The 56,032-nt window shown below is 73.4% G+C and carries 49 protein-coding genes (1 of these 49 cut by a window edge); 18 read left to right on the top strand and 31 right to left on the bottom strand.

The window, feature by feature from the left end; translation table 11 throughout:
- The 7 genes from ACFXKG_RS34560 to ACFXKG_RS34530 all read right to left on the bottom strand — a co-directional run.
- Positions 1-1,438: the 5' portion of a nitroreductase family protein gene (locus ACFXKG_RS34560; RefSeq protein WP_384847375.1), read on the bottom strand. The gene continues 242 nt to the left of window position 1, outside the view; 1,438 of the gene's 1,680 nt are visible here — the first part of the coding sequence; it begins with the start codon at positions 1,436-1,438; its stop codon lies off the left edge, out of view.
- 81 nt (positions 1,439-1,519) lie between these two features.
- On the bottom strand, positions 1,520-3,523 hold the full coding sequence (locus ACFXKG_RS34555) for a TOMM precursor leader peptide-binding protein (RefSeq protein ID WP_384847373.1): 2,004 nt from the start codon (positions 3,521-3,523) through the stop codon (positions 1,520-1,522).
- Positions 3,513-5,774 carry a TOMM precursor leader peptide-binding protein gene (locus ACFXKG_RS34550; RefSeq protein ID WP_384847371.1) on the bottom strand — a complete coding sequence of 754 codons (2,262 nt, stop codon included), beginning with the start codon at positions 5,772-5,774 and terminating at the stop codon, positions 3,513-3,515. The genes ACFXKG_RS34555 and ACFXKG_RS34550 overlap by 11 nt, the downstream gene beginning before the upstream one ends.
- 156 nt (positions 5,775-5,930) lie before the next feature.
- Positions 5,931-7,769 (bottom strand): BTAD domain-containing putative transcriptional regulator, encoded by a 1,839-nt coding sequence (locus ACFXKG_RS34545; protein WP_384847369.1) that lies wholly within the window; start codon positions 7,767-7,769, stop codon positions 5,931-5,933.
- A gap of 577 nt (positions 7,770-8,346) precedes the next feature.
- Complete coding sequence (locus ACFXKG_RS34540) at positions 8,347-9,174, bottom strand: DeoR/GlpR family DNA-binding transcription regulator (protein ID WP_384847367.1); 828 nt, start codon at positions 9,172-9,174, stop codon at positions 8,347-8,349.
- A gap of 49 nt (positions 9,175-9,223) precedes the next feature.
- Positions 9,224-10,273 (bottom strand): 4-hydroxythreonine-4-phosphate dehydrogenase PdxA, encoded by a 1,050-nt coding sequence (gene pdxA, locus ACFXKG_RS34535; RefSeq protein ID WP_384847365.1) that lies wholly within the window; start codon positions 10,271-10,273, stop codon positions 9,224-9,226.
- On the bottom strand, positions 10,270-11,721 hold the full coding sequence (locus ACFXKG_RS34530; protein WP_384847363.1) for a four-carbon acid sugar kinase family protein: 1,452 nt from the start codon (positions 11,719-11,721) through the stop codon (positions 10,270-10,272). The genes pdxA and ACFXKG_RS34530 overlap by 4 nt, the downstream gene beginning before the upstream one ends.
- Positions 11,722-11,961: 240 nt before the next feature.
- On the opposite strand from ACFXKG_RS34530, the gene ACFXKG_RS34525 reads away from it, so the two are divergent.
- From ACFXKG_RS34525 to ACFXKG_RS34490, 8 genes are all read left to right on the top strand, one after another.
- Positions 11,962-13,560 carry an ABC transporter substrate-binding protein gene (locus ACFXKG_RS34525; protein WP_384847361.1) on the top strand — a complete coding sequence of 533 codons (1,599 nt, stop codon included), beginning with the start codon at positions 11,962-11,964 and terminating at the stop codon, positions 13,558-13,560.
- Positions 13,561-13,563: 3 nt separating this feature from the next.
- Positions 13,564-14,493 carry an ABC transporter permease gene (locus ACFXKG_RS34520; protein ID WP_384847359.1) on the top strand — a complete coding sequence of 310 codons (930 nt, stop codon included), beginning with the start codon at positions 13,564-13,566 and terminating at the stop codon, positions 14,491-14,493.
- A 3-nt stretch (positions 14,494-14,496) separates the two neighbouring features.
- On the top strand, positions 14,497-15,483 hold the full coding sequence (locus ACFXKG_RS34515; protein ID WP_384847357.1) for an ABC transporter permease: 987 nt from the start codon (positions 14,497-14,499) through the stop codon (positions 15,481-15,483).
- A gap of 3 nt (positions 15,484-15,486) precedes the next feature.
- Entirely contained in the window at positions 15,487-16,371 is an 885-nt protein-coding gene (locus ACFXKG_RS34510; RefSeq protein WP_384847355.1) for an ABC transporter ATP-binding protein, read from the top strand.
- Positions 16,368-17,381 (top strand): ATP-binding cassette domain-containing protein, encoded by a 1,014-nt coding sequence (locus tag ACFXKG_RS34505; protein ID WP_384847353.1) that lies wholly within the window; start codon positions 16,368-16,370, stop codon positions 17,379-17,381. Before ACFXKG_RS34510 ends, ACFXKG_RS34505 begins: the two co-directional genes overlap by 4 nt.
- On the top strand, positions 17,378-18,358 hold the full coding sequence (locus tag ACFXKG_RS34500) for an aldo/keto reductase (RefSeq protein WP_382898008.1): 981 nt from the start codon (positions 17,378-17,380) through the stop codon (positions 18,356-18,358). Before ACFXKG_RS34505 ends, ACFXKG_RS34500 begins: the two co-directional genes overlap by 4 nt.
- Before the next feature lie 77 nt (positions 18,359-18,435).
- On the top strand, positions 18,436-19,230 hold the full coding sequence (locus ACFXKG_RS34495) for an HpcH/HpaI aldolase/citrate lyase family protein (protein WP_384847351.1): 795 nt from the start codon (positions 18,436-18,438) through the stop codon (positions 19,228-19,230).
- Positions 19,230-20,477: an exo-alpha-sialidase gene (locus ACFXKG_RS34490; RefSeq protein ID WP_384847349.1), complete on the top strand. Its 1,248-nt coding sequence runs from the start codon at positions 19,230-19,232 to the stop codon at positions 20,475-20,477. The genes ACFXKG_RS34495 and ACFXKG_RS34490 overlap by 1 nt, the downstream gene beginning before the upstream one ends.
- An 84-nt stretch (positions 20,478-20,561) precedes the next feature.
- Here ACFXKG_RS34490 and ACFXKG_RS34485 read toward each other — a convergent pair whose 3' ends face one another.
- A complete protein-coding gene (locus ACFXKG_RS34485; protein ID WP_384847347.1) occupies positions 20,562-20,882 on the bottom strand; it encodes a DUF6191 domain-containing protein in 321 nt (106 codons plus the stop codon).
- Positions 20,883-21,053: 171 nt separating this feature from the next.
- Between ACFXKG_RS34485 and ACFXKG_RS34480 the strand changes: the two genes are divergently transcribed.
- Positions 21,054-22,343, top strand: coding sequence for a CAP domain-containing protein (locus ACFXKG_RS34480; protein WP_384847345.1), 1,290 nt, complete (start codon positions 21,054-21,056; stop codon positions 22,341-22,343).
- Between the two features lie 112 nt (positions 22,344-22,455).
- Positions 22,456-22,860: a nuclear transport factor 2 family protein gene (locus ACFXKG_RS34475; protein ID WP_384847343.1), complete on the top strand. Its 405-nt coding sequence runs from the start codon at positions 22,456-22,458 to the stop codon at positions 22,858-22,860.
- A gap of 42 nt (positions 22,861-22,902) precedes the next feature.
- On the opposite strand, the gene ACFXKG_RS34470 is transcribed toward ACFXKG_RS34475, so the two are convergent.
- Positions 22,903-23,364, bottom strand: a complete 462-nt coding sequence (locus ACFXKG_RS34470; RefSeq protein WP_384847341.1) for a nuclear transport factor 2 family protein — start codon at positions 23,362-23,364, stop codon at positions 22,903-22,905.
- Between the two features lie 87 nt (positions 23,365-23,451).
- Here ACFXKG_RS34470 and ACFXKG_RS34465 point away from each other — a divergent pair, with 87 nt between their 5' ends.
- On the top strand, positions 23,452-24,018 hold the full coding sequence (locus ACFXKG_RS34465; protein ID WP_384847339.1) for a TetR/AcrR family transcriptional regulator: 567 nt from the start codon (positions 23,452-23,454) through the stop codon (positions 24,016-24,018).
- 56 nt (positions 24,019-24,074) lie between these two features.
- Here ACFXKG_RS34465 and ACFXKG_RS34460 read toward each other — a convergent pair whose 3' ends face one another.
- Positions 24,075-24,857 (bottom strand): DUF4232 domain-containing protein, encoded by a 783-nt coding sequence (locus ACFXKG_RS34460; protein ID WP_384847337.1) that lies wholly within the window; start codon positions 24,855-24,857, stop codon positions 24,075-24,077.
- A gap of 196 nt (positions 24,858-25,053) precedes the next feature.
- Between ACFXKG_RS34460 and ACFXKG_RS34455 the strand changes: the two genes are divergently transcribed.
- Positions 25,054-26,292, top strand: a complete 1,239-nt coding sequence (locus ACFXKG_RS34455; protein WP_384847335.1) for a PP2C family protein-serine/threonine phosphatase — start codon at positions 25,054-25,056, stop codon at positions 26,290-26,292.
- Here the strand turns inward: ACFXKG_RS34455 and ACFXKG_RS34450 are convergent.
- The 6 genes from ACFXKG_RS34450 to ACFXKG_RS34425 all read right to left on the bottom strand — a co-directional run bounded on the left by ACFXKG_RS34450 (position 26,204) and on the right by ACFXKG_RS34425 (position 34,270).
- Positions 26,204-27,523, bottom strand: a complete 1,320-nt coding sequence (locus tag ACFXKG_RS34450; RefSeq protein WP_384847333.1) for a glycosyltransferase 87 family protein — start codon at positions 27,521-27,523, stop codon at positions 26,204-26,206. The two genes, ACFXKG_RS34455 and ACFXKG_RS34450, sit on opposite strands and share 89 nt — an antisense overlap.
- The gene (gene mptB / locus ACFXKG_RS34445; protein ID WP_384847331.1) at positions 27,520-28,962 is read right to left on the bottom strand and encodes a polyprenol phosphomannose-dependent alpha 1,6 mannosyltransferase MptB; all 1,443 of its coding nucleotides are present in this window, start codon (positions 28,960-28,962) and stop codon (positions 27,520-27,522) included. Before mptB ends, ACFXKG_RS34450 begins: the two co-directional genes overlap by 4 nt.
- Before the next feature lie 190 nt (positions 28,963-29,152).
- Positions 29,153-30,601 (bottom strand): GH1 family beta-glucosidase, encoded by a 1,449-nt coding sequence (locus ACFXKG_RS34440; protein WP_384847329.1) that lies wholly within the window; start codon positions 30,599-30,601, stop codon positions 29,153-29,155.
- 119 nt (positions 30,602-30,720) lie between these two features.
- On the bottom strand, positions 30,721-31,647 hold the full coding sequence (locus tag ACFXKG_RS34435; protein ID WP_384847327.1) for a carbohydrate ABC transporter permease: 927 nt from the start codon (positions 31,645-31,647) through the stop codon (positions 30,721-30,723).
- 19 nt (positions 31,648-31,666) lie between these two features.
- Positions 31,667-32,680 carry a carbohydrate ABC transporter permease gene (locus tag ACFXKG_RS34430; RefSeq protein WP_384847325.1) on the bottom strand — a complete coding sequence of 338 codons (1,014 nt, stop codon included), beginning with the start codon at positions 32,678-32,680 and terminating at the stop codon, positions 31,667-31,669.
- 282 nt (positions 32,681-32,962) lie between these two features.
- Positions 32,963-34,270 (bottom strand): ABC transporter substrate-binding protein, encoded by a 1,308-nt coding sequence (locus ACFXKG_RS34425; protein ID WP_384847323.1) that lies wholly within the window; start codon positions 34,268-34,270, stop codon positions 32,963-32,965.
- A gap of 271 nt (positions 34,271-34,541) precedes the next feature.
- Between ACFXKG_RS34425 and ACFXKG_RS34420 the strand changes: the two genes are divergently transcribed.
- Positions 34,542-35,570 carry a LacI family DNA-binding transcriptional regulator gene (locus ACFXKG_RS34420; RefSeq protein WP_382897980.1) on the top strand — a complete coding sequence of 343 codons (1,029 nt, stop codon included), beginning with the start codon at positions 34,542-34,544 and terminating at the stop codon, positions 35,568-35,570.
- Between the two features lie 196 nt (positions 35,571-35,766).
- Here the strand turns inward: ACFXKG_RS34420 and ACFXKG_RS34415 are convergent, their stop codons facing one another.
- Entirely contained in the window at positions 35,767-36,765 is a 999-nt protein-coding gene (locus ACFXKG_RS34415) for an SDR family NAD(P)-dependent oxidoreductase (protein WP_384847321.1), read from the bottom strand.
- A gap of 218 nt (positions 36,766-36,983) precedes the next feature.
- On the opposite strand from ACFXKG_RS34415, the gene ACFXKG_RS34410 reads away from it, so the two are divergent.
- Positions 36,984-38,006, top strand: coding sequence for an alpha/beta fold hydrolase (locus ACFXKG_RS34410; RefSeq protein WP_384847320.1), 1,023 nt, complete (start codon positions 36,984-36,986; stop codon positions 38,004-38,006).
- Between the two features lie 25 nt (positions 38,007-38,031).
- On the opposite strand, the gene ACFXKG_RS34405 is transcribed toward ACFXKG_RS34410, so the two are convergent.
- From ACFXKG_RS34405 to ACFXKG_RS34385, 5 genes are all read right to left on the bottom strand, one after another.
- On the bottom strand, positions 38,032-38,781 hold the full coding sequence (locus ACFXKG_RS34405) for a YqjF family protein (RefSeq protein ID WP_384847318.1): 750 nt from the start codon (positions 38,779-38,781) through the stop codon (positions 38,032-38,034).
- A 197-nt stretch (positions 38,782-38,978) separates the two neighbouring features.
- On the bottom strand, positions 38,979-39,944 hold the full coding sequence (locus ACFXKG_RS34400; RefSeq protein ID WP_384847316.1) for a DUF2510 domain-containing protein: 966 nt from the start codon (positions 39,942-39,944) through the stop codon (positions 38,979-38,981).
- Positions 39,945-40,005: 61 nt separating this feature from the next.
- Positions 40,006-41,406 carry a carboxyl transferase domain-containing protein gene (locus ACFXKG_RS34395; RefSeq protein ID WP_384847314.1) on the bottom strand — a complete coding sequence of 467 codons (1,401 nt, stop codon included), beginning with the start codon at positions 41,404-41,406 and terminating at the stop codon, positions 40,006-40,008.
- Positions 41,399-42,847, bottom strand: a complete 1,449-nt coding sequence (locus ACFXKG_RS34390; protein ID WP_384847313.1) for an acyl-CoA synthetase — start codon at positions 42,845-42,847, stop codon at positions 41,399-41,401. The genes ACFXKG_RS34395 and ACFXKG_RS34390 overlap by 8 nt, the downstream gene beginning before the upstream one ends.
- 35 nt (positions 42,848-42,882) lie before the next feature.
- Positions 42,883-44,160 (bottom strand): SLC13 family permease, encoded by a 1,278-nt coding sequence (locus tag ACFXKG_RS34385; protein WP_384847312.1) that lies wholly within the window; start codon positions 44,158-44,160, stop codon positions 42,883-42,885.
- 256 nt (positions 44,161-44,416) lie between these two features.
- On the opposite strand from ACFXKG_RS34385, the gene ACFXKG_RS34380 reads away from it, so the two are divergent.
- Positions 44,417-45,172: a FadR/GntR family transcriptional regulator gene (locus ACFXKG_RS34380; RefSeq protein ID WP_384847310.1), complete on the top strand. Its 756-nt coding sequence runs from the start codon at positions 44,417-44,419 to the stop codon at positions 45,170-45,172.
- Between the two features lie 37 nt (positions 45,173-45,209).
- Here the strand turns inward: ACFXKG_RS34380 and ACFXKG_RS34375 are convergent, their stop codons facing one another.
- Positions 45,210-46,034 carry an aldo/keto reductase gene (locus ACFXKG_RS34375; protein WP_384847308.1) on the bottom strand — a complete coding sequence of 275 codons (825 nt, stop codon included), beginning with the start codon at positions 46,032-46,034 and terminating at the stop codon, positions 45,210-45,212.
- A 184-nt stretch (positions 46,035-46,218) separates the two neighbouring features.
- Complete coding sequence (locus ACFXKG_RS34370; protein ID WP_384847306.1) at positions 46,219-46,482, bottom strand: type B 50S ribosomal protein L31; 264 nt, start codon at positions 46,480-46,482, stop codon at positions 46,219-46,221.
- 281 nt (positions 46,483-46,763) lie between these two features.
- Here ACFXKG_RS34370 and ACFXKG_RS34365 point away from each other — a divergent pair, with 281 nt between their 5' ends.
- Complete coding sequence (locus ACFXKG_RS34365; protein WP_384847304.1) at positions 46,764-47,408, top strand: histidine phosphatase family protein; 645 nt, start codon at positions 46,764-46,766, stop codon at positions 47,406-47,408.
- An 87-nt stretch (positions 47,409-47,495) separates the two neighbouring features.
- On the opposite strand, the gene ACFXKG_RS34360 is transcribed toward ACFXKG_RS34365, so the two are convergent.
- Together ACFXKG_RS34360 and ACFXKG_RS34355 are read right to left on the bottom strand one after the other, a co-directional pair.
- Positions 47,496-47,699 (bottom strand): cold-shock protein, encoded by a 204-nt coding sequence (locus ACFXKG_RS34360; protein ID WP_382899324.1) that lies wholly within the window; start codon positions 47,697-47,699, stop codon positions 47,496-47,498.
- A gap of 255 nt (positions 47,700-47,954) precedes the next feature.
- Positions 47,955-48,947: an aldo/keto reductase gene (locus ACFXKG_RS34355; protein ID WP_384847302.1), complete on the bottom strand. Its 993-nt coding sequence runs from the start codon at positions 48,945-48,947 to the stop codon at positions 47,955-47,957.
- A gap of 55 nt (positions 48,948-49,002) precedes the next feature.
- Here ACFXKG_RS34355 and ACFXKG_RS34350 point away from each other — a divergent pair, with 55 nt between their 5' ends.
- Both ACFXKG_RS34350 and ACFXKG_RS34345 read left to right on the top strand, forming a co-directional pair.
- Positions 49,003-49,728 carry a TetR/AcrR family transcriptional regulator gene (locus tag ACFXKG_RS34350; protein ID WP_384847427.1) on the top strand — a complete coding sequence of 242 codons (726 nt, stop codon included), beginning with the start codon at positions 49,003-49,005 and terminating at the stop codon, positions 49,726-49,728.
- A gap of 79 nt (positions 49,729-49,807) precedes the next feature.
- Positions 49,808-51,400, top strand: a complete 1,593-nt coding sequence (locus ACFXKG_RS34345) for an MDR family MFS transporter (protein ID WP_384847424.1) — start codon at positions 49,808-49,810, stop codon at positions 51,398-51,400.
- A gap of 123 nt (positions 51,401-51,523) precedes the next feature.
- Here ACFXKG_RS34345 and metF read toward each other — a convergent pair whose 3' ends face one another.
- From metF to ACFXKG_RS34320, 5 genes are all read right to left on the bottom strand, one after another.
- The gene (metF, locus tag ACFXKG_RS34340) at positions 51,524-52,468 is read right to left on the bottom strand and encodes a methylenetetrahydrofolate reductase [NAD(P)H] (RefSeq protein WP_384847300.1); all 945 of its coding nucleotides are present in this window, start codon (positions 52,466-52,468) and stop codon (positions 51,524-51,526) included.
- A 188-nt stretch (positions 52,469-52,656) separates the two neighbouring features.
- Positions 52,657-53,541 carry an NmrA family transcriptional regulator gene (locus ACFXKG_RS34335; RefSeq protein WP_384847298.1) on the bottom strand — a complete coding sequence of 295 codons (885 nt, stop codon included), beginning with the start codon at positions 53,539-53,541 and terminating at the stop codon, positions 52,657-52,659.
- Positions 53,542-53,627: 86 nt separating this feature from the next.
- On the bottom strand, positions 53,628-54,725 hold the full coding sequence (locus ACFXKG_RS34330) for a PrsW family intramembrane metalloprotease (protein WP_384847296.1): 1,098 nt from the start codon (positions 54,723-54,725) through the stop codon (positions 53,628-53,630).
- The gene (locus tag ACFXKG_RS34325) at positions 54,722-55,342 is read right to left on the bottom strand and encodes a hypothetical protein (protein ID WP_384847294.1); all 621 of its coding nucleotides are present in this window, start codon (positions 55,340-55,342) and stop codon (positions 54,722-54,724) included. Before ACFXKG_RS34325 ends, ACFXKG_RS34330 begins: the two co-directional genes overlap by 4 nt.
- Positions 55,343-55,346: 4 nt before the next feature.
- Positions 55,347-55,877, bottom strand: coding sequence for a cupin domain-containing protein (locus ACFXKG_RS34320; protein WP_384847292.1), 531 nt, complete (start codon positions 55,875-55,877; stop codon positions 55,347-55,349).
- Positions 55,878-56,032: the final 155 nt, after the last annotated feature.

Genomic DNA, 56,032 nt, shown 5'->3' with positions numbered 1-56,032 from the left:
CGGCGGTGGTGCGGATGGTCGGGACGATCACCACGCCCGCCTGTTCGAGGTTGTAGTTGGAGAGGAAGTAGTTGCGCTGGAGGAAGGGGCCCGGCGGGCCGGGGACCACCGGGCGCAGCGCGTGGGTGGCGGGATCGTAGGCGTACGCGCCGGGCTCGACGCCCTCGACATGGTTGACGAACGCGTACTGCGTGACGAGGTCCGGTGCGGTGCCGTCCGGTTCCGCGGGCCGTTCCGCCTCGCTGCCGAGGGAGGCGTCGGCGCAGGCGCTGAGGGCGGCGCCCAGTTGGGCGGGGGTGACGGGGCGGCTCGCGTCGAAGCGTCCGAAGCTGCTGCGGCGCTCGCGCAGCGCGTCGCGCACGGTCACCGGGGGCAGTTCGGGCGCGGGCAGCGGGACGGGGGTGCCGGTCGTCTCCGGGGTCACGGCGGCGGCCGGCGCGAGCGCGCCGGGCGCGGGACGGTCGGTGGCGGCTTCCGCCGTCGCGGTGTGAATACGCCGCAGGGTCTCGAAGTCCAGGACCGTACGGGAGCGTTCGCTGTCGGTGTGCCGTACGGACGGAGCCCCGGCGGCAGGGGCCGGTGCTTCCTCGACGGGCGCCTCCTCGGCGGATGCCCCGTCGACCGGCGGCGCATCGGCGGAAGGCTCCGCGCCCTCCCAGGTCAGCGGGACGACGGCGAAGATGCCCTCTTCCTCGTTGTTCACCCCCAGCAAGCGGCTCAGTCCCCTCTCGTCGAACCACAGCGACGGTTCGACGCTCAGCCCCTGCGCGCGGGCCCAGAGACGCCAGGTCCCGAGGATCGCGCCGAGGTCCATGCTCACCGCGTGGAACGAAAAACTGTTGTATTTGAACGCGTTCTGCCAGTACTTGATCCCGAGGACGAGGAACTGGTCCTGCCGCCCGTCCGGGTCGCCGAGTGCCGCGCGCAGCTGCCCGGACACATCGCCGGTGAGCAGCCGCTGCATGGCGTGGTGCGGGGCGCTGTAGTAGTGGATGCCCGGCGCGCGCGGACCGCTGGGGCCGGAGACCCAGTACACACTGACCGGGTACAGTCCGCCGCCCGAGGCGGTGCCGCGCGACCAGTTGGCCTGGGTGTAGTGGGGCAGCGCCGCGAGGTCGGTGTTGGTCTGGACGCCGAGCCTGCGGCCGGTCAGCCCGTAGGAGTCCCGCAGCATTCCGGAGAGGGTGTCCAGAGTGAACGCCTTCGGTGCCGTGGCCGGGGCGGACGGCCCGGAACGCGGTCCGCCCCGGCCCGGACAGCCCGCCGCCAGGGTGGCCGCGGCGGGGACGTCGGGGTCGGGCAGCGGAAACGACTCGACACCGGGGTAGAACTTCGTCTTCCTCGGCCGGTCCGCCCAGTCGGGGACGAAATCGGCGGGCTCCATCGGGATCCGGCCGCGCAGCATGATCGCGGCGGCGTAGTCATGGGCGTAGCCCATGGGATCCTCCTCTCTGCTGGACGGTGCTCGGCTGGACGGCGGTGGGTTCGGGGCGGCCGGCGCGGCGGCGGGGCGGGCCGGTCATGGGAACGGGTGGGGGGCCGGGTTGAGGTCCTCGGGCAGCAGATCGCGCTCGCGCAGTCCGGCGGTACGCAGCGCGGTGCGCAGCCGGGGCATGGTGCGGGCGCGCTGCCGTGACCAGCCGAAGTCGATCGGCAGGAGTCCGGGGACGAGCACGCTGACGGTGTGCAGGCCGAGTGCGCGCTGTTCGGGCATCGTCTGGTCGACGACGACCACGTCGAATCCGGCCGAGGCGACCGCGTCGACGCAGCGCGTCAGGTCCTCCCTGAGGTCCGGGGAGGCCGTGGCTCCGGAGGGGTCCGGCCAGCTCAACTCGCCCACCGCGCACGAGGGTTCTGCGGGAACGCCGCGCCGGTGCGGGGTGCCCGGGTCGAGGAGGAAACCGGCGTGCCGGCCCATCTCCGGTACGCCGTAGACGAGCGGGTGGTCGTGCAGGGCGGTCACCCGGTCGAAGTCCCGGGCCATGGCGCGTAGTCGGGGCCCGTCGCGCTCGGTGCGTTCCTGGAGGTTCACGGCGTCGGTGGCGATCTCGCAGAGCGCCGAGTCCAGCGCCGATTCCGGGTCGAGCCCGGCGCCGGCGCCGAAGCACATCCGGCCGGGGCCGCCGTCGAAGCGCTCCGCCACGGCGGTGACGACCGGTACGGGGAAGGTGATCCGGGTGTCGAAGAACCGGGCGCGGTAGCCGTACATCGCCAGCCGGTCGACCATGTGGCGGGTGGCGGGGCGGGCGCTGGTGGCCGGGTCGATCTCGGGCAGGGGCTGCTGCCCGTACCAGGTGAGCAGGAACGCGTCGCGCTCGATGACCTCCATGAGCCCGAAGTAGACGGCCTCCTCCAGGCAGCCCCCCGAGGCACAGCCGTTGGAACTCTCCTGGACGAAACGATTCTCCAGACCGGGGGCGTGGTAGTACGTCAGCACCTCGGGGACCAGGCGGGGCCGGTCGTCGCGGAGCGAGTACCCCCACACCCAGGGGATCTCGCGGTCGGGCGCGAACGGGCGGACCCGTGGGTTGGCGGTGTAGAACTCCTCGGCGTACAGGCCGACGTCCCTCGGGTCCACGGCGTCGGGGCCGAACGCGTCGAGGGTTCCGGTGACGCTGGTGACCCGGGAGCGCGCCCGCATCCCCGCGTACCGCTCCATCCCCTCCAGGACGCCGATGCGGTTGCTGCGGCCGTACGAATCGGCGTGGCCGCCCCAGAACGTCTCGCGCAGATAGTCACCGGCGCGCATGGAGAAGCAGCCGATGGTCGCCGAGGTGGAGGTGGACGAGATGTCGTGGACGACGGAGGGACCCAGCGCGCCGCACACCGGGTTGGCGTAGGCCGCCACATCGATGGCGTACGACTCGACGGGGCGCAGCCGGAAGGCGCCGGGGCGGTGTTTGGGCGCCGGGCGCAGGGTGATCCGGGCCGCCTCCGCGCTGTCGTTACGGGGGGTGGCGCAGCGCGGGCACTCCGGGTCGGGCACCAGGGGGTAGCGCCGTACCGCGAGGGTGCGCAGGTCCAGGAGACGGATCTCCGGGAACGGCTCTTCGGAGGCGGCGGGGGCGGTCCCGGCCACCAGAGCGGTGATCAGGGCGGCGAGGGCGTCCGCCGCGAACGGCACGGCGTAGGGCCACGCGCCCGCCGCCCGGGTCTCCCCGCCGCGTTCCAGGGCGTCGCGCAGCGCCACCGACCGTACGGACTGCCAGCGGCGGGCCAGGCAGTGGGCGCAGCCCCCGGGAGCCCCGGTGCCGCCGGCCCCGGGCAGGGGGCCGACGACGGCGTGCCCCCCGTACACCTGGACCGGGACGGCGGACTCCGCGAGAGGGGCGTCCTCGGTGGGGGCTCCGGGCGCGAAGGCGTTGTGCGCGCCGAGCCCGGTGAGGGTCACCGCGGGGCCGCCGAGTCCGTCGAGTGCGCGGCGCAGCGGGCCGCGCAGTGCCCGTACCGCCGGGGTGTCGCCCGTGCGGTGGCCCGCCTGTTCGTCCTCGTCCGGGGGCGCGGCGAGGGTGCTAGACGCCACGGGGCTCCTCCGTGGTGAGGAGGACGCGGGCGGTGCGGAGTCCGGCGGCGGCGAGGTCGGGCGAGTCGGTGTCGAGCCACAGCGCGTCGCGGCCCGCCGCCTTCAGCCGGTCGAGCACATCGGACCAGGTGGTCCGCGCGCCGGCGGCGGCCGGGCCGGAGTCGAGGTCACCGGCGGGGCGGATCGTCGACGCGTCGAGGTCGCGCAGCAGCGGATCGCCGGTGTCGAAGGGGGCGGCGGTCTCCTCCGCGCCGAGCTGCACCTCCCCGAGCAGATCGCGTACGGCCGCCGCGGCGGCGCGCCGCCGGACGGTGTCGCTGCCGACGGCCCATCGGCCGGCTCCCCTGGCGAGCAGCACATGGACGCCGGAGCGGTCGCCCTCGCCGAGGTCGAGCAGTTCGAGGCCGACGTCGAGGACGGCCGCGGACCGTACCAGGAAGGTGAGTTCGGCGTCCTCGCCGTCGTCGAGGGCCTCCGGTGCCCATCGGAGCGCCGGGGCTCCGCGCAGCGCCCGGCCGAGCGCGTCGTGGGCGAGGGCGGAGAGCAGTCCGCCGGCGGCGGCGTCGGCCGCCGACGCGCCCGCGCCGGTGCCGGCGGCGGACGGTTCGAAGAGCCGGTCGCGGTTGTGCGGCCCGAAGGTCCGTACCGCCGCCGCGGGCACCAGGACGCGCTCCCCGCTGAGCAGGGAGGTGGCCCGGGTCCAGGCGGTCACCCGCTCACCGTCCGGCGCCCCGCCCGCGGCGAGGACGAGCGTGCGGGGGTCGACGATCCGCGTCTGTACGGTGTCGAGCTGGTGTGCCGTCACCACACCGGTGGTGGGGACGACATGTTCGGCGTACACCCCGGCCGCCGCGTTCAGGGCGCGCAGCCGGGCGCCCGCGACATGGTGCACGTCGAAGGCGGCGACCCGGCGCCGGACCCCGTGCCCGAGGCCGAACTCGACAATCGTGGCCTTCAGCGGGATCTGGGTGAGCGGCTCGTCCGCGAACCGGGTGAAGACGCCCGCACGCGGCCGGACCAGGGTGGAGCGGCGGTTCAGCTCCGCCACGAGTTCGTCGGCCTCCCGGGCCGTGGCCACCGTCGGCATCGGCGGGGTGCCGCTGCCCACCGTCCCGAGATCCACGGGGAGTTGACCGGTCGGCTCGGTGCCGGTGTCCGCCGTGGGCGCGGTGGTGCCGGCACAGAGCGGGCAGCGGGGGTGCGGCAGCAGGGGTTCGGTGGTGACGTCGAGGGACCGCATGTCCTGGATGACCAGGTGGCCGGCGGTCTCGGCGGGCAGGGCGCCGGTGGTGCGGCGGAAGATCTCGTACCCCAGCAGATTGCCGAGCATCGCCGACAGCGGCCTGCTGGGGAGTTCACCCACCGGCGCGGCGCCGGGCAGCGCCAGGCCGTGCCAGATGTCGGCCGCCGCCGCGGCCCCGTCGTGGGCGCCGAGGCGCAGCACGGCGCAGGACCAGCAGCCGGCGGTGTCCGCCGTCATCAGCGGCCCCACGACGGCCTGTTCGCCGTAGGACCAGGCCGGGAGCAGGGTACGGCCCTCGGGTACGCCGACGCGCAGCAGCGGGAAGAGCCGGCCGGGCGCGGCGGGACCGCCGGTCGTCACGACGATGTCGTACGCGGCGAGATCCGCCCAGCCGAGCGGGGCCCCGGTGGCGTCGGGGGCGATCCGCGGCAGGTCGACGGGGCAGCCGTCGGAGGCCGCTTCGCGCGCCTCGGCCTCGATCGCCGCCAGGTTCTCGGCGCCGAGGGCGGGCTGCACACCGATGGTGGCGCAGCCGTTGCGGATCAGGCTGAGCACACACCAACGGGCGACGAGGTCGTCGCCGAGGACGGCCACCCGCGCGGTGCGGAAGCGCTCGAAGCGGCGCTCCGCGTCGTCGGAGTAGTGGTCGATGTAGGCGATCTGCGGGGCGAACCGCCGGGCCGCGTCGGGCGGTGTCCCGGGGGCGTCGGCGCCGGGCTCCGGGGGCGGGACGGGGCGGGCGAAGTCCCGTTCGTAGAGGCTCTTGACCAGCTCGCCCACCATGGCGCGCTGCTGGTCGCCGAGGCCCCGGCAGATGTCGGAGACCGAGTGCTCCCCGGTGAGATGCGGGACGATCAGTGTGGCGAAGCGGTAGGCGGCCTTGGCGGTGAGCTGGAACCCGCCGTCCGCGTTGTGGAACAGCACACCGTCCGGTGTTTCGGTGAACAGGACGTCGCGGCGGATGCGCGGACTGGTCGAGGCAACGGCTTCGTAGGTCGCTGAGCCCATGAGAGATGACACCCCTGGATACGTGGTCAAGGTGGCCTGATCGTGCGGGAGTTCGAATGTCCGGGTTCTTCGGGGATCTCCGGGGATCTCCGGGGATCTCCGGGGACGAAGATCCCCTGAGGCCGGGTCGTCGGGGGGAGGACGGAGCGGCGCCGCTCAGTGGGGCACGGTCGCCGCCTCGCCGGTGTTCCGTTCGCGCGCCTGCCGACGCGCGTAGATTTTCAGCAGAAGATGGATGCGGTACGGGCCGGGCGGCCCCTCTTCGAGCAGCCCGGCGTCGGCGAGCCGCTCCAGCGCCTCCTCGGCCTCGGGCGAGTCGCCAAGGGCATGGGCCGGGACCAGCAGCCCCTCCTGTTCCCCGAGCCGGCGGAAGGCGTCCTGCCAGCGCGGCTCCAGCCGGCGCAGGGCCCGCCCGAACACCTGCGGTACGGACATCCGCGGGTCGTCGGCGAGGGAGAGCCGGGCCGGCGGGTCCTCGGCCAGCCAGCGGACGCAGTCCTCGACGCTCAGCCCGGGGCGGGTCAGCAGCCGGGCCGCGGCGATCCGCAGGCTGAGCGGGAAGTGCCCGCAGACGTCGGCGAGTTCGCCGGCCGCGGCCGGCTCGGCGGCCACCCGTTCGGCGCCGAGCGCGGCGGTGAGCAACTGCCGGGACTCGGCGGGGTCCAGGGTGGAGAGCCGGTGGACGCTGCCGCCGTGGGTGGCCATCAGCCCGGCGAGCCCCCGTCTGCTGGTGACGACCACGGCGCCGCCCGGCACCGCGGGGAGCAGGGGGCGCACCTGGTCGGCGGTGGTGACGTCGTCGAGGACGAGCAGGGTCCTGCCGTCGCCGGCCCCGGGCCCGGGCAGGTGCGCCATCGCCTCGCCGGCGGTGAGGGGGGCGCCGTCCGGGTGGGTCATGGCGACGACGAACACACCGCCGGGAAAGGCGTCCTGGGTGTCGTGGGCACACTGCCGGGCCAGCGCCGTCTTGCCGATGCCCGGTGCTCCGGAGAGGACCACGAGGGCGGTGTCCGGGGAACGCCCCGTCAGCCGGGCCGTGATGTCAGCCCGTTCGGCCGCCCGGCCCGTGAAGGACGGCACGGGCGGTACAGGGAACGAGGGCGGTACCGGCGATGCGGGCAGCGTGAGCGGCGCGAGGGCCGCCCGGGCCCCAAGCGGTACGGGCCGGGCCGCGGCCGGTGCCGGCTCACCCTGCGGACGGTCTCCGTCGTCCGGTGCCCGGACCGTCGCCGTGCGGGCCACCGGCGCCGTCAGCCGGACCGGAGCGGCGATCTCCAGGGGCTGTGGGGCCTGGTCGAGCGCGACGGACCCGAGGTCGTCCCCGCGCAGGATGGCGAGTTCGAGCCGCTGGAGGGAAGGGCCGGGGTCGATGCCCAGTTCTTCCTTGAGCCGGCCCTTCACGGCGCGGTACTCGGCCAGCGCCTCCGACTGCCGACCGGTGCGGTACAGCGCCTCGATGAGCTGCTCGGCGAAGCGCTCCCGGCCCGGATGGCGCCGGGCGGCCTCCCACAGGTCGACCAGGACCTGACGGCAGCGGCCCAGCGACAGCTCGATGTCACAGGCGCGTTCGAGGGTGCGCAGCCGCTCCTCGGTGAGCCCGGGCACCTCGTCACGGTGGAGCATCAGGGAGGGCACGTTCGCCAGCAGCGGGCCCTGCCACAGCGTCAGGGCCTCCTTGAGCCGGTAGAGCTCCCCCTCCGCGTCCCCGGCGCCGTCCGCCGCCCGTACGAGCGTCCGGAAGCGCACCAGGTCCAGGGTGTCGGTGTCCACGTTCATCCGGTAGCCGCCGGGCACCGCCTCGATGACGTCGCCGGCGACCCCGTACTTCACGAAGATCCGCCGCAGCCTGAGCACACAGCTCTGGAGCGCGGCCCTGGCCGTGGCCGGCTGGTCGTCGTCCCACAGGGCTCTCAGCAGATAGCCGGTGGACACGACGGATCCGGGATGAATGAGCAGAGCCGCCAGCAGACTGGACGGCTTGGACGGTTTGAGCACAACAACGTCATGACCCTCGGCAATACTCAAAGGGCCCAAAAGCTGAAAACGCACGCGACCCCCGTTCCTCGGATCAGCACCCGGGCCCACGGCGCATGAAAGTGCCGAAAGACGGGCACACCATGCCGCCGGGACACCCACAGAGAGAATTTCTTCGCTTTTTTCTGTGGTTCAGACCTCTGCCGGACCTCACGGATTTCCCACTCCCCCGTATCCGCGTGGCCGAGCAGCCCAGCACCCTCGATGCGGGCCTGCTCAACGGCGCGATACGTCCAAACGTGCCTAGAGGAATTAACTTCGCTTTACCAAAAGATGAATAACAGCCGACACATCCTGGAGGATTTCAACAATGCCGGTGGCAAGATCTTGTCGGGCATCCTAGTAACTAGCCCACGGAAAGTCGACCCTTCGTCACCCGCCCCGTTCGGCATTCCGTACGGACGCCCTTCCACAGCACACCACAACAGGCAAGAAGCACTTATTGAGCATGAATACGATCTGCCCCCGCGAACGCGCACAAAAAGGGAGGTCCCGCGGCGCGTGCGCGCTCGGCGGGACCTCCTCGGGTGTCCGGTTTTCAGCCAGTCGGCCCCGGCCCGGGTGCCTCGCCCGGCCCCGGTGCCTCACCCGGCCCGGCCGCGGTCAGGACGACCGTGACACCGCGCGAGCGCAGCCCCTCGACGACGCGGGGGTCGGCCGTGCGGTCGGTGACGAGGGTCCAGTCCGGTCCGATGGGCGTCCAGTTGTGGAAGGGGCGGCGGCCCAGCTTCGCCGCGTGCGCCAGCACGTAGACCCGGTCCGCGCGCCGCGTCATCAGCTCCTTGAGCCGGGTCTGGCGCAGGTCGGCCTCGCAGATGCCGTGTTCGGGCGAGACACCGTCCGTGCCGAGGAACAGCCGGTCGAACGTGAGGCGTTCCAGGGCGGCTTCGGTCAGCGGCCCCACGAACCCCTGGCTGAGCGGGCGCAGTGTGCCGCCCAGGCACTCGACGTGGACCGACTCGACGTCCGCCAGTTCCTGCAGCACCGTCAGACCGGTGGTGGCGACGGTGACGTCCTTCGCCGTGCGCAGTTCGTGCGCGAGCGCCCCGACCGTGGAGCCCGCGTCGAGCAGCAGCGACTCGCCGGGACGCACCTCGGCCGCCGCCCACCGCGCGATGGCCCGCTTGGCCTCGAACGCCTCGCCCGTGCGCTGCCGCAGCGACGCCTCGGGGTGGGCGGCCAGCGCCATGGCCCCGCCGTAGGTACGGGCGAGCCGGCCGTCGGCGGTGAGCTTCGCGAGGTCGCGGCGGATGGTGGACGCCGTCACACCGAGGAGCCGTGACAGTTCCTCCACACTGGCGAGTCCGGTCGTCGTGGCGAGGTGGACGATGCGGTCGCGCCGCGCCTTCGATCCGATGGGGGCCATCACTCCTGTGTCCTCCGGTGCGGGGGTGCCCCGACGGGGCGGCCGGTGGTCAACGGGCCGGGGCGGTCGCCATCTCGGCGGCCTGGCGCAGCGCCTCGACCATGCTGCCCGCCTCGGCCCGGCCCGTACCCGCGATGTCGAAGGCGGTGCCGTGGTCGACGGAGGTACGGATGACGGGCAGTCCGACGGTCAGGTTGACGCCCGCCTCGATGCCCATGACCTTGACGGGGCCATGGCCCTGGTCGTGGTACATGGCGACGATCAGGTCGTAGTCGCCGCGCGAGGCGAGGAAGAAGGCGGTGTCGGCGGGGAGCGGCCCGACGGCGTCGATGCCGTCGGCGCGCAGGACCTCGATCGCCGGGACGATCTTCTCCTCCTCCTCGCCGTAGCCGAACAGGCCGTTCTCCCCGGCGTGCGGGTTGATGCCGCACACACCGATGACCGGTGCCGGGACACCGGCGCGCACCATCGCCTCGTGGCCGCGGCGCACGGTCCGTTCGACGAGGCCGGGCTCGATCCGGTGGACGGCGTCGATCAGCCCGATGTGCGTGGTGACGTGGATGACCTTCACCTTCGGTGTGGAGAGCATCATCGACACCTCCTCGACACCGGTGAGGTGGGCGAGGAGTTCGGTGTGTCCGGGGTAGAGGTGGCCGCCCGCGTGCAGGGCCTCCTTGTTCAGCGGTGCGGTGCAGATGCCCTGGACGGCGCCGCGTACGGCGAGTTCGGCGGCGACGCGCACGTACTGGTAGGCCGCGTCCCCCGCGACGGCGGAGAGTTGGCCCCAGGGCAGGTCGGCGGGGAGCAGTCCGAGGTCGATGACGTTGATGCGGCCGTCGGTGAACTCGGCCTGCTCCGGGGTCTCGACGGGGACTATCTCGCAGGTGAGGGCGAGGATGTCGGCGGCCTGGCGCAGCCGCGCGGCGTCGCCGACGACGACGGGGCGGCAGCGGCGCACGGTGTCCGGGTGGAGCAGCGCGGGGACGATCACCTCGGGGCCGATGCCCGCGCCGTCGCCCATGGTGACCGCGATGATGGGGAGCGGCGGGCCGGCGCTGTCGGCCGGTTCCGCGGGGGCGGTCGTCGGGGCTGCGTTCACAGGAACTCTCCTTGCGGTACGGGTGACGGTACGGGTGGTTCGGTCGACGGGAGTCGATCGCCCGGCCGCAGGGCGCGGGCGATGAGCAGCAGGGATCCGGCGTCCCCGTAGCTCCCGGGGCGGGTGACGACCGTACGGCCGTCGGAGGCGAGGGAGCGCACGGCGCCGTGGTGGATCTCGCCGACCGGGACGAGGTGGGCGACGCCCAGGGCGTCCAGGACGCGGCGCGCCGTCTCTCCCCCGGTGAGGACGAGATCCGCGGGGCCGCACGCGGCGGCGACGGTACGGGCGAGACCGGCCACCACCTGGCGGGCGGCGCCGGGCCGGATGCCCTGGGCGGGGTCCACGCCGACGACGGTGACGGCGCCCGGGGCCACCGTGAGCGGGAGGCAGGCGCCGGGCGCGGCGAGCAGCTCCGCCGGAAGGGCGGTGTGACGCGCCCCGGCGGCGACGAGTTGCGCGATCTGCGCAACGGCGCCGGGTTCGGCGGTGCCGACGACCACGAGCAGCGGACGGGCGGGCGTACGGGCGTGCTCCGCTGACGGGGCGTCCGGTGACGGCGTGCCAGGCGGGGTGTCCTGCGCCGGGGCCGCGCCCCGGGCCGGCCCCGCCGGGGACACGCCGTCGGCGCCGAGGCCGTCGGGACCGTCGAGGCCGTCGGGACCGCAGCCTCCACCGAGGCCGTCGGCCACGCCGAGGAGGCGGCCGAGGGCGGCGGCGAGCCCGCCCGTCCCCAGCAGCCGTACGCCCGGTCCCAGCCGGAGCGCGGCGGCGGCGATCGCGTCCAGGTCCGCGTCGGTCTCCGCGTCGCACACCGGCCGGTGCCCGGCCCGGACGAGCGCGCGCAGCCGCTCCGTCAGCTCGGCGGCGGGGCCGCGTACGACGGTGAGCGGGACCGGCGCCGTCCGCGGGTCGCCGAGCGCGGCGGCGACCGACGACGGCGCCGGCAGCGGTTCGGCGCGCCAGGCGTCCGTGGCGTGCAGCGGGGTGCCGCGCAGGTGGACGACGCCGTCGCGGACGGTGCGGCCGGCCACCGGCAGCGCGGGGGCGATGACGACCGCCGCGGCGCCCTCCGCGTAGGCGGCGGCCTCGGCGGCGAGGTTGCCGCGGAGCAGGGAGTCCGTCTTCTTGAACAGGACGGTGTCGTCGGCGACGCCCCGCAGGGCCTCCCGTACGGCGGCGGCGGCCGAGGTGGCGTCGAGCTGCCGGGTGTCGAGGTCCCTCACCAGCGCCACGCCGGGGTCGGGTACCGCGGCGGAGTCCCGGGGCCCCGGGGGGCCCAGCAGGATCCGGGCGGGGCGGCGCAGCGCCGCGGCCGTCTCGGCGGCGCCGGACAGGTCGTCCGCGAGGGCGAGCACCCGCCGTGTGCGGGGTCGGCCGCGCGGCTCGGGCACGCGGAGGGGCTCGGACTCGCTGTGCGGCTCGGGTCCGGCCGGCTCAGGGGACACGGATACCTCCTCGGGCGACCCGGGGCGGGCTGCCTCGGTGCCCGATGATGGCACAGGTTGCGCGAAGTGCGCGAGACCTCTTGCGCAGAACACGCAATCGTGCCACCTTGTGCGGCGCGACACCTGTTGATGCGGAGCAGGCCGGACACTGTGCCGGCCGGACCGGCACCGACAGCTGGGCCCCGGTCGCTGGACAGGGCCCAGGAGCCGCTCGCATCCCGGAACCCGAGAAGGTCGACGATGACCCCTACTCCTCAGAGCGCTCCCCCCGACGCTCCCCCGCGTGCGGCGGTCGACCGCCGCACCCTGCTGCGCTGGGGCGCGGTCGGCGGCGCCGGCCTCGCCCTCGCCCCGCTGTCCGCCTGCGCGGGGCCCACCGGCGCCCCCGGCCCCGGCACGCTCACCCTCGGCCTGAACCGCTCGCTGGTGAGCCTCGACAACAAGCTCAACCAGTTCGACGCCGCGGTCACCGTCCAGCGCGCCGTGCGGCAGGCGCTCACCCGTATCGGCCCCGGCATGAAGCCGCGCCTCGTACTCGCCGACCGTTTCGAGATGGCGGAGCCCACCGCCTGGGCGGTGCGGCTGCGGGACGGCGTGTGCTACTCGGACGGCAGCCCCGTCACCGTCGAGGACGTCGCGACCGCCCTGAAGATGTACAGCAAGGTCACCGGCTCCTTCCTCCTCGGCCTCTTCCCCGAACTGCCCACGGTGGAGAAGACCGGCGACCGCACCTTCCTGCTGCATACCGCGAAGCCCGTGCCGGTCCTCGACCGGCTCATGGCCAACATCCACATCACACCGGCCGCCGCGAACCGCCCCGAGGAGTTGCAGAGCGGCCTCGGCTCCGGTCCGTACCGCGTCCTCAAGGCGAACGGCGGCGCCGGAGAGTACACCCTCGGCCGCAACCCCAGGTACTGGGGACCGCGCCCGCGGATCGACACCGTACGGGTCAGGTTCGTCCCCGAGGAGTCCAGCCGGGTCGTCGCGCTGCGCAGCGGTGAGATCGACGTGGTCGACACCCTCACTCCGGACTCGGCCGAGCAGCTCACCGGGCTTCCCGGCGTCCGGGTCGAACAGGTCTCGGGTGTCCGGATGTGCCAGCTCTTCTACAACTTCCGCAAGCCGGAGGGGAGTCCGCTCGCCGACGCCCGGGTGCGCAAGGCGCTGACGTACGCGATCGACGGCCGGGCCCTCGTCGAGGACGTGCTGAACGGCTCGGCCGAGGAGGCCGGCGGGGTGGTCCCGCTCGCGCTCGAAGGCGCGGTGCGCACGGGGTCGTACGCGTACGACCCCGGGAAGGCGCGCTCCCTGCTCAGGTCGCTGGGCGCCACGGACCTGCGGATGAGGTTCATCTGGGAGTCGGGCGAGTTCGCGGCCGACGCCTCCGTCATGGAGGCGGTCGCGGACATGCTGAAGTCGGTCGGCGTCCGCGTCTCCCTCCAGCAGTTCGAGCCGGGCGGCGACATCCTGACCTGGCGCCAGGGCAAGGCCGGTGACTGGGACGTCATCGGCAACGGCTACGGCAGCCCCACCGGCCAGGCGCTCACGATGCTCCAGGGCATGTACGGCGGCACCGCCGCGAAGGACCGCACCGGCGACGCCTTCATGGGGTACATCGTCCCCCACGTCGAGAAACAGCTCACCGCCGCCTCCACCCAGGTGGACGACACCGAGCGCAACCGGCAGCTCGCGGTCGTCCAGAAGGCCGTCTGGGAGACCTGGCCCAGCCTCTGGGCCTTCGCCCCGAAGACCCTGCTGGCCCGCAGGGCCCGGGTCCGCGGTCTGTCACTGCTGCCGATCAACTCCTACGACCTGTCCGCCGTGCGGCTGGAGGGCTGAGCCGTGCCGAAGTATCTCGCCCGACGGCTCGGCCAGAGCCTGCTGACCGTCTTCCTCACCCTGACCACGGTCTTCCTGCTGGTCCGGATGGCGCCCGGCGACCCCGCCGCGGCCTACGCCGCTCCCAACGCGACCACCGCCGATCTCGCCAGGATCCGCGGCCAGTTCGGCCTCGACCAGCCGCTGTTCACGCAGTACGGCATCTTCCTGCGCGACCTGTTCACCGGTGACCTGGGCACCAGCTACTCCTTCCACGCCCCGGCCCTCGACGTGGTCCTGGAGCGGATGCCGTACACCATCACCCTCGCCGTGTCCGCGATCACGGTCACCGCCGTGGTGGCCGTGCCGCTCGGGGTGTGGATGGCGCGCCGCGCCGACTCCAAGCGCGAGCTGGGCGCCAACGTCCTGACCATCACCGGTCAGTCCATGCCGGACTTCTGGACCGGTGTGATGCTGCTGACCGTCTTCGCCGTGCTGCTGCCCGTGCTGCCCGCCTCCGGGTTCACCTCCTGGAGCGGTCTGGTGCTGCCGACGGTCACCGTGGCCATCCTGCAACTGGCCCTGATCTCACGGCTGGTACGGCGCGAGATGACCACGGCCCTGAACTCCCCGTACATCACGGTCGCCCGCTCCCGCGGCTTCTCCGAGTCCACCCTCACCTGGCGCTACGCCCTGGCCAACTCGGGGGTGCCGCTGATCACCGCCCTCGGTACCCGCTTCGCGGCGCTGCTCAACGGCGTCGTCGTGGTCGAGGTGGTCTTCGGCTGGCCCGGCGTCGGCTCGCTCGTGGTGCGTGCCCTGGAGACCAGGGACTATCCGCTGATCCAGGCCACCGTCCTGGTCACCGCGGTCCTCGCGATCCTCGTCCAACTCCTCGTCGACCTCGCCTACCCGCTGCTCGACCCGCGGGTGCGCCTCGGAAAGGCGGCCTGAGACATGACCACCGCCCCGCGTACCGCCGCCTCCTCACCCTCCGGCACCGCCTCCTCCGCCGGCGCCCGGCCGAGCGCGGTCACCGCCCGTGATCTCGCCCGTGCCACCGCCACCCGGCAGCGGCGCGGCGCCCGGTTCAAGCTGTGGGCGGGCGCGGTCTGCACCGCGCTCGTCGTCCTGCCCGTCGCGCTGGCCGCGCTGCTGCCCCTGCCGGGCGCCGACGCGCAGGACCTGTCCCGGCGCCGGCTGCCCCCGCTCAGCGACGGCCATCTCTTCGGCACCGACCAGCTCGGCCGTGACCTCCTCTCCCGGATCCTGCACGGCGGCCAGGTGTCGCTGACCGTCGGCATCCTCGCCGTCCTCGTCTCCGGGGTGATCGGGGTGGCTGCCGGCGCGGCGGCCGGGTTCTTCGGCGGCTGGGTCGACACGGTCGTCTCCCGGCTGCTGGAGGCCCAGCTCGCGCTGCCCCTGCTGATGATGCTGCTCCTCGTGGTGGCCCTCTTCGGCCCCTCCGTCACCGTCATCACCTGTGTGATCGCGGTCGCCCAGTGGCCGGAGGTCGCGCGGCTCACCCGCTCGCTCGTCCTCGTGGAGCGGGAGAAACCGTACGTCGCAGCCGCCCGCGTACTGGGGCTGCGCGGCTGGTCGGTCCTCGGCCGCCATGTCATCCCCAATGTCATCCGCCCGGCGAGCCTGGTCGTCCTGCTGCTGCTCGCCCAGGCCGTGCTGCTGGAGAGCGCGCTGAGCTTCCTGGGGGCGGGCCCGCAGCGGCCGTTCGCGACCTGGGGCCGGATCATCTCCGACGGCCAGGACTACATCACCACCTCCTGGTGGCTGGTCACCCTGCCGGGCCTGGTCATCGCCCTGCTGGTGGTCGGCGTCAACCTGATCGGCGACGGTCTGCGCGACCGTACGCGGGCGGTCAAGGCGCCCCGTGGAGCGCGGGTGCCGCGCGGGTCGCGCCTGGCGCGCGCCAAGAAGGGAGCCTGAGCCATGCCCGAGAACGCGAACGCGCCGGAGAACGCGCCGGGCGGCACGGCCGCCCCGCTGCTGGAGGTCGAGAACCTCCAGGTGGAACTGATCACCGCGCACGGAGTGGTCCGCGCCGTCGACGGGGTGAGCTTCACCGTCGGACGGGGTGAGACCGTCACCCTGATCGGTGAATCCGGTTCGGGCAAGTCGACCACCGCCATGGGGGTGCTGCGGCTGCTGCCCGAAGGGCTCGCCGTGCTGTCCGGCGCCGTACGGATCGGCGGACGGGACGTCCTCGCCGACCCGGCGGCGGCCCGCGCGGTGCGCGGACGTACCGTCTCGCTGATCCCGCAGGACCCGATGACGGCGCTCAGCCCCGTCCACACGATCGGCCGCCAGCTCGGCGACGCGCTGCGGCTGCGCCACCCCGCGCTGTCCCGCGCGGAGGTCAGGGAGAGAGGGACGGAGCTGCTGGCGCAGGTCCGCATCCCGCGTCCCGAGACCCGCTGGAAGGCGTATCCGCACCAGTTCTCCGGCGGCATGCTGCAGCGCATGCTGATCGCGGTCGCGCTCGCCGGTGAGCCGGAGCTGCTGATCGCGGACGAGCCGACCTCCGCGCTGGACGCCACCGTGCAGGCGGGCGTCCTCGATCTGCTGATGGAGCTACAGGAACAGGAGTCCCTCGGGATGCTGATGATCACGCATGATCTGGGGGTGGCCCGGGTCGTCTCCGACCGTATCCATGTCATGAAGGAGGGCAGATTCGTGGAATCGGGATCCGCCGCGCGCATCGTGGACGAGCCGGCCGAGCCGTACACCCGCGCCCTGCTCGCCGCCGTGCCCCGGCTCGGCACCTGGGACGAGGACGCGCCGTCCGGCGCCGCGCGGCAGGGGGCGACGGCATGAGCGCCCCCACGAACGGCGCGGGCGCCGGATCCGCGGCCGGGACAGGAGCGGGAACAGGAGCAGGAACCGGAGCCGGGACAGGGCCCGGTTCCGGGGAGCGCGGCGGGTCGGCCGCCGTGCCCCTGCTGAGCGTCGAGGACCTGGTCGTCGAGTATCCGACCGCGAACGGCCCGCTGCGCGCCGTCGACGGGGTGAGCCTCACCCTGGACCGCGGCGGATCGCTGGCCGTCGTCGGCGAGTCGGGCTGCGGCAAGTCGACGCTCGCCCGGGCGCTCGTACGCCTGCTGAAGCCCGCGTCGGGCCGGATCGTGCTGGACGGCACGGACATCGCGGCGCTGCCGGAGCGGCGGCTGCGCCCGCTGCGGCGGCGGGTACAGATGGTCTTCCAGGATCCGTACGGTTCGCTCGACCCGCATCTGACGGCCGAGCAGATCGTGGCGGAGCCGCTGCGCCTCTCCGGCGTCGGGAACCCGGCCGAGCGCGCGCGGCGCGCGGCCGAGCTGATCGACCGGGTGGGCCTGCCCGCCACCGCGCTGCACCGCCGGCCTCCGGAGTTCTCCGGCGGGCAGCGCCAGCGCATCGGCATCGCCCGCGCGCTCGCCTCCCGGCCCGACCTGCTGGTGTGCGACGAGGCGACCTCCGCCCTCGACGTCTCCGTCCAGGCCCAGGTGCTGGAGCTGCTGCGGGAGCTCCAGAGCGAGACGGGCATCGCCTATCTCGTCATCGCCCACAACCTCGGCGTGGTCCGGGAGATCAGCACCGACGTCGTGGTGATGAACGCCGGCCGCGTCGTCGAGCGCGGTCCGACCGCCGAGGTCCTCGCCTCCCCCGCCGAGCCGTACACCCGGGCGCTGCGCCGGGCCGCCCTCGACCCCACCACCGTCCTGGGCGTCAAGCCCCGGCACGTCCTCAACCCCGCGCTCCGCGCGGACCCGCCCCTCGCCGCCGCGGCACCCGCCACCGGCGCCGTCGCGGCGCCCACCACCGCACCGGAAGGCAACCGCTCGTGACCACCGGCATCGACCTGCCGCAGCTCCCCCGCCCCCTGTCGAGGCTCGTGCTCGGCACGATGACCTTCGGCGACACCGTCGACCGGGCGGGCGCCGCCGAGATGCTCGACACCGCGCTGGACGCCGGCGTCACCGGCGTCGACACGGCGAACGGCTACGCGGGCGGTGAGAGCGAGCGCATCCTCGCCGAGCTGCTGCCGGGCCGCCGCGACCGGATCGTCCTGGCGACCAAGGCCGGTATCCCCCACCCCGACCAGGACGGGCACGCCCCGCTCTCGGCCGCCGGGATGCGCGCCGCGCTGACGGGCAGCCTGGAGCGGCTGGGCACCGACCATGTCGACCTGTTCTACCTCCACCAGCCCGACCGGGCCACGCCGATCGCCGAAACCCTCACCGCCGTCGCGGAGTTCGTCGCCGAGGGCAAGATCCTCGCCCTCGGCGTCTCGAACCACTCGGCCTGGCAGATCGCCGAACTCGTCCGCACCGCCGACGAGGTGGGGGCGCCGCGCCCCGTCGTCGCGCAGCAGCTCCACAATCTGCTGGCACGCCGCCTGGAGGAGGAGTACGTCGAGTACGCGGCCGTCACGGGGCTGCGCACCATGGTCTACAACCCGCTCGGCGGCGGTCTGCTGACGGGCCGTCACACCTTCGCCCGGACACCGGACTCCGGCCGGTTCGGGGACTCCCGGCTGGCCGCGATGTACCGGGAGCGCTACTGGGACGAGCGGCTCTTCGCCGCCGTGGAGCAGCTCACCCGGATCGCCTCCGAGGCGGGCATCCCCCTCACCGAACTGGCGCTGCGCTGGCTGCTGGACCGGCCCTCGACCGACGCGCTGCTGCTCGGCGGCTCCCGCACCGAGCACCTGCGGGCCAACATCGCCGCCGCGCAGGCCGGTCCGCTGCCCGCGGACGTGACCACGGCCTGCGACGAGGTCGGCGCCGCGCTGCGCGGCCCGATGCCCGCGTACCACCGCTGACCGGCCCGGCCCTGGGCCGCCCCCGCACCCCACCCCGTACACCGCCCTCGCCCCCTCGCTCTCAAGGAGCCCTCACCATGACCCGCGACACGTCCGGTACGCCCGCCGCCTTCGCCGCCGCGCTGCGCGCCCGCGAGCAGCTCGTCGGCTACTGGTCCGTCCTCGACTCCCCGGTCTCCACCGAGCGCGTGGCGCGCCTCGGCTACGACTACGTGGCGCTCGACGCGCAGCACGGTCTGATCGAGTACAAGGGCCTGCTCACCTCGCTGACCGCCATCGACACCAAGGGGTCCACCGCCGTCGGCCTGGTCCGGGTCGTGGCCAACGACCCGGCGCCGATCGGCCAGGCGCTCGACGCGGGCGCGGCCGGGGTGATCGTGCCGCTCGTCGACACCGCCCAGGACGCCGCCGACGCGGTGGCCGCCGTACGCTACCCGCCGCTCGGCCGGCGCTCGTACGGCCCGATGCGCTCGGCCCTGCGGATCGGCCCCAACCCGGCCGAGGCGCACGAGCAGACCGTCGTTCTCGCCATGATCGAGACGGCGCAGGGGCTGGCCAACGTCGAGGAGATCTGCGCCACGGAAGGGCTCGACGGCATCTATGTCGGCCCGTCCGACCTGCGGATCGCCATCGGCGGCGCCACCTCGACCGACCCGGCGGTGGCCGACCGGTTCGAGGCGGCGCTGGTCACCGTGCGGGAGGCCGCCGCGGCGGCCGGCATCGCCGCGGGCATCCACAACGCGGACGGGGCGAGCGCGGCCAGGCGGCTGGCCGAGGGGTTCACCTTCGCGACCGTCTCCAGCGATCTGACCCACCTCGAACAGATCGCCGGCCGTCACCTGGCCGACGCCCGCCCGGCCCGGGACGCCTGATGGCCGCCGGGACCGAGCAGGTGACCGCGCAGGGCCACGGGGAGGCGGACGCCGCGGACGGTGTGCTGCGTCCGTACCCCACCGAACCGGGGCGCGCCGAGGCCCGGCTGACCGCGCCCGCCGTGCAGAACCACGCCGCGAACCTGATGGTGCTGCCCGGCGGCGACCTCGGCTGCGTCTGGTTCGCCGGTACGCAGGAGGGCGTCGCCGACATCTCCGTCTGGTTCGCGCGGCTCGCCCCGGACGGCGCGGCGTGGTCCGAGCCGGTACGGCTCTCCGGTGACTCCGGCCGCTCCGAGCAGAACCCGGTCCTCTTCCCGGCGACCTCCGGCGACCTGTGGCTGCTGCACACCGCGCAGCGCGCGGGCCATCAGGACACCGCAGAGGTACGGCTGCGGGTGAGCCGGGACGCCGGGGCGACCTGGGGCGAGTCCCGGGTGCTGTTCCCGGCCACGGAGGAGGGCGGTGTCTTCGTACGCCAGCCGGTGACCGTACTGCCGTCGGGGCGCTGGCTGCTGCCGGTGTTCCGGTGCCTGACCACGCCGGGCGAGCGCTGGTCGGGCGGCCGGGACACCAGTTCCGTGATGGTCAGTGACGACGCCGGGGAGAGCTGGACGGAGCGGCCGGTGCCCGCCTCCACCGGGCTGGTGCACATGAACGTCCATCCGCTGCCGGACGGTTCGCTGGTCGCACTGTTCCGCAGCCGCCGGGCGGACGCCGTCCACCGCAGTGTGTCGGTGGACGACGGGGAGAGCTGGAGCGCGCCCGCGCCGGTGGCCGTGCCCAACAACAACTCGTCGATCCAGTTCGTGCCGCTGGGCGACGGCCGGCTCGCACTGGTCCACAACCACAGCAGCGCCGCCGACGCCACCGAACGCCGGGAGTCCCTCTACGACGAGATCGACGACGAAGGGGTGAGCGACGCGCCCCCGGCGGGCGGCGGTGCCGCGCCCCCGGCCGGCGCCCCCGACGGCGGCGGGGCCTTCTGGGGCGCTCCGCGCGCTCCGCTGACCCTGGCCGTGTCGTCGGACGGCGGGCTGACCTGGCCCGTACGGCACGACCTGGCCACCGGTGACGGCTACTGCCTGACCAACAACTCCCGGGACGGGCTCAACCGCGAACTGTCCTACCCGTCGGTCGCGCGGTCCGCGGACGGAACGCTGCATGTGGCGTTCACCCGGCACCGCCGCTCGATCCAGTACGTCAGGCTGGCGCCGGAGTGGACCGAGGCGCACCTGTCCGGCTGACGGAGGCGGACGTCGCCGGGCGGGTCCGGCCCCGCCCAGGGTCCGGCACCGCCCGGCGACGTCCGCCCTACGGGACAACCGTCCCTAGCCTCTGGTGCCCGGCAGCCGGACGACCGCTGTGCCACCGTCCAGATCCACCGTGGTCCGGTGCGGCGGGGCGCCGTCCTCCTCGTCGTCGCGGAGCAGCAGCGCCGACTGCCGCTCCTTCAACTCGCTCTGCTTGCCCGGCGAGAAGCTCGCGTGCAGTTGCTCGAAGCCGGTGGCCGAGATCTGCCCCTGCCGTGCTCCGTTGCGCCAGGGCAGCATCCCCATCCGCCCGGCGCGCAGCAGAAGTTGGTCGACGAAGGCCACCGCCGTCAGCGCGATGACCAGTCCGGGCAGCGTCATGAACACCACGGTCTGCATCGCCCCAGTATGGGCGAGGGCCCGGAGCCGCGGGAAGCACCGGACGGCGCTCCGAGGACGACGACCGCACGGGAACCGGACGGCTCCGTCCGGACGTTCACGGAACGACGTCACGCCGGACCGTCAGGGCCGGTGTGGCCGGTGTGGCCCTCGACCGGACAGGCGGTACCCATGAGCGAGTTGACGGCCGGCGGGAATCTGGCCCTGCCGGACGCGGAGCTGTCGATCCGGGTGCCGGGCCCCTTCGACCTGGCCGTGCTCATCACCGGGGAGAGCGGAAAGGTCGCGGGCGACGGCGACTTCGTCTTCTACAACCAGCCGTCCGCGCCGGGCGCCCGGTTGCTGCCGGACGGCGGGCTCAGCGTCGACCCGCGCGGACTGCGCGCGGGTGCGAGCCGGCTCACGGTGGTGGTGGGCGCCGCAGATCCGGGCACGCCGCTCGCCGCGCTGCCCGCCCCGGCGATGACCGTGACCGGACGGGGCCCCGGCGTCCTCGCCCGGTTCACGCCCGCGCGCCCGACGCACGAAACGGTGCTGCTGCTGGCGGAGATCTACCGGCGTGGCACCGGCTGGAAGCTGCGCGCGCTCGGGCAGGGGTACGCGGACGGCCTGGCCGGGATCGCCCGCGACTTCGGCGTGGACGTCGCGGAGGAACCGGCCGCGCCGGGTGCTTCCGGCGCCGGGGACGGGTTCGACGCGCTCGTCCGGGCCCGGCGGCAGGCGGCGGGGCTGCCGCCGCTCACCCTGGACGCCCGGCTCACGGCGGCGGCGCGGACCCACGCGGCGGCGATGGCCCGCCGGGGGCGGCTCGACGCGGAGGGCGCCGACGGGGTCTCGGTGTTCCAGCGTGTCACGGCGGGCGGCTACCGCTATCTGCGGATCGAACAGCACCTCGTCTCCGGGCCCCGGACCGATGCCGAGTTCGTGGAGTACTGCCTGGCCGACCGGGCCAGGAGCGCGCCGCTGTACGACGCGGACCTCACCGATGCGGCCCTCGGCCGTGCCACGGACGCGGGCTCCGGCGAGACGTACTGGACGGCGCTGTGGGCGCGGCCGTTCACCGCGCGGGGCCTGACGGCGACCGCCGCCGAGGTCCGCTCCCTCACCAACGCGGAACGCGCCGCGCACGGGCTCGGGCCGCTGGCCGACGACCCGTGTCTCACGACGGCCGCGCAGGCGTTCAGCACCGACATGGCGGCCCGCGCCTTCTACTCCCACACCTCACCGGAGGGCCTGCAGCCCTGGGACCGCGCCGCCGCGGCGGGGGCGCGGCACCGGGGCATCGCGGAGAACATCGCGTGCGGCCAGCGGAGCCCGCGCGAGGTGGTCCAGGGCTGGATGGACAGCCCCGGCCACCGGGCGAACATCCTCACCCCGGGCTACACCCACCTCGGGGTCGGCTTCGCGGACGGCGGCCCGGCCGGTACGTACTGGACCCAGCTCTTCGGCGGCTCCGGCTAGAGACCCCAGGCCTCGGTCCTGCGGATCGGTGAGGGGTCGCGTCCGCCGGGTGGCGGTCTACTCTGGATCGCGTCGGCCGCCCGCAGCGGGGACCCGCAGAAGGGACGACGTGATGGATCCTGACATCCGGACCAGGGCCGCCATCGAGGAACACTGGCGGGCATCGGAACGCGGGGACACCGAGGCCGAGCACGCCGTCTACGCCGCGGACGCGATCCTCGACTACCCCCAGTCGGGTGAACGGTTCCGGGGCCGCGCGGCGATCGCGGCGCAGCGTGGCGGGCACCCCGCCGACCGGCACTTCACGGTCCACCGGATCACCGGTGGCGGGGACCTGTGGGTGAGCGAATGTGTCATCACCTACGACGGGGTGCCGGCGTACTCGGTGAGCGTCATGGAATTCGCCCAGGGGCACGTGGTGCACGAGACGCAGTACTTCGCGGACGCGTTCGGCGCGCCCGCGTGGCGGACGGCGCTGGCGGAGCCGATGCCGGGCAGGACCATCGCCAGGGCCTGAGAACGGCGTGACGGGGTGACGAGGTGACGAGGTGACGAGCCCCTACTGAAGCGGGAGGTCGGTCCCGTGTTCGGCCGCGGGGCGAGGACCGTGGATACGCCGGTCGGCCTCGGTGATGGCGACGTCGTTGATGCTCGCCTCGCGGCGCCGCATGAGGCCGTGCTCGTCGAACTCCCACAGTTCGTTGCCGTAACTGCGCCACCACCGGCCTTCCCCGTCGTGCCACTCGTACTGGAAGCGGACGGCGATCCGGTTCCCGTCGAACGCCCAGAGGCTCTTGCGCAGCGCGTAGTCCTGTTCGCGCTCCCACTTCCGCGTCAGGAACGCGACGATCTCCTCGCGGCCGCTGACGAACGTGTCCCGGTTCCGCCAGACCGAGTCCGGCGTGTAGGCCAGTGCCACCCGGTGCGGATCACGGGTGTTCCACGCGTCCTCGGCGGCCTGGACCTTCCGCAGGGCGGTCTCCCGGGTGAACGGTGGGCAGGGCGGGCGCTCTTCCGGCACTGCGGCCTCCTCGCGTTGAGAACGTATATTCTCTACCGACAGGGAACAAGGTAGGGAACGATCGTTCTCGACGTCAAGGAGCCCCGGATGCCGGCCCCGATCACCGAGGAGCGGAACCGCCTCGACCGCGAGACACTGCTCGACGCGGCGGAGAGGCTCTTCTACGAGCGAGGCGTCCGGGCAGTGGGAATGGATGAGATCCGCGCTGCCTCCGGTCTGCCGCTGAAGCGGATCTACCGGTTCTTCGCGACGAAGGAGGATCTCGTCGTGGCGATGCTCCGACGCCGCGACCGCCGGTGGAGGGGCGACCTCGCCGCCCACGTGGAACAGGTCACGGATCCCCGCGAGCGCGTGCTCGCGGTCTTCGACTGGCTCGCCGAGTGGTTCGCGCAGCCCGGTTTCCGCGGCTGCGCCTGGGTCAACGCCTTCGGCGAGTTCGGCGCGTCGTCCGAGGCGGTGCTGGCCGAAGTCAGGGCGCACAAGCAGGCGTTCCACCGCCAGATCGCGACGTGGGTCCACGCCACCGGGGTCCCGGTGGCCGAGCCGGCCTTCCTGCTCGCCGAGGGGGCCATCGTGGCCGCCGCGATCAGCGGCGACCCGGCCCCGGCCCGCCATGCCCGCGCGGCCGTCGCGCAGCTGCTCGGGACAGCGTGACCCCCCGGCCACCGCGGAGCCGTCCCGGCGATCCGGACGACGGAAACCCAGAGACCCTAGCTCGCGGCGACCGCGCTCACCGTGAAGGTGTCGCCGCAGACCACGGGCCGGGAGGTGGCCAGGGTCATCGCGTCCTTCGAGTCCGGCGGGTATATCTGGAGCAGACTGGGCCGGGGCCAGCAGGACGAGCCCTTGATGCCCTTGTTCAGGGTGTGCAGCGTGATGTGCGCGGCGGCACCGGGCGCCAGGGTCACGGCGGGGAGCGTGCCGCCCTCGCGGGTGGCCGGCCGGCCGATGGGGGCGCCGTCGCCCGCGAGGAGCGACACGCCCGGGAAGCCCCGCAGCGTGCAGGAGCCCGGCCCCTTGTTGATGAGCCGCAGGTCGTAGTAGATCTGGCCCGCGCCGGGGTTCGGGGCGCTCAGGCTCAGGCCGAGGCGCGCCGCCGTGCAGCGCGACGCCGTGGTGACCGCCTGTCCCCCGTCGCCGGGCTCCCCCGGCGACGTCCCTGACGCGGACGACACGGGCGGGGCCGAGGCGGCCGGTGCGGAGGACGAGGGCGGCGCGCTCGACGTGCCGCTTCCTCCCGTGGTGTCCCCCGCCGTCCCGCTCCCCGCAGCCGTGCCGGCCGAGGTGGCCGCCGGGGCGGACGCCTCGGGACCGCTGGAGGCGCCCCCGCCGCTGCCGCAGGCGGCCGTGGCGAGGGCGAGCAGCGACACGCTCGCCGCCAGGGTGGCCGTGCGCCATGCCCCGCGCCGCCGCCCGGGAGGTGCCGCGCTCGCGCGCCGGGGCCGTCGAGGCCACCGCGGCACCGCCCCGGAGGTCTGGAAGTGATCGGACATGTGCTCCACCTGTCCTTTCGCATCGTGCGTATACCCGCCACAAACGCACCCATCGCACATATACCCGGAAGTCCAGGGAAATACGGCGCGTTCTCGCTCCGGGGCGGATGCGGGGCCCTGCCCGCACCGTGTGCCCCGGTCAGGCCGGGCGGAACCGCGGCAGGGGTGTGAGACTCGGGGGAGGAGGTGGTCGCCGATGGCGGGCGAAACCCCGGCGGCCGGTCCTGCGGCGACGCCCGGTCCCGCGCCGCTCGCCGGACCGGGCCCCGGTGAGCGGCTGCTCGAAGAACTCCTCGCGGAGGCCCACACCGCCGCCCCGATGGAGCTGCCCGCCCTGGTGAACCGGTGCGCCACCGCGATCGGCCTGGAACGGATCGTCATCTATCTCGTCGACATCCAGCAGCGCCACCTGGTGCCGCTCACCGACGGTCCGCCCGCCATCGAGGTGGACACCTCCGTCGCGGGCTCCGCCTACCGCTGGCTCGATCTGCGGATCGAGGAGTGCCGACAGGGCGGGCTCATGGCCTGGCTGCCGTTGGTCGACGGGGCGGAGCGGCTCGGCCTCCTCGGTATCCGTACGGACGCGCTCGACAGCGCCCGGCTGCGCCGCTGCCGCATGCTCGCCTCCGTACTCGCCATGGCGATCACTTCGAAACGCGCGTACAGCGACAGTTACGCGCGCCACGCCAGGACCGAAGTCATGGACCTGCCCGCGGAGATGCTGCGCGCCCTGCTGCCCCCGCGCACCATCGGCTGCGACCGCGCGGTCTCGACGGCGGTGCTGGAGCCCGCGTACCACATCGGCGGTGACGCCTTCGACCACGCGCTGACCCCGTCCACCCTGCATGCCGTGATCTTCGACGCCATGGGCCACAACCTGGCCTCGGGGCTGACCACCACCGTGGCGATGGCGGGGTGCCGCAACGCCCGCCGCGCGGGGGCCGAGCTGCCGCAGCTCGTCGACACCATCGACCAGGCGCTCGGGCGGTGGCTGCCCGAGCAGTACTGCACCGGTATCGTCACCCAACTCGACCTGGCGGAGGGCGTCTTCCGCTGGTGCAACTGCGGCCATCCGCCCCCGCTGCTCATCCGTGGCCGCCAGGTCCTGAAGGGGGCGCTGGAGCGGCCCGCCCAGCCGCCGATGGGGCTCCCCTCCCAGTTCGCCACCGCCCCGCGCGTGTCGTACGAGACCGTGCTCGAACCGGGCGACCGGGTGCTGCTCTACACGGACGGGGTGACGGAGGCCCGGATCGACGGCGGCGACCAGTTCGGGCTCGGGCGGTTCACCGACTCCATCATCCGGGGCGCCGACGCCGGGGAGCTGGCATCGGAGGCGCTGCGCCGGATCATCCACTCGATCCTGGACCGCCAGGGCAATCAGCTCCGCGACGACGCCACCCTGCTGCTGATCGAGTGGCGCCCACCGCGTTCGTGACGACGCCGTCGGGGCCGGCGGGGCCGACGACGCCCACGACGGCCCGGGGGTGCCGACGGCGCGGTGGCAGGAACAGCAGCAGCCCGAGCGTGATCCAGACATAGGTGTTGGCGCCGAGGAAGGCGTCCGGGCCGGTCGAGTCCCACCGCCACAGCCAGACGACACTGCTGCACAGCACCACATAGGTGCCGACGCACACGGCCCGCAGGGCGCGGCGCCCGCCGTCCGCACCGGAGACCGCCGCGTCCGCCAGGACGATCAGCGCGGGGATCAGCCAGACGAGGTGGTGCACCCAGGTCACCGGGGAGACCAGGCAGGCCGCGAGGCCGGTCAGGGCGAATCCGGCGCGGTCGTCGCCGTCCCGCACGGCCGCGCGGGCGCGGTACGCCCAGACGGCGAGCACCGCGAGGACGCACAGCGCCCAGAGCGCGCGGCTCGGGTGGTCGGGCTGGAGGCGGGCCAGGACGCCCTGGAGCGACTGGTTGGAGACATAGCCGAGCTCGCCGACGCGGTCGGTCCGCCACAGGGCGTCGGTCCAGAAGGCCCGGGAGGCGGCGGGGTCGACGAGGGCGGCGAGCAGGGTGGCGCCGCCCGCCGTGGCGGTCGCGGTCGCGGCCTGGCGCCGGCGGCCGGTGATCAGCAGGTAGCCGATGAAGAGTCCGGGCGTGAGCTTGACGGCGGTGGCCAGGCCGACGCAGACACCCGCGTATCGGCCGCGCCCGGTGGCGAGCAGCCGCGCGTCGGCGAGGACGAGCGCCACCAGCACGAGGTTGACCTGACCGAAGCTGAAGGTGTCACGGACGGGTTCGAACAGCGCGAAGAGGCAGCCGACGACGGTGAGCACGAACCACTCGTGGCCGCCCCTCCCCGCGAGCGCGCGCCGGACGACCGGGACGGCCAGCCAGTACAGCAGCAGCGCCGAGGCCACGGCGCTCAGCACGATGCTGATCGCGACCGCCACGGGCCACGGGACCAGGGCCATCGGCGCCATCGAGACCGCGGCGAACGGCGGATAGGTGAAGCCGTACCGGGTGCCGGGTTTGAGGTAGTCGTAGATCCGGCCGCCGTGGACCCAGTCGTCGACGGTGCCGTAGTAGACGGCGACGTCGAAGAAGTCCCGGTGCAGCGGTACGGTCGCGAGGAAGACGGCGGTGGCCACCACCAGGCAGCCCGCGGTGACCACCCGGCGGGCGGGGGTCGCGACGGCGCGGCGCGCGAGTCCTCCGCTCATGACGCGGTCCGGGTACGGGACGGCAGCGTCGCCGGGTCCGACATCTCGAACATCCACCACAGGGCGAGCAGGGCGAGCGCCCCGCCGCCCACCGCGAGCGTCAGCTGCATCCCGTCCGGCGGGGAGCCGCTGGGCAGCAGGGCCAGGGCGAGGACAGCGCTGCCGGCCGCGGCCCAGCGCCGGACCCTGCCGTCGGGCGCGGCGGCGGCGATCAGGAAGAGCCCCCACAGCGCGTACCAGGGGCGGAACGCCGGCCCGAGCACGAAGACCGCGAGCAGGCTCAGCGCCAGCGCGTACACCGGTCCGAGGCGGGCGCGGCGCAGCCACAGCACCGCGACGGCGACGGCGGTGGCCGCCAGTCCGCACCAGCGCCACACCGGTACGGCCAGGTCTCCGAGGCCGGTGCCCGCCGCGTCGAGCAGCGCCCCGCTGAGCCGGCCGAGACCGCTGGTGAGGGACCAGTTGCCGGGTGACACGGGGGTGGAGAGGGTGGCGAGCCAGCCGTATCCGGTACCGGTCACGGCCGTCACCAGCCCGGTGGTGGCCAGCGCGACGGCGCAGGTCAGCGCGGCTGCCCGGAGGCCACGGGCGCGGCCGGACACATGGCCGGACCACAGGGCGGCGACCGCGAGCAGCCCGAGCGCGGCGGGTGCCTTGACGAGGGCGGCGAGGGTGACGAGAACGGCCGCCCGCAGGGGCATACCCCCGAGCGCGGCGACCAGCCCCGCGCCGAGGAGCCCGAGCATCAGGGCGTCGTTGTGGGCTCCGGCGACCAGGTGCAGCAGAACGAGCGGGTTGAGCGCGCCGAGCCAGAGCGCGGCGGGGCGCGGGACCCCGCAGCGGTCGGCGAGCAGCGGCAGGAAGAGAGCCATCAGCACGACGCCGAGCAGCGCGACGAGCCGCATGCCGAGGACGTCGGCGGGGACGCCGGTGGGGGCGAGTCCGGCCGGGACGAGATCGGCGGCCCGGGCGGCGACGGCCAGGAAGACCGGTCCGTACGGCGCCGGGGTGTGCTGCCAGACGGGCGCGACCTCGGCGGCGAGCGGACCGCCCAGCAGCGCGGGCCCGTGGGTGTAGACGTCGAGCCGGGCGTCGACCATGGCCCCCTGCGCGAGATAGCTGTACACGTCGCGGCTAAACAGCGGCGGCCCGAGGAGCAGGGGCGCCGCCCAGACCGCGAGGGTGGTCAGCAGTTCCCGGGGCGCGGGCGGACGCGGGGAGCGCACCGCGCGGCCCAGCCACCACCAGGCCGCGATGAGCAGGACGAGCCCGAAATAGGCGCACAGCAGGCCCAGCGCGCCCCGGCCGGAGGTGGGCAACGGGGTGTCGCGGACCGGCAGGGCGCCCGCGGTCAGTCCGCCGGCGGTCAGCGCGACGGCTCCCACGAGCCCCACGATCCGGCACCGGTCCGGGTTCACATCGGCGTTCAGGGCGAGCATCCGTGGAGGCTCGCAGGAGGGGATGGCCGGCAGTTGACGCCGCCGTCACGCCCCGGTGGCAGCCGGCTGGCCACCACCTGAAGCCGTACACCCCCGCACCGGCCCCCGGAGCGCCGTAACACCGGGCTCCGGAACACCGGGCTCCGGAGCCGCACCCCGGCTCCGGAGCCGCGCCCCGCGCGCCCCGCCGTCAGTCGCGCGGCGGCAGCGTCCCGTCGCGCGTGAGCTTCGCGTACCAGTGCGCGCTGGACTTGGGGATGCGCCGCTGGGTGGCGTAGTCCACGTACACCGCGCCGAAGCGCTTGCTGTAGCCGTACCCCCACTCGAAGTTGTCGAGCAGCGACCAGAGGAAGTAGCCGCGGATGTCCGCGCCCGCCTCGATGGCCCGGTGGACCGCGGTGAGGTGGTCGTGGAGGTAGGCGATCCGTTCCGGGTCGCGGACCTCGCCCTCGGGGCCCGCGTAGTCGTCGAAGGCCGAGCCGTTCTCGGTGATCATCACGGGCAGCCCGGGGTGGTCGTCCCGTACCCGCAGGAGGAGTTCGTACAGCCCGCTCGGGTCGATGGTCCAGCCCATGGCGGTCCGGTCGCCCGGGGTCTGGTGGAAGGCGACGTGGTCGGCACCCGGCCAGGGGCTGTGCTCGCTCGCACCGTGCCCGTCGGCGCCGTGGACGGGCGGTCCGTCGTGGTGGGAGACGAGCGTGGGCGAGTAGTAGTTGACGCCCAGGAAGTCGAGCGGCCGGTGGATCAGCGCCGTGTCGCCGTCCCGGACGAACGACCAGTCGGTGACGGACGACGTGTCCTCGAAGACATCGGCGGGGTAGGCGCCGTGCAGCATCGGGCCGGTGAAGATCCGGTTGGCGGTGCCGTCGATCCGGCGGGCGGCGTCACGGTCGGCCGGGCTCCCGGTGAGCGGCCGTACGTGGTGGAGATTGAGGGTGACGGAGACCTGGGCGCCGGCCGGCAGCCGCTCGCGCAGCGCCTCGACGGCGAGGCCGTGGCCGAGGTTGAGGTGGTGCGCGGCGCGCAGCGCGGCGGCCGGGTCGGTACGGCCGGGGGCGTGGACCCCGGAGCCGTAGCCGAGGAACGCGCTGCACCAGGGCTCGTTGAGGGTGGTCCAGGTCTTCACCCGGTCGCCGAGCGCGTCGGCGACGAGGCCCGCGTACTCGGCGAAGCGGAACGCGGTGTCCCGCTCGGGCCAGCCGCCCGCGTCCTCCAGGTGCTGGGGCAGGTCCCAGTGGTAGAGCGTGACGACGGGCTCGATGCCCTTGGCGAGCAGCGCGTCGGTGAGCCGCCGGTAGAAGTCGAGCCCCTTCTGCGACGCGGGGCCGCTGCCGGTGGGTTGGACCCGCGGCCAGGAGACGGAGAAGCGGTACGCGCCGACCCCGAGGGCGGACATGATCTCGATGTCCTCGGGCCAGCGGTGGTAGTGGTCGGTGGCGATGTCCCCGGTGTCGCCGTTGCGTACCCTGCCCGGCGTGCGGGAGTAGACGTCCCAGATGGAGGGGGTACGGCCGTCCTCGTGGACGGCGCCTTCGATCTGGTAGGCGGCGGTCGCGGTTCCCCAGAGGAAGTCGGGCGGGAAGCTCAGGGGTGCCGCAGGGTCCAGGGCTCGCCCGGTGAGAGGTGCTGAGGTGGCCACAAGGGTCCTTCCGCAGAGATCGAACGGTGTGGTGCGTCGGATGGCTGAAGGGGGGAGGTGATGGCGCGCCGGCTCTTCACAGCGCGTCACTTGGCAGCGCGTCAGACCTTGACGGCGCGTCAGCCCTTGACGGCGCCCTGCATGATGCCGCTGACGATCTGGCGGCCGAAGACGACGAACATCGCCAGCAGCGGGAGGGTGCCGAGCAGCGCGCCGGCCATGATCACCGACTGGTCGCGGACGTAGCCCGCGCTGAGCTGGGTGAGGGCGACCGGCACGGTCGGGTTGGTCATGTCCAGCGCGATGAAGGGCCAGAAGAAGTCGTTCCAGGCGTGCACGAAAGTGATCATGAACAGGACGGCCATCGGGGGGCGGGCGATCGGCAGGACGATGGACCAGAAGATCCGCAGCGAGTGCGCGCCGTCGAGGCGCCCCGCCTCGATGAGTTCGTCGGGCAGGGCTTCCTTCAGGTACTGGCGCATGAAGAACACCCCGACGGCGCTGACCAGGGTCGGGAAGATGACGGACGGGAGCTGCTGCCCCCAGCCGAGGTCGGCCATCATCATGAACAGCGGTACGACGCCGAGCTGCGGTGGCACCATCATCGTGCCGATGACCAGCATCAGCAGGATGTTGCGGCCCTTGAAGCGGAGCTTGGCGAAGGCGAAGCCGGCCAGGGTGGCGAAGAAGACGGTCGAGAGGGCGATCACCCCGGCGACGATCAGGCTGTTGACCATCGCCCGGCCCATCGCGGCGTCCGTCCACGCCGTCCCGAGGTTCTTGAAGAGGTTGGGGCCCGGCAGGAACGGCGGCGGGGTCTGGGAGACCCGGGTGTTGTCCGTCGACGCGGCCACCATCGTCCAGTACAGCGGGAAGAGGGAGACCAGCGCGGCGAATCCGAGCAGGATGTACGCGAGGGGTCCCGCGTGGTGCTGGCGCCCGGCGCCCGGCCGCAGGATCCGGCCGAACCGGCGCCGGACGGGGGCCTCCGGAGAGGCGGTCCGGTCGCGTACGCCCGCCCGGACCTGTGCGATGTCGGTGGTCATGGGGGTGCTGGCTCCCTGGTCAGGACTTACGGGACGTGACGCGGGCGATGACGCGCTGGAGGACGAAGACGAGGATGAGGATGAGGAACATCGCCCAGGCGATGGCCGACGCCCGCCCCATCTGGTAGTTCTTCCAGCCCTCTTCGTAGAGCAGCAGGCCCAGCGTCTGGTACTGGTTGTCGGCGCCGCCGCTGATGCCGTTGGGCCCCTGCCCGAAGATCAGCGGCTCACCGAAGAGCTGGGTCGCGCCGATCGTGGAGAGCACGATGGTGAAGATGATCGTCGCGCTGATGCCCGGGATGGTGACCGTACGGAACTGCTGCCAGCGCGAGGCGCCGTCGATCGCGGCGGCCTCGTACAGGTCCTTCGGAATGGCCTGCATGGAGGCGAGGTAGAGCAGGGCGTTGTAGCCGGTCCAGCGCCAGATCACGATGGTGGAGATGGCGAGCTGCGCGGGCCATTTCTGGGCCTCCCAGTCGACGTTGTCGATGCCGAGCAGCCCGAGCCCCCAGTTGATCATCCCGAAGTCGCGCTCGAAGAGCATGGTGAAGACGAGCGCGGCGGCGCCGATGGACGTCGCGTACGGGGTCAGGACGGCGACCCGGAAGAACGCCGAGCCGCGGAGGTGGTAGTTGAGCAGATGCGCGAGTCCGAGGGCCATCAGCAGCTGCGGGACGGTGGAAATGACCCCGATGGTGAAGGTGTTGGTCAGCGCGTTCCAGAACCGGTCGTCCTCCAGCAGCTCCGTGAAGTTGGCGAGCCCCCGCCACTCCATGGTGTCCATCGAGGAGAGTTCGACGCGGTGCAGGGAGATCCAGAAGGTATACAGCAGCGGGTAGAGCCCGAAGGCGCCGAAGATCAGGAAGAACGGGGCGATGAAGCCGTACGGCACCGCCTTGAGGTCCAGGCGGTGCAGGAGGTTGCGCCGCGTCTGCCGGGGCGCCTCCCCGCCTGCGCCGCCCTTCGTCGGGGGACCGGCTGACGCGGGGTGCGGCTGCCCGCCCGTGGGGGCTGCCGGGGTGGAGGTGGCCACGCGGGCTTCCTTCCGTGGAGTGATCGGTGGGGCGGGCCCGGTCCGGCGGCGGTGGTGACGGGCACACACCGGCCGCCGGGCGGGCCACAGGGTCGGACGGGGTCCGCGGTCGCCGCCCCGCCCCGGTAGCGGCGACGCGGCCGGGGCGGTCACCGCGGCCGGGACGTCACCGCGGCCGGGACGTCACCGCGGCCGGGGCCGTGGTGCGGACGGGCCCGCGGCATGCGGGCTAAGGACAGGCGGGCGTAAGGACAGGTGAGCGTGTGGACAGGTGAGCGGACGTCAACGTGCCAGCTTCTCGATGCGCTCGTCCGTGGTCTTCCACGCCTCGTCCGGCTTCTTGCCCTGCTCGACGAGCTGGATCCCCGCCGAGAAGGTGTCCTTGATGCTGCCGTCCTTGCGGCCGAGGATCTGCTCGTCCGGGATCTCCTTCGCCGCCGCCCCGAAGATCTGGCCGATCGGCGCGTCGCTGAAGTAGGGGGAGGTTCCCGAGGAGACTTCGGGCATGCCGAGCGCCGTCTTCGACGACGGGACGTTGCCGAGCTTCTCGAAGATGTACGCCTGCTGCTCGGGCGCGGTCAGCCAGGCCACGAGCTTCTGGGCCTCCTCCTTGACCGGGCTCTTCTCCATCACACCGAGGAACGAACCACCCCAGTTGGCGCCCTTCGGGGCCTTGGCCACGTCCCACTTGCCCTTGTTGGCCGGGCCGGCCTTCTCACTGATGTGGCCGAGCATCCAGGCCGGGCAGACGGTGGTGGCGAAGGTGCTGTTGGACAGACCCGGGTCCCAGCCGGGCTGGAACTGGCGGAGCTTGGCGGTCAGTCCGGCCTGGGAGGCGTCCGTCGCCAGGGTCCAGGCGTCCTTGACAACCGGGTTGTCCTTGTAGATCAGTTTGCCGTCCTTGTCGTAGAACTGCTTCTCGTCGCCGTAGATCATCGCGTTGAACAGCCCGCTGGAGCTGTCCATGTACGCGACCTTGCCGTTCTTGGACTTCGCCTTGAACTGCCGCCCCGTCTCGACGTACTTGGACCAGTCCCCCGCCCACAGCTTGGCCACCTCCTCGCGGTCGGTGGGCAGTCCGGCCTGCTCGAAGAAGTCCTTGCGGTAACAGACGGCCATCGGGCCGATGTCTGTGCCGAGCCCCAGCAGCTTGCCGTCGCCGGTGGTGACCTGGCTCGACTTCCACGGCAGGAAGTGATCGAGGCCCGCGGTCTTGGAGAGGTCGGCGAACTTGTCGGCCTGGGTGTCCACCAGCTCCTTGGCCCGGCCGATCTCTATGCCCTGGATGTCCTTGAGGCCGCTGCCCGCGGCGAGGTGGGTCTGCAGCGCGGTGTAGTAGGTCTGCTCGTCACCGGTCACATCCGCCTCGATCAGGATGTCCGGATTCTCCTTCATGTAGCGGTCGAGGAGATCGGTCTCCTTGAACCCCATGACCCCGAACAGGCCGAGGCTGATGACGGTCTTGCCGTCCTTCGTACGCGCCTTGTCCGTCTCCGAGCCGCCCGAGCAGCCGGCGACGAGAACGAGGGACAGCGCAACCGAGGTGACGGATGCGAGGGTGGAACCGAAGCGTCTGCGGGCAGTGCCCATGTGGATTCCTCCTGGCAGCGGCGCGCAGGCGGGCGCTGCCGCGGCTCACGGTCGACTGGATGGGAGACCCCGCTCCTGATAAGAATGGGAGCGCTCCCAGCGGGTTGTGGAAGACTCTCGGTGAACACGGTCCCGTGTCAAGAGTCGAAGTCGGTTCCGTTGCGCGAATGTGTCCGAACACCGGCCGCCCGTTGGCCAATTGACCGGCGGCCCGCACAATCTCCTGGTGAGCGCCCCCGGCGCCGACCAGGGGCGAGAGTCAGGAGACGTGATGAGCAGCCGTAAACCACCAGGCCGGAGGCCAACTCTTGAAGCCGTGGCCCAGCTCGCGGGGGTGGGGCGCGGTACGGTCTCGCGGGTCGTGAACGGCGCGCCGGGCGTGAGCGCCCGCGCCAGGACGGCTGTCGAGGCGGCGATCGCGGAGCTCAACTACGTGCCGAACCCGGCCGCGCGCTCGCTGGTCACCAGCAGGACCGACAGCATCGCGCTGGTGATCCCCGAGTCGGAGAGCCGGCTCGCCTCGGAGCCCTACTTCTCCGCGGTCATCCGCGGGGTGAGTACGGAACTCGCCGACACCGACATGCAGTTGCTGCTGATCCTGGTACGCGACCCGCGTGAGCGGGACCGGCTGACCCGGTTCGTGGAGGCGCACCGGGTGGACGGGGTGCTGCTGGTCTCGGTCCACCGGGACGACGCGCTGCCGGAGTTCCTGGAGAAGCTGCAGATACCGACCGTGCTGGCCGGGCGCCGTTCGGCCGCGGAGCCGCTGAGCCATGTACGCTCCGACAACGCCGGCGGGGCGGCGCAGGCCGTACGCCATCTCCTCGGCCGGGGGCGTACCGCCGTGGCCACGATCACCGGGCCGCTCGACATGGACGTCGGCGACGGCCGGCTCCAGGGCTGGCGCGACGCCCATCTCGAACGGGGCGCGGAGCCGGACGAGTCGCTGGTGGCCCTCGGGGACTTCACCGAGGAGGGCGGCCGGGCCGCGATGCGGGAACTCCTCGAACGGCGGCCGGACCTCGACGCGGTGTTCGCCGCGTCGGACGTGATGGCGGCGGGCGCGCTGACCGAGCTGCGGGCGCGGGGCCGGCGTGTCCCGGAGGACGTGGCGGTCATCGGCTTCGACGACTCGATGGTCGCGCGCCACACCGTACCGCCGCTGACCAGCGTCGATCAGCCGTCCGAGGAGATCGGGCGGACCATCACCCGGCTGCTGCTCGATGAGATCAGGGACCCCGCCCGGCCCCGGCGACAGCTTGTGCTGCCGACGACACTCGTCCACCGGGAGAGCGCCTGACACACCGCCGGCGTGTCGCGGGCGTGTCACGCGCGAAGTGCGACACGCCGGGGCCTCGTCCCCGGTCCCGGGCGCAACGCGATCCGCCGCAGGACCGGGGACGAGGCCCCGGTACGGGGACCGCGGAGGTCCCCGGGTGTTCGGACCCTGTCAGGTCGGCCGGTCCGCCGGTCTCGGCCGGCGGTGGCGAACAGTCTCAGCCGGCGGTCGCGAACGCGTCGACCCCGGTCAGCTCCGCGGAGAACTTCCACAGGCGGGCCGCCTGCTCGGGGTCGGTCGCGTAGCCCCGTACGCCCGCACGCGCCGTGCCGTCCTCCGGGGCGGGCTCGGCGATGTCGCAGTCCTCGCAGTAGACGCCGCCCGTGTCCGCGAGCCGCGGTGAGGTCGCGGCCCAGACCTGGGTGGCCGCGCCCTGCTCCGGTGTCTTGAACGACGGGTGGACCGCGTTGCCGTCCTCGTCGATCCAGCCGGCCGCGACCATCTCCTCACGGGCGAGGTGGCGCTGGAGCGGAGTGAGGATTCCGCCGGGGTGCAGCGCGAACGCCCGTACGCCGGACTCCCCGGCCAGCGCGTCGAGGTGGACGGCGAAGAGCACGTTGGCCGTCTTCGCCTGGCCGTACGCCTGCCACTTGTCGTAGCCGTGCTCGAACCACGGGTCCTCCCAGCGGATCGGGGAGTTGTGGTGCCCGGTGGAGGACACCGAGACGACCCGCGCCCCGCCGGGCGCGATGGCCGGCCAGAGCCGGTTGACGAGCGCGTAGTGCCCGAGGTGGTTGGTCGCGAACTGCGCCTCCCAGCCCGGGCCGACACGGGTCTCCGGGCAGGCCATGATCCCCGCGTTGTTGATGACGATGTCGAGCGTCCGGTCCGTGGCGAGGAAACGCTCCGCGAAGTCCCGGACGCTGTCGAGGTCGGCGAGGTCCAACTCGTCCACCTCGGTGTTCTCGATACCGGCCAGTTCCTTCCGGGCGGTGTCGGGCCGCCGGGCGGGCACGACGACCCGGGCACCGGCCCCGGCGAGCGCGCGGGTGGTCTCCAGGCCCAGCCCGGAGTAGCCGCCGGTGACCAGGGCGAGCTTGCCGTCGAGGTCAATGCCGCGCAGCACCTCCCGGGCGGTGCTCCCGGCGCCGAACCCCGATCCGATCGGGTGCTGGGGAGTCCGGTGCGGTGCTGCCTCGTTCTGTGGGGTTGTCATGCGACGCAGGCTACGAATTGGAGCGCGCTCGAAGTCAAGCCCCCTCGCGGGCCCCGGGGCGCGGTTCACCCCACTGGGCGTCCGGCTGCGCGAGAGTCGAATCCACCAGCGGACTTCTGCGCGCGACACGCCCACGATCGCGTCAGTCATACGTGGTCCGGGCGGATCAACTGCTAGGCAGGGACGTTCTCGTCCGTTCCGGAGCTCTGGAGTCAGCCATGTCGATCGATGCCGTCCCCGCCCAGGACCAGCAGTCACCCCGCGCCCACCCGCTCATCCTCGGGCAAGCGTACGACGGGGGCGCGCGCGGAGCGGGCGGCCCGGTCGAGGAGCGGAACCTCACGTTCGACGGGTTCCGCTACACCTGTCGGGTCGTGCACCGCGACGCCCCGCTGACCGAGCCGGTCCTGCTGCTGGGCGGCTCGTCCCAGGACCGCAACTCCTGGGTACGCCACGAGAAGTGGCTCGGCCCGGTGGCACAGATGATCACGGTGGACCTGCCGGGGTACGGTACGGCCGACTTCCTGCCCGCCTCGTACGGGGTCGACTTCCTCGCCGCCGTCGTCCGCCATCTGCTCGACGAACTCGGCGTCCCGCGCGTCAACATGGTCGCCGCCTGTTTCGGCGGGGCGATCGGGGTGCGGTTCGCCCAGCACTACCCGGCGATGGTCGCCCGGCTGATGCTGGTGGGCATGACACCCCGGATCCCGGCGGACTACGCGGCGGCGATGGAGCGGTGGGCCGTGATGATCGACCGCGGGGAGACCGACACCATCGCCCGGGAACTGGCGGACCGGTTCATGTCGCCTCCCGGCACCGGGCTGGTCCGCAAGCACGCCGCCGTCTCCCGGCTGGTGTACCAGCAGATCGCCGGTCAGGACCCGGAGCAGCTCGGCAAGTCCGCCGAGCACAACACCCGGCTGATGCGGCACGAGTGGTACCGGCCCGAGCCGGTCCCCGCCGTGCCGAGCCTGGTGGTGACCGGCGAGCACGACACGCTGACCACGCCCGCGATGGGACGCGAGGTGGCCGCGGCGCTCCCCGAGGCACGGTTCCTGACCGTCGACGAGACCGACCATCTCGCCCCGGTGGAGCGGATCCCGGACTTCGCCGATCTGATCGCGCGCTTCTGCACCGACCGCTCGCTGGACGGGCTGCCGTACACCTGCCGTCCCGAGATCCTGGGCACGGCGGTCGCCGCACCGGACCGCCGGGGCTTCGCCGGCCGGGCCGCGTGCTGACCGCGGCCGGGGCCGGTCGGCGGGGTCAGCCCGTCACAGGGCGGCCGAAGCGGACCGGGACCCCCGGGGAGGCGAGGACGCTCACGGGGTCCCCGGCCGGCGCGGGCAGCCCCGCCGCGGCCACCAGGTTCTCGGTGCACTCGATCAGCTCCGCACGCCGCAACGGCCAGCGCGGATGGGTGTTCGGCAGATACAGCGACCGGCCGCCGAGCGAGGTGTGCAGGGCCCAGCGGGCGGTCAGGAAGTGCTCCAGCGCGGTGGGCTCCTCGACGGGCGCCCCTGTCCGCACCACGATCCGGCTGTGCGCCCCCCGCGGGCCCGGGAGGCGCCGTCTGCTGGTGTACGTGAGGGTGTCGCCGGCGCGCTCGACCGCCATCCGGGACCAGGCGTACGGGATCCGGAATCCGGCGCGGCCGATCGCCACCGGGATCAGCCGGGAGGCGTCCAGGGAGCGGAAGACGACGCCCCGGCGCCCCTGCCGGTCGACGGAGTAGAGCCGTACGTTGGTCTCGGGGAAGGTGCCGAGGTACGGGATGCCGGGGAGGCGCAGCCATCCGACCCGGTGCATCCGGAAGGCGACGAGGCCGACATAGGTGACCTCGTCGAAGGTGTCGGGAACCGTGCCGCGCGGCAGCAGCGGCGCCACGTGCGCCGGGTCGACCGCCCAGTGCAGAAAGGCCAGATCGAGCCAGGACTGGGTGAGCAGCGGCCTGGGCTCGTCCCGCGGCGGGTCTGCCGTGACCGGTTCCGGGGCGCTGGAGGTCGGATGACGCACCCGGTCAGCATCGCAGACGCCCGGGAGCGGCGACCGGCCAGGTGCCCGGCCGGGCCGGGCGCGCGCCCGGCCCGCCCCGCCGCGCAGCGGGTTCACGCATCATTGCCGCGCCGGGGCGGGCCACGTCGCGCGGCCCGCCCCGGTGGTGTTCCGGCGTGTCCCGGCGTCCGGGGGCCCGGCGGAAGGGCGACGTGCGGTCAGACGCCGCGGCCGGTCCCGCCCGCGCCGGTCCCCGCCGCCTTCTTGATGCCCTGGGTGATCTCGTCCATGACGGAGAGTTCGGGCGCCTTGTCGTTGACGTCGAAGCCGGAGCGGACCACGACCAGCACCTTCGGCGAGGCCGGGGAGGGAAAGGCGAGCGACTGCACGTAGCCGTCGTCACCCTTGCTCGTGATCACCTTCCACCGCACCAGATAGCCCCGCTGCCCGGCGACGGTGACCGCCTCGGACTTGAGTTCCTCGTGCGAGGAGATCTCGCCGTAGGTCGCGCCGCCGTACGACTCCTTGGCGTTGGTGTCGATGTCCTGCTCCGCCACTGCCTTGGCGTTGGTGGCGGTGATCTTCAGCGCCACGGCGGGCACGGAGAACACGCCGCCCCGTACGCAGGACTGAGAGGTGTCCCCGGGGCACTTGTACGTCCCGGTGGTCACCCCGGCGCCGACCGGGCCCGACTCGCCGGTCCAGCCGTCCGGGACGGGGATGCTGATCCCGCTGGCGCCGTCGGTGGCGTAGCCGTCCTCGGTCTCCGGCTGTCCGGGCGCACCGTTCCCCCCGCCGCCGGAACCGCCCGGGCCACCGGGCCCGTCGGGGGCCGGGGAGCCCTCCCCCGGCTGCGAGGGCGCCGTGGACGGCGCGGAGCCGGAGCCCGCCCTGCCCACCGCGTCGGTGCCGCCGCCGTCGCGTCCGAGCAGGTAGAAGCCGCCCGCGAGGGCCATGGCGACCACCGCGGCGGTCGCCCCGACGGCGATGCGCCGTCCCTTGTTCCGCGGGACGGGCGGGGGCGCCGGCGGGTAGGGCGGTGCGGCCGGCTGGTCCCACTGGCCGGTGGGGGCGGCGCGGAGTTCGTCGGTCCACGCGGACCCGTCCCACCATCGTTCCTGGCGTGGACCGTCACCTGAGTGCCCCGGGTCGGGATGCCAGCCGGGCGGCGTCGTGTAAGTCACGACGCTCAGCTTAGGCATATTGTCTGAAAGGCTGGTGAGAGGCCCATGAGAATCCGCCCTCTCACCCGTCCCCCGGCCCCGGCCCGCTCCTCCCGTCCGACCGCTGGACGATGCCGCGCACCACGCCCAGCGCCACCAGGTCCTGCGGCCGCAGCCGGAGTTGGTCCGCCGTCGCGCGGGTACGCCCCGGGTCGCGCTTGAGGATGGCCGTGGCGAGTTCGGGCGCGATGACGGAGAAGTAACTGTCCGGCGTGGCCCAGGTGTTGTCCGCGGCCGCCAGGGCGAGCGCACCGCCCGAGCCGCCCTCGCCGATCAGCAGGGTGGTGACGGGGACCCGGGCGGCGGCCACGGCGGCGAACAGATCCGCGATGGCGGCGCCCGCCCCCGTGCGCTCCGCCCGCGCGTCGTTGGCGGCGCCAGGGGTGTCCACCAGGGTCAGTACCGGGATGCCGAGCCGTTCCGCGAGCCGGATCAGCCGGGCGGCCGTACGGTATCCGGCCGGGAGCGTGGCGGTCCCGCACTGCGCGGCGTACGCGACCGTACGCCCTTCCCGGCGGCCGAATCCGCAGAGCATGCCCGGGTCCGTACCGCCGCAGCGGTCGCCGCGGATCTCCTCCCGGTGGTCGAAGTACGCGTCCAGGTAGGCGGCGGCGCGCGGCCGTTCGGGCGAGCGGGCCGCCAGGACCGCGTCCCATCCGGTGGCGGCGGGACCGGAGGAGCCCAGCGCGGCGGGCGGCGGCGGGGCGCCCCCGGCCCACCCGCCGGGCGGCTCCGCGCGGCCGCCGGTGAGCAGCGCCAGCCAGCGGGCGACCGTGGCGGCCAGTTCCTCCTCGGCCACCACCGCGTCGAGCTGCCCGGCGGCGAGCTGGGCCTCGGCGGTGTACGCGGACGGATCGGCGTCCGTGGGGCGTACCCGGGACCCCGCGAAGCCGATCTGGGCCCCGGGCAGCGCGAGGACGACATCGGCGCCCGCGCCCAGAGTGGCCCAGCCACCGCCGGTCGTCGGGTCGCGCACCACCGCGAGCTGCGCGAGCCCGGCCGCCCGGGTCAGCGCGGACTCCCCGGCCACGCGCTGGAGTTGGAGCAGGGCCCGCATGCCCTCCTGCATCCGGCTGCCGCCGGTCGCGATCAGCGAGACGACCGGCAGCCCCCGTTCGCGCGCGTGACGGTACGCGCCCGCCAGCCGGTCGCCGGTGCGCTCGCCGAGGGAGCCGCCGAGAAAGCCGAACTCGAAGGAGACGACGACCGCTTCGGTGGCGCCGATCCGGCCGGTGCCGCAGACGACGGACTCCCCCTCGCCGGTACGGTCCGCCGCCCGGGCCAGCGCGGCGTCGTACCCCTCCCAGCCGAGCGGGCCGTCCGGGGCGGACCTGCCCTCGGGGACCGGGAGTTCGGTGAACGTTCCGGCGTCGCTCCCGAGGACCGCCGCGATCGCCTCGCGCGCGCCCCGCCGCTCAGCCATGGAGCGCCCGCTTCATGATCTTCCCCATGTCGTTGCGGGGCAGCGCGTCCAGATAGCGCACGGTGCGGGGCCGCTTGTGCGCGGCGAGCTGCCCGGCGACGTGGTCGGCCAGTTCCTGCTCCGTGGGCGGCGCTTCGGGGTGCGCCGGGACGATCCAGGCGACGATCCGCTCGCCGAGGTCGGGGTCGGGCTCGCCGGTTACCGCGGCCTCCCGTACCCCGGCGTGTTCCAGCAGGACGTTCTCGATCTCACCCGCGCCGATCTTGTAACCGCCGCTCTTGATCAGGTCGGTGGCCTTGCGGCCGACGATGCGGACATATCCGTCGGGGTCCCTGATCGCCATGTCGCCGGTGCGGAACCAGCCGTCGGTGAAGGCCGCCTCGGTCGCGTCGGGACGGTTCAGGTATTCGGTGAAGAGGTTCGGGCCGCGTACCTGGATCTCGCCGACGCTCTCGCCGTCGTACTTCTCGACGGCGGCGCCCGACTCGTCGACCAGCCGGAGTTCGACGCCGTGCAGCGGGACACCGACCGTTCCGGCGCGCGGTTCGCCGTCCGCGCGGACGCTCGTGTTCATCAGGGTCTCCGTCATGCCGTACCGCTCGACGACCCGGCGGCCGGTCGCCGCGGCGATCCGCCGGTGGTCGTGGACGGGCAGCGCCGCCGAGCCGGACACCAGCAGCCGCGCGCCGGCCAGCGCCTCGGCGAGTGCGGGGTCGTCGGCGAGCGCCTCGGCGATGCGGTGGTACATCGTGGGCACGCCGAAGAGCATGGTGGCGCCCGAGGAGAGTTCCCGGGCGACGCCCGCGGTGTCGAACCGTCCGAGATGGGTGACGGAGCCGCCCCGGCGCAGCGGACCGAGGATGCCGAGGATCAGTCCGTGGACGTGGAACAGGGGCAGCGCGTGGACCAGCACGTCGTCGGCGGTCCACTGCCAGGCGTCCGCCAGCGCGTCGAGGGTGCTGGTGAGGGCGCGGCGGGGCAGGACGGCGCCCTTGGGCGGCCCGGTCGTGCCCGAGGTGTAGACGATCAGCGCGGGCGCCTCCGGCGACGGCTCGGTAAAGACCTCCGGCGCCTCCTCGCCCGCGCCCGTGCCCGCGTCCGTGTCGAGGCGCGGCAGCGCGGCCAGCGCGGGCGGCAGGGTGACACCGGGCTCCGCGAGAACGAGGGTCGGGGCGCTGTCCCGGGCGATGTGGGCCAGTTCCCGTTCGCCGCTCCTGGGATTGACGGGGACGACCGGGACCCCGGCGAGCAGCGCCGCCACCACCCCCACCGCCGTGCCGAGGGTGGGGGTGGCCCAGATCGCGACCCGCCGTTCGCCCGCGAGCCGGCGGGCCAGCGAGCCTGCCGCGTCGGCCAGTTCGGCATGGGTGAGGGCGCGGTCGCCGAACCGGAGCGCGGGGCGCTGCGAGCGGGCGGCCAGGGCCGGGAAGAGAGGGGACACGCGTCGTTCTCCTTGCTGTGGACGGGTCTGACCGGTCATCCGAAGCCTGGCACCACCAGCAGCAGCCAGACAGCGGCGGGTACCGCCGCCACCACGATCCCCCCGTACACCATGAGCTGGCGGAAGAAACGCTCACGGTCGACATCGGGCGCGGCGGCCAGTACGAGGGCGCCGTTGGTGGAGAAGGGGCTGACGTCGACGACGGTCGCCGAGATGGCGAGCGCCGTGATCATGCCGATCGCGCCGATCTCGCCCTGTGCGAGGAAGGGGACGGCGAGCGGGATGAGCGCGCCCATGATGCCGACGGACGAGGCGAACGCGGAGACGATCGCGCCGATGTAGCAGAGCAGTACGGCGGCGAGGAGCGGGATGCCGATGTCGCCGACGGCGTTGCCCGCGTAGTCGATCGTGCCCATCTCCTCCATGACGCCGACATAGGTGAGGACGCCGCAGATCAGCAGCACGGTCGGCCAGGCGATCTCCCCGACGGCCTTGCGGCTGGTGTCGGGCCAGCAGGCGCTGAGGAGGACGGCGAGGGTGATGGCGGAGAGTCCGGCGTCGAGATCGAGAACGAGGACCGCGACGACGAGCGCGGCCAGGGCGGCGAGGGTGGCGGTACGGGCCGGGGTGAGCCGTGAACTCCCCTCCCCCGCGGGCGGCTTGCCGTGCTCGCCTGCCGCACCGTCCGGGGCCGGCCCGGACCGGGTGCCGCGCAGCGCGAGCCCGCCGCAGCAGACGAAGACGATCCCGGCGATGACGAGATTGACCGCGAGCGAGGCGAGGAAGAGGGTGAGCGGGCTGCCCGGCAGCTTCTCCCGTTCGACGATGCCGTTGACGATCGTTCCGTAGATGCTGATGGGGGAGAATCCGCCGCCCTGGGCCCCGTGCACGACCATGGCGCCCATCAGCAGCGGGCTGATGCCGTAGCGCGCGGCGAAGCTCAGCGCGATCGGCGCGACGATCGCGACGGCCGCCGGGGAGACGGCTCCGATCGCGGTCAGCAGCGCGGTGATCGCGAACATCACCCACGGAATCAGTGCGATCCGGCCGCGGACCAGCCGGATCGCGGCATGGACCAGCCAGTCCGTGGTGCCGTTGGCACGGGCGATCGCGAAGAGATAGGTGACGCCGACGAGCACGACGAAGAGATCGCCGGGGAAGCCCGCGAAGATGCCCTTCGCGTCGAGGCCGGCGACGAGTTCCCCGACGCCGAACGCGGCGGCGAAGGCGAGCGCGCCCATGTTGATGGACCGGGTGGTGGCGATCACGAAGACCACCACCAGCACAAGTATCGAGATCAGTTCGGCGGACATGGCGCGGGCTCCCGTCCCTGGGTCCCTCGGTGCGGAGAGGAAGTGGGCGACGACCGGCTGGCCACACGGGGCCAAGGGGGTCGGGCGACTGAATTGGACCACTGGCCAAGTGGCTGGACCACATTGGCCGCGGACCGGGACGGGCGTCAAGGGATCCGACAAGAATTGGCTCAGCCACTGGTCCGCCCGGTGTTAGGCTGACGCGCCCGGGACCGGGAGGAAACGGGCGAGGCGGTGACCAGGGAGGGGTGTCCGGATGTCCGACGCGCGAGGCTCTGTGCCGGGTCCCCCGGCGGCGGAGGACCCGGCCCGGGCCCTGCGACCGATGGCCCGGCCGCGCCTGTACGAACAGGTCCTCGACCGGCTGCGGAGCTATGTCGCCGAGGGGCGGCTCGGCGCGGGCGACCGGCTGCCGCCCGAGCGGGAGCTGGCGCAGCGGCTCGGGGTCAGCCGTGCCTCCGTCAAGCAGGCGATCGTCGTCCTGGAGGTCCAGGGTCTCGTCGAGGTGCGGCACGGCGGCGGCACCTATCTGCGCAAGGACAGCCTCGACCCGGAGCCGGTGGAGCGGCTGGTGGAGCGCAGGCGCCGGCTGCCCGATGTGCTGGAGGCCCGGGAGGCGCTGGAGACCAAGCTCGCCGAACTCGCCGCCGAGCGCCGTACGGCGCCGGACCTGGCCGCGCTCCACGACGCGCTGCGGCACATGGAGGAGGAGATCGCCGCGGGCGGCCACGGCGTCGAGGGCGACCGGCTCTTCCACGCCGCGGTGACGGCCGCCGCGCACAGCGCCCTGCTCGCGGAGTTCATGCGCGCCATCTCCGAGCAGATCACCGAGAGCCGCCACGAGTCCCTGCGGCAGCCCGGCCGCCCCGCGCGGTCGCTGGCGCAGCACCGCGCCATCCTGGAGGCGATCGAGGAGCGGCGGGGCAAGGCGGCGGCCGCCGCGATGCGCCGCCATGTGCGGACGGTGGCGAAGGTGCGCCTGCTGGACTGGAATCCGGAGGACGGCGCCTGAGACCGCCGCCGGCTCAGGAAGGCGGCCCGACAGGCTCTCAGTCGAAGGTGTCGGGATCCGGGCCCGTGCGCATCCCGCGGTCGAGCGTGCTCAGCGCGTGCAGGTCGTCGGCGGACAGTTCGAAGCCGAAGAGGTCGAAGTTCTCCCGGATCCGCGCCGGGGTGGCGGACTTGGGGATCACGATGTTGCCGATCTGGAGGTGCCAGCGCAGCACCACCTGGGCGGGCGTCCTGCCGTGCCGCCCGGCGATCCCTCTGATCGTCTCCTCCTGGAGGAGCGCGCCCTGGGCGAGCGGGCTCCACGCCTCGGTCGCGATGTCGTGCTGGGCGTGGAAGTCACGCGGTCCGGCCTGCTGGAGGCCGGGGTGCAGCTCGATCTGGTTCACGGCGGGGACGATCCCGGTCTCGTCCAGCAGCCGCTGGAGATGGGCGGGCTGGAAGTTGGACACCCCGATGGCGCGGGTGCGGCCGTCCGCCAGCAGCTTCTCCAGCGCGCGCCAGGTGTCGACGTACCGGTCACGCGCGGGGGTGGGCCAGTGGATGAGATACAGGTCCACCCGGTCGAGACCGAGCCGGTCCAGGCTCGCGTCGAAGGCGGTGAGGGCCGCGTCGTACCCCTGGTCGTCGTTCCAGAGCTTGGTGGTGACGAACAGTTCGTCGCGCGGGATCCCGGAGTCGGCGAGGGCGCGGCCGACGCCCGCCTCGTTGCCGTACACGGCGGCCGTGTCGATGCTGCGGTAGCCCGTCTCCAGCGCGGCGCGGACCGCGCCGGCGGTCTCCGCGTCGTCGATCTGGAAGACGCCGAAGCCGAGCCGCGGGATCTTGACACCGTTGTTGAGAACGACGTGGGGGACGGAGGTCATGGCGTTTCCTCGCCTTCCGTTTCCGGCGTGTCACCCCGGCCACCAACGTATCGGCACCGGACACGGCGCGCGCTGCGGGCCTACGGCGTACGGGCGTACGTGAGCCGGGCGGGAGACCTCGGTCAGGTCTCCCGCCCGGCTCCGTCCTCGGCGACGGTCCGCGCCCGGTCGCCGCGGGGCGCGGTCAGCCGCGCCGCGCGGTGCCGTCCTTGCCGTAGCGGCGCTCGAAGCGCTCCACCCGGCCCGCGGTGTCCACCACGCGCCCCTTCCCGGTGTAGAAGGGATGGCTCGCGGAGGAGATCTCGACGTCGACGACGGGGTACGTGTTTCCGTCCTCCCACTCGACACGCTGGTCCGAGTCCGCGGTGGAGCGCGTCAGGAAGGCCACTCCACCGGCGCGGTCCCGGAAGACGACCGGACGGGAGACGGGGTGGATACGAGGCTTCATACGGGATTCCTTCCTCGGTGGCCGAACGTCACGGTTCGTTCCCGACGGTCACGGGAGATCCCGGACCGTCACGGCCGGAGACGGAGCTGGAACTGGATGTCATGTCCATCAACCGGCATGTCGGTGTAACGCGGGAGCCGTCCGCTCCATTCCCGGCGGGTCGCCGGGGCGGGAACACGAGACACTGGGTCCGACGGAATGCGATCACGGCCCGCCGGGTTCTCCCCTCGGGAGCCGCGCGGCCACCGGGGCGCGGGCGTACAGGAAAGTGGGCGTCAGCCATGGGCGAGTTGATCCTGGTACGGCACGGGGAGACCGCCTGGTCCCTGTCCGGGCAGCACACCAGCTACACCGATCTGCCGATGACCGGGCGCGGCGAGGACGAGGCGCGTTCGCTGGCGCCGCTGCTGCGCGAGCGCCGGATCGGCCGGACGCTCGTCAGCCCGATGGCCCGCGCACGGCGCACGGCGGAGCTGGCCGGTCTCGCCCCGTACGAGGTGGAACCGGATCTGCGGGAGTGGAACTACGGCGGGTACGAGGGCATCGCGACCGTCGAGATCCGCCGTACCCGTCCCGACTGGGATCTGTGGACCGACGGTGTCGTCCCCGGCCCCGCGGGCCAGCCCGGCGAGGGCCCCGGCGAAGTGGGGCACCGCGCCGACCGGGTGCTCACCGAGGCGCTGACGGCGCTGGACTCCCTGGGCGGCGCGGATGTCGCGCTCGTGGCGCACGCCCATTTCCTGCGGGTGCTGACCGCGCGCTACCTCGGTCTCGCCCCCGCGGCCGGCTCGCTCTTCCACCTCGCGACCGGCACCGTCTCCCGGCTCGGCACCGAGCACGACCGTCCGGTGGTCACCGCCTGGAATCTCGCCCTGCCGGCGAGCGCGCGCACCACGGCGCCGCGCGAGCGGGAGCGCACCGCCTGACCGCGCCCCCGCGGGGCCCCGTACCACGCGACAGAGCGCCGGCCCGGTGGAGATGAATCCACCGGGCCGGCGCCTTGTCGCCTCGGTTCAGGAGGGGAGGATGTTCTCCGCCTGCGGGCCCTTCTGGCCCTGCGTGACGTCGAAGGTGACCTTCTGGCCCTCCGACAGCTCACGGAAGCCCTGGGTGGCGATGTTCGAGTAGTGCGCGAACACGTCCGGACCGCCGCCGTCCTGCGCGATGAAGCCGAAGCCCTTTTCCGAGTTGAACCACTTCACTGTTCCACTGGCCATGATGAGTCTCCAATTCAAGGGACGCGTTGATTCCCGCACGGTACGGGAACCGGAGGTGATCGCCTTGGTCCTTAGAGACGCTGAACAGCACAAACGCCCGTGACGGCACGTCACGGGCGAGCGGTACTTCGGAACCACGACAGCTTGATCAAGACGCTACAGTGCGCGACGCGATACAGCCACAGAAACCGCCAACTCTTGCGCGCGTGCCGCACGATCGGACCGCGTTCGGCCCATAATCACCCTTTCGCTCCCCTACCAGCGCCCGTGGACCGAGGCGCGCAGCCGCCGGTCGTACAACTCCCGAACGGCGTCCAGGGTGGCGGGCGGCAGGGGCGGCAGGACGCCGGCCGCCGCGTTGGCGCGGACCTGCTCGACGGAGCGGGCGCCGGGGATCACGCTGGTGACCCCGGACTGCTGCGCGATCCAGGCCAGCGCGGTCTGCGCGGGCGTCATCCCCTCGGGCGCCAGCCCGGCGAACTCGACGGCGGCGGCCAGCCCGGTGGCGTAGTCGACGCCGGAGAAGGTCTCGCCCTGGTCGAACGCCTCGCCGTGCCGGTTGAACGCACGGTGGTCGTCGGCAGCGAAGACCGTGTCCTTCGTGTACCGGCCGGAGAGCAGCCCCGAGGCGAGCGGGACGCGCGCGATGACGGCGGCGCCCGCCGCGCGGGCGGCCGGCAGGACCTCCTCCAGCGGCTTGGTCCGGAACGGGTTGAGGATGATCTGCACGCCCGCGACACCGGGCCGGGCGAGGGCGGTGAGCGCCTCGGCGCAGGTCTCCACGCTCACGCCGTACGCCGCGATCCGCCCCTCCTCGACCAGGGTGTCGAGCGCGTCGAAGACCTCGTCCGACGCGTGGACGGACGTGGGCGGGCAGTGGAGCTGTACGTAGTCCAGGGTGTCGACCCCGAGGTTCGCGCGCGAACGGTCGTTCCAGACACGGAAGTTCGCCAGGGTGTAGTTCTCGGGCCGCTGTTCGGCGCGCCGGCCCATCTTGGTCGCCACGAAGACCCCCGCGTCGGGGTGGTCCTTCAGATAGCGGCCGATGAGCCGCTCGCTGCGCCCGTCGCCGTACACGTCCGCGGTGTCGAAGAAGGTGACACCCGACTCGACAGCCGCGTCCAGGACGGCGAAGGCGTCCGGCTCGGCCACCTCGCCCCAGTCCGCGCCGAGCTGCCAGGTGCCGAGTCCGATGGCGGAGACGTCCCGCCCTGTCCTGTCCCACGCGCGCTGCTCCATGCCGATCATGCTACGGCGTCCCCGGGGCGATAATAATTTTGCGCATCGTGCACTTTTGCATACTCTGCACGATGTGCAGAGTGAAGGTGCGGCGCTCGGTCTCCGTGAGCGCAAGAAGCGGGCCACCCGGACGGCGCTGTCGGAGGCCGCGGTACGACTGGCCGCCGTTCACGGGGCGGAGAACGTCACCGTAGAGGCGATCAGCGAGGCCGCCGGGGTCTCGCCCCGTACGTTCTTCAACTACTTCGAGAGCCATGACGACGCGTTCGTCATGATCGACCGGACCGTGGGCGAGCGGGTACGGCGCGCGGTGCGCGAGGCACCGCCGGAGCTTTCCGCGTTCGAAGCGGTACGCGAGGCGCTCGCCACCGAACTCACCCATGTGGAGGAGAGCCAGGAGATCTGGGACCTGCGCAGCGCGGTGCTGCGGCGCTCGCCCCATCTGCTGCTCCGCGGCATGGGCGCGCATATCGCCGAGGAGTTCCAGCTGGCGCAGACGATCGCCGAACGGCTCGGCTCGCCGCCCGTGCCGACGCCGGTGACGGACACCCGGACGCCTGGCACGCCGGACGCCTGCGCCAAGGGCCCCGACACCTCCCATCTCGGTCTCTACCCCCGGCTGCTCGCCGCGGTCGCCAGCACGGCCGTACGGGTCGCCGTCGAGCACTGGTGCGCCCAGCGCGACACGGTCACCTTCCCCGACACCTTCCGGCGCGTCTTCGGCCATCTCACCGACGGGCTGGCCGAGCCGAGGACCGACGGCTGCCCCCCTGACCCACCTGCCGCGTGACACGCATGCCCCGAACCGAACGCAGACGAAGAAGGACACCTTGAGTGCTACAGAGGCGCCGGAACAGGCGCCGACCTCCATGACCAACCGCCAGATACTCCAGGCGATGTCCGGCCTGATGGCCGGCATGTTCGTCGCGATCCTGGCCGGCACGGTGGTGGCGAACGCCCTGCCCCGCATCATCGCCGACCTGAACGGCAGCCAGTCCTCCTACACCTGGGTCGTCACCTCCGAGCTGCTCGCCATGACGGCGACCGTGCCCCTGTGGGGCAAGCTCGCCGACCTCTACAACAAGAAGCTGCTGCTCCAGCTCTCGCTCGCGCTGTTCGTCGTCGGCTCGCTGCTGGCCGGCTTCTCGCAGGGCGTCGGCCTGCTGATCTTCAGCCGGGTCGTCCAGGGCATCGGCGCGGGCGGTCTGACGGCCCTCGCGCAGATCGTGATGGCCGCGGTCATCCCGCCGCGCCGCCTCGGCAAGTACGCGGGCATCTTCGGCGCGGTCTTCGCCGTCGGTACGGTCGCCGGGCCGCTGGTCGGCGGTGTCATGGTGGACACCTCGTGGCTCGGCTGGCGCTGGTGCTTCTTCATCGGGGTGCCGTTCGCGCTCGTCGCGATCCTGCTGCTCCAGCGCACGCTGCGGCTGCCCACGGTCCGCCGCGAGGTGAAGATCGACTACCTGGGCGCGTTCCTGATCGTCGCGGGCGTCAGCGCGCTGCTCATCTGGACCTCCCTGGCGGGCAACAGCTTCGACTGGTTGTCCTGGCAGACGTTCGCGCTCACCGGTACGGGTGTGGTGCTGCTGGTGGCCGCGGTCCTGGTGGAGGCCCGGGTGCCCGAGCCGGTCATCCCGCTGGACATCTTCCGCAACCGCACCGTCACCCTGACCACGGTGGCCAGCCTGCTGGTCGGTGTCGCCATGTTCGGCGGCACGGTCTTCCTCTCCCAGTACTTCCAGATATCCCTCGGCAAGACCCCGACCGTCGCGGGCCTGATGGGGATGCCGATGATCCTCGGGCTGCTGGTGTCGTCCACCGTCGCCGGACAGATCATCAGCGCCACCGGCAAGTGGAAGGTCTACCTGATCGCGGGCGCCGTGATCATGACGGCCGGTCTGGGGCTGCTGGCCACCATCGACGCCGACACGGGCTTCGGGCTGCTCAGTCTGTACATGGCCATCCTGGGCGTCGGCGTCGGCCTGCTGATGCAGAACCTGGTCCTGGCGGCGCAGAACGACGTGCCGGCCTCGGAACTGGGCGCGGCCACGTCCGTCCTGTCGTTCTTCCGGAGCATGGGCGGGACGATCGGGACGAGCGTGCTGGGCGCCATTCTGGCGAACCGGGTGACGGCCGAGATCACCAAGAGCCTGGGCGAGAGCGGCCAGGCCCCGGCCGGCGGCTCGGGCGAGAGCGCCGTACCGGACATGTCGACGCTGCCGGCGCCGATGCGGGCGATCGTGGAGAACGCCTACGGTGTCGCGACGGCGGAGCTCTTCCTCGTCGCCACGCCGTTCGCCGCGCTCGCGCTGGTCGCGGTCCTCTTCATCAAGGAGAAGCCCCTCAAGACCACCAGCGGCATGGAGCGGCTCGCCGAGGAGGCCGCGGCGGGCAGGCAGGACGGGGAGGCCGGGGAAGCCGGGGAAGCCGGTCGGAAGTCCCCGGCCGCTCCGGTGGGCTGACCGAAGGTTCCCACCACCGGCGGAACGGAGGGCGGGGGACGGACCGGGGGCCGAGCCCCGGGTCCGTCCCCCGTCCCGGTGGTGTCCGTGGGCCGTTCGGTGCCCGAGCACCGGGGCCGCGGGTCAGTGGGGCGTGGCGGCCAGGGCGCGGTCGCGGCGTACCCCCACCCCCAGGTTCTGGTGGATCTCCGTCGTGGCCGTCGAACGGTTGAGGGTGATGTAGTGCAGGCCGGGGGCGCCCTCGGCGAGCAGCCGCTCGGCCATCACCGTGGCGTACTCGACGCCGATGCGGTGCCCCTCCTCGGGCCGGTCCTTGGCGGCTTCGAGCCGCGCGGCCAGTTCGTCGGGGAAGCGCGCGTCGCTGAGCTCGGCGAAGCGGCGGATCTGCCGTACGTCGGTGGCGGGCATGATCTCCGGGATGATCGGCGTCGCGCACCCCGCCGCCGTGATCCGGTCGCGGAACCGCAGATAGTCCTCGACGTGGAAGAACATCTGGGTGATGGCGTAGTCGGCGCCCGCCCGGCACTTGGCGACGAAGTGGCGGACCTCGCTCTCCCAGTCGGCGGAGCGGGGATGGCGCTCGGGGAAGGCCGCCACGCCGACCGTGAAGTCCCCCAGCTCCCTGATCAGGGTGACGAGTTCACCGGCATGGGTGAAGCCCTCGGGGTGGGGCACCCAGGCGCCGCGCGGGTCGCCGGGCGGGTCGCCGCGCAGGGCCAGCACGTCGCGGATCCCGGCGTCCGCGTACTGGCCGACGATGTGGCGCAGTTCGGCCACCGAGTGGCCGACGGCGGTGAGATGGGCGACCGGGCGCAGTGTCGTCTCGGCGGCGATGCGCTTGGTGACCTCGATCGTCCGGTCGCGCGACGAGCCGCCGGCCCCGTAGGTCACGGAGACGAAGGACGGCGCGAGCGCCTCGATCCGGCGGATCGCGTTCCACAGCGTGCGTTCGCCCGCCGCGGTCTTCGGCGGGAAGAACTCGAAGGAGTACGAGGGCCCGTCGCCGGCCGGCAGGCCGCGGGAGGCCCCCGGGTCGTGGTGCGGACGGTCCGCGGTCTCTGCCGCCATGGAGGAGGTCCTTCCTGAAGTCACCCGGTATGTGGACGGGTACGGTCCGCACACATTAGCCGTGATACGCGTCCGACCGCGGGCGTGACCACAGTCTGATCACCCGTGCTGAGGAGCGGGGCAACCGGCCCCGGGGCGCACGGAGTTCGGCTCCGCGCGCCCCGGGACCACCGGGCCAGGAGCCCCGCTCAGGGCTGGGCGGGCGCCCCGCTCCAGACGCCGGTGGCGGCGGTCTCGCGGGCGTAGTCGGCGAAGTCGCGGGGCTCGCGTCCCAGGACCTCCCGCACACCGTGCGCCGGAACGGCGTTGCGGCCGTCGAGGATCAGCTCGAAGAGGTCCGCGAACTCGACCGGCAGCCCGCGCGCCGCCAGCCCGGCGCGGTAGACGTCGACGGGGACGGGACGGTAGTGGATCTCCCGGCCGGTGACCCGGGTCAGTTCGGCGGCCACCTCACCGAAGCCGAACGAGCGGGGTCCCGTCAGTTCGTACGTCCTGCCGGTGTGCCCGGAGCCGGTGAGCACGGCGGTGGCCACGTCGGCGATGTCGTCGGCGTCGATGAAGGGTTCGACGGCGTCGCCGGTCGGCAGCACCAGCTCACCGGCGAGGACGGGCTCCAGGAAGAAGCTCTCGCTGAAGTTCTGGTGGAACCAGCTCGCCCGGAGCACCGTCCAGTCGGCGCCGGACTCCTTCACGCGCTCCTCGCTGTCGAGCGCGCCCTTGTCGCCGCGTCCGGAGAGCAGCACGAGACGGCGCGCGCCCCGGGCGACGGCCTGTGCGGAGAAGGCTCCGATGGCGTCCGCGGCGCCGGGGAGCCCGAGGTCGGGGTAGTAGGTGACATAGACGGAGCCGACGCCCTCCAGGGCCGCGTCCCAGGTGGCGGGGTCCTCCCAGACGAAGGGCGGGGCGGCGGCGCGGGAGCCGATCCGTACGGGAATTCCCCGGGCGGTCAGCCGCTGTGCGACCCGCCGTCCGGTCTTGCCGGTGCCGCCGACGACGAGAACCGTCCCGTTCCCGGCATCCGGCGCGTTCTGCGTGTCCTGCGTGCTCTGTGTGTGCTGCGCGTTCTGCGTCATGGGGACAGCCAACTCCCCGCGGAGCGGTGGCGACATGGCCGTGAAGCTCACCTCCATACGCGCGCGTCCAGGGCGGGCCGCTCGGATCAGGCCGGGCGCGCGTGCCCTGGCACCGCCGGGTCGGGGTCGCGCCACACGGCCGCCTGTTCCTCGACGACCGCCAGGTAGGCCGAGGCACGCGCCGCCGCGGCGGCGCGGCGCGCGGGCGGCAGTCCGCGCAGGGCGCGGCTCCGCGAGCGGCGGGTGAGCAGGTCGACGGAGAGCGGGGTGCGCGGGGAGAGGAGGAAGGCGCGGGCCCGGCGCCGGGCCCGGTGGCGCAGGACGACGGCGAACCCGAGGGCGATGAGGAAGTTGACCCCCACCCTGACGCCGAGGCCCCCGGCGGAATCCAGCAGCGGCGCGTCGAACAGCCAGTGCATGCCCATCGCGGTGAGCACGCAGGCCGCCGCCGGGGCGATCCTGCGGCGTACGGGGCGGTCGTCGTGGGAGAGGAGGATACCGACGCCGGTGCCGGCGACGGCGGTCATCGCCCAGTGCGAGCCGAGCCCCGTCACCATCACCCGGGTGGCGAAGGACTGGCTGACCTCGGCGGTGCCGTGCACTCCCCCGCCGAGCAGGATGGCGTTCATGGCGTACGTCCAGTTCTCCATGACCTGGAAGCCGAGACCGGTGAACGCGCCGAGGAAGAACCCGTCCAGCGGGCCCCGTACCAGCGGCCGGGCCACGAGGGCGATCAGGACGACGCCGCAGAGTTTGAGGAGTTCCTCGTTGAGCGGTGCGGTGAGCGCGGCGGCCCACCGGGAGCCGAAACCGATGCCGGCCGACTTGGACCAGATGCCCTGGAGCCCGGTGTTGGCGACGAGGGCGCAGCCGGCCGCCGCGGTGGCCCCCCAGAGGACCCCGCTCCAGGCCCAGCCGGGCGGCGGTGCCCGGAACGGGCGGACCCGGCCGAGGACGGCCGTCCCGACGCTTACGGTGAGCGCCAGCAGGACCAGGGCCAGCAGCGCGGAGCCGGGGAAGACCCGGACGACCGGGCCGAAGTCGTCCAGGAGCAGGGCGAGACCGAGCAGGCACACGGCGGCGAAGGCCCAGCGAGCCGGCCGGCGTCTCCAGGAGCCGCGTACGGCGGTGACCAGGAGGCGGAGCCGGGCGGCCACCGGAGGCGTGGCGGCGGGGGCGGTCATGACGTCCCCGGGGGAAAGGTGAGGCCGCGGGCCATGGCCGTGGCGTCGGCCACCGCGCCGGGGGCTGCGCCGGGCCGGGCGAGGACGATGATCTCGACGGCGTAGCCCCGGCCGGGCGGCAGCCAGAGGGTGGCGGATCCCGTGCGGCCCCCGCCGGTCAGCCGTCCCGAGCGCCCGATGGCGCCCCGGGCGCCGGTGAGCGGCCGGGCGGCGCCCAGCCGGCTGCCGCTGTCGGCGACGGACTGGACCTTGCGCAGCCCGTTCCAGAGTTCGCCCGGGTCCCCCGCCTCGGTGAGACCGATGTACCGCGCCGCCAGGCCGACGCCGTCGCGGGAGAGTGTGTATGCGGTGTCCGGGTCGCTGGACGACTTGCTGAGCCCCCAGCCGGGCCCGACCACCCGGAGCACGGCGGCGTCGCCGTCGGGGCCGAGTTCCAGGGCGGTGCCCGCGGCGACCCGTTCGCGGTCGCCCAGGGCCGTGTCGATCAGCGGCCAGCCGGCCGTGAGCGCGGCGACGACGAGCAGCACTCCGAGGACCGGGGCCCAGGGCCGTGTGCCCCTGCGGCCGGGGCCGGGCGGGTCCTGGCGCGGGCGCCGGGTGGCCGGTGCGGGGTCCATCGGGTCAGACGTCGTGGCGCAGCGGGGTGAGCTGCTCGATGTCGTACCGCTTGCGCAGATCGGCGATGGCCGCCGGATCGGGGGTGCCGTCCTCCTTGAGGATGCCGAGGAGTTCCTCGAAGTACCGTTCGTGGTCGGAGGGCGGGGATGCCTGGAAGAACATCCTGGCGGGCTCGCCGCCCCGGTTGGCGAAGGCGTGCGGACAGCCGGGCGGGACGACGACGACGGTGCCCGGGGTGGCGCGTACCGTCCTCATGCCGGACGCGGACTCCCAGTGGCGCCAGTCGTCGCTGAGCACCCGCGGTTCGAAGGCCAGCACGTCGAGTTCGCCGTCGAGGATGTAGAAGAGTTCCTCGCTGTGGGTGTGCCGGTGTGCGCCGACGTCGAACCCGGGCGGGACGACGACCTCGAAGCTGGAGGAGACCCGGGAGTGGGCTCCGGTGACCTTGAAGGTCACCTCCTGCGCCGCGGTGAGGATGGTGGTGCCTCCCCCCGGCGGGACGATCAGTCCCTGGGACGGCGTCACGTCGGTCATGCGGTGCTCCAGGACGGTGGACGGGGATGGGTACGGGCGGGGGGGGGGGGCCCGCCCGGCGGGGGGGGGGGGCCGGCCCCCCAGCCCCCCGCGCGGGGGGGGGGCGGGCGGCGCGGCCCCGCCCCCGCGCCCCGCGCCCGCCCCCCCACCCCCGC

It is taken from the genome of Streptomyces sp. NPDC059255 (genome assembly GCF_042752355.1).
Taxonomy (GTDB): domain Bacteria; phylum Actinomycetota; class Actinomycetes; order Streptomycetales; family Streptomycetaceae; genus Streptomyces.
This window is presented reverse-complemented; position numbering and strand designations above follow the sequence as displayed.

Bases quoted from the DNA above. Each gene is read 5' to 3' on its own strand.
- ACFXKG_RS34550 (WP_384847371.1), bottom strand. From the start codon at position 5,774: ATGGGCTCAGCGACCTACGAAGCCGTTGCCTCGACCAGTCCGCGCATC.
- ACFXKG_RS34540 (WP_384847367.1), bottom strand. From the start codon at position 9,174: ATGGCCCCCATCGGATCGAAGGCGCGGCGCGACCGCATCGTCCACCTC.
- ACFXKG_RS34525 (WP_384847361.1), top strand. From the start codon at position 11,962: ATGACCCCTACTCCTCAGAGCGCTCCCCCCGACGCTCCCCCGCGTGCG.
- ACFXKG_RS34515 (WP_384847357.1), top strand. From the start codon at position 14,497: ATGACCACCGCCCCGCGTACCGCCGCCTCCTCACCCTCCGGCACCGCC.
- ACFXKG_RS34510 (WP_384847355.1), top strand. From the start codon at position 15,487: ATGCCCGAGAACGCGAACGCGCCGGAGAACGCGCCGGGCGGCACGGCC.
- ACFXKG_RS34505 (WP_384847353.1), top strand. From the start codon at position 16,368: ATGAGCGCCCCCACGAACGGCGCGGGCGCCGGATCCGCGGCCGGGACA.
- ACFXKG_RS34495 (WP_384847351.1), top strand. From the start codon at position 18,436: ATGACCCGCGACACGTCCGGTACGCCCGCCGCCTTCGCCGCCGCGCTG.
- ACFXKG_RS34490 (WP_384847349.1), top strand. From the start codon at position 19,230: ATGGCCGCCGGGACCGAGCAGGTGACCGCGCAGGGCCACGGGGAGGCG.
- ACFXKG_RS34485 (WP_384847347.1), bottom strand. From the start codon at position 20,882: ATGCAGACCGTGGTGTTCATGACGCTGCCCGGACTGGTCATCGCGCTG.
- ACFXKG_RS34480 (WP_384847345.1), top strand. From the start codon at position 21,054: ATGAGCGAGTTGACGGCCGGCGGGAATCTGGCCCTGCCGGACGCGGAG.
- ACFXKG_RS34475 (WP_384847343.1), top strand. From the start codon at position 22,456: ATGGATCCTGACATCCGGACCAGGGCCGCCATCGAGGAACACTGGCGG.
- ACFXKG_RS34465 (WP_384847339.1), top strand. From the start codon at position 23,452: ATGCCGGCCCCGATCACCGAGGAGCGGAACCGCCTCGACCGCGAGACA.
- ACFXKG_RS34460 (WP_384847337.1), bottom strand. From the start codon at position 24,857: ATGTCCGATCACTTCCAGACCTCCGGGGCGGTGCCGCGGTGGCCTCGA.
- ACFXKG_RS34455 (WP_384847335.1), top strand. From the start codon at position 25,054: ATGGCGGGCGAAACCCCGGCGGCCGGTCCTGCGGCGACGCCCGGTCCC.
- ACFXKG_RS34450 (WP_384847333.1), bottom strand. From the start codon at position 27,523: ATGAGCGGAGGACTCGCGCGCCGCGCCGTCGCGACCCCCGCCCGCCGG.
- mptB (WP_384847331.1), bottom strand. From the start codon at position 28,962: ATGCTCGCCCTGAACGCCGATGTGAACCCGGACCGGTGCCGGATCGTG.
- ACFXKG_RS34435 (WP_384847327.1), bottom strand. From the start codon at position 31,647: ATGACCACCGACATCGCACAGGTCCGGGCGGGCGTACGCGACCGGACC.
- ACFXKG_RS34425 (WP_384847323.1), bottom strand. From the start codon at position 34,270: ATGGGCACTGCCCGCAGACGCTTCGGTTCCACCCTCGCATCCGTCACC.
- ACFXKG_RS34420 (WP_382897980.1), top strand. From the start codon at position 34,542: ATGAGCAGCCGTAAACCACCAGGCCGGAGGCCAACTCTTGAAGCCGTG.
- ACFXKG_RS34415 (WP_384847321.1), bottom strand. From the start codon at position 36,765: ATGACAACCCCACAGAACGAGGCAGCACCGCACCGGACTCCCCAGCAC.
- ACFXKG_RS34410 (WP_384847320.1), top strand. From the start codon at position 36,984: ATGTCGATCGATGCCGTCCCCGCCCAGGACCAGCAGTCACCCCGCGCC.
- ACFXKG_RS34395 (WP_384847314.1), bottom strand. From the start codon at position 41,406: ATGGCTGAGCGGCGGGGCGCGCGCGAGGCGATCGCGGCGGTCCTCGGG.
- ACFXKG_RS34385 (WP_384847312.1), bottom strand. From the start codon at position 44,160: ATGTCCGCCGAACTGATCTCGATACTTGTGCTGGTGGTGGTCTTCGTG.
- ACFXKG_RS34380 (WP_384847310.1), top strand. From the start codon at position 44,417: ATGTCCGACGCGCGAGGCTCTGTGCCGGGTCCCCCGGCGGCGGAGGAC.
- ACFXKG_RS34375 (WP_384847308.1), bottom strand. From the start codon at position 46,034: ATGACCTCCGTCCCCCACGTCGTTCTCAACAACGGTGTCAAGATCCCG.
- ACFXKG_RS34370 (WP_384847306.1), bottom strand. From the start codon at position 46,482: ATGAAGCCTCGTATCCACCCCGTCTCCCGTCCGGTCGTCTTCCGGGAC.
- ACFXKG_RS34365 (WP_384847304.1), top strand. From the start codon at position 46,764: ATGGGCGAGTTGATCCTGGTACGGCACGGGGAGACCGCCTGGTCCCTG.
- ACFXKG_RS34360 (WP_382899324.1), bottom strand. From the start codon at position 47,699: ATGGCCAGTGGAACAGTGAAGTGGTTCAACTCGGAAAAGGGCTTCGGC.
- ACFXKG_RS34355 (WP_384847302.1), bottom strand. From the start codon at position 48,947: ATGATCGGCATGGAGCAGCGCGCGTGGGACAGGACAGGGCGGGACGTC.
- ACFXKG_RS34345 (WP_384847424.1), top strand. From the start codon at position 49,808: ATGACCAACCGCCAGATACTCCAGGCGATGTCCGGCCTGATGGCCGGC.
- metF (WP_384847300.1), bottom strand. From the start codon at position 52,468: ATGGCGGCAGAGACCGCGGACCGTCCGCACCACGACCCGGGGGCCTCC.
- ACFXKG_RS34335 (WP_384847298.1), bottom strand. From the start codon at position 53,541: ATGACGCAGAACGCGCAGCACACACAGAGCACGCAGGACACGCAGAAC.
- ACFXKG_RS34330 (WP_384847296.1), bottom strand. From the start codon at position 54,725: ATGACCGCCCCCGCCGCCACGCCTCCGGTGGCCGCCCGGCTCCGCCTC.
- ACFXKG_RS34325 (WP_384847294.1), bottom strand. From the start codon at position 55,342: ATGGACCCCGCACCGGCCACCCGGCGCCCGCGCCAGGACCCGCCCGGC.
- ACFXKG_RS34320 (WP_384847292.1), bottom strand. From the start codon at position 55,877: ATGACCGACGTGACGCCGTCCCAGGGACTGATCGTCCCGCCGGGGGGA.